The organism is Rhodoplanes sp., assembly GCF_013377085.1.
In the GTDB taxonomy this organism is placed as follows: Bacteria; Pseudomonadota; Alphaproteobacteria; order Rhizobiales; family Xanthobacteraceae; genus Rhodoplanes.
In genome coordinates, this window is sequence record NZ_JACAAX010000013.1 from 1 (window position 1) to 56456 (window position 56456).

Annotated in this window: 50 protein-coding genes, 1 tRNA gene and 1 riboswitch (1 of these 52 running past the window's edge); of the genes, 18 read left to right on the forward strand and 33 right to left on the reverse strand. The window is 69.9% G+C overall.

The annotated features are described in order from the left end of the window. Positions 1–72 precede the first annotated feature (72 nt). Positions 73–1053 (reverse strand): adenosylcobinamide-phosphate synthase CbiB, encoded by a 981-nt coding sequence (gene cbiB / locus HXX10_RS11355; protein ID WP_296522322.1) that lies wholly within the window; start codon positions 1051–1053, stop codon positions 73–75. A 266-nt stretch (positions 1054–1319) separates the two neighbouring features. Next, positions 1320–1548: riboswitch (cobalamin riboswitch) on the forward strand. A gap of 30 nt (positions 1549–1578) precedes the next feature. On the opposite strand from cbiB, the gene HXX10_RS11360 reads away from it, so the two are divergent. From HXX10_RS11360 to HXX10_RS11370, 3 genes are all read left to right on the forward strand, one after another. Next, complete coding sequence (locus tag HXX10_RS11360) at positions 1579–2634, forward strand: iron ABC transporter permease (protein ID WP_296522323.1); 1056 nt, start codon at positions 1579–1581, stop codon at positions 2632–2634. Continuing rightward, on the forward strand, positions 2631–3410 hold the full coding sequence (locus HXX10_RS11365; protein WP_296522324.1) for an ABC transporter ATP-binding protein: 780 nt from the start codon (positions 2631–2633) through the stop codon (positions 3408–3410). Before HXX10_RS11360 ends, HXX10_RS11365 begins: the two co-directional genes overlap by 4 nt. 236 nt (positions 3411–3646) lie before the next feature. Continuing rightward, positions 3647–4477 (forward strand): ABC transporter substrate-binding protein, encoded by an 831-nt coding sequence (locus HXX10_RS11370; protein ID WP_296522325.1) that lies wholly within the window; start codon positions 3647–3649, stop codon positions 4475–4477. 156 nt (positions 4478–4633) lie between these two features. Here the strand turns inward: HXX10_RS11370 and HXX10_RS11375 are convergent, their stop codons facing one another. The 7 genes from HXX10_RS11375 to HXX10_RS11405 form a co-directional block, all read right to left on the reverse strand. Further along, positions 4634–5011: a Na+/H+ antiporter subunit G gene (locus tag HXX10_RS11375; protein ID WP_296522326.1), complete on the reverse strand. Its 378-nt coding sequence runs from the start codon at positions 5009–5011 to the stop codon at positions 4634–4636. A gap of 6 nt (positions 5012–5017) precedes the next feature. Next, positions 5018–5287, reverse strand: a complete 270-nt coding sequence (locus HXX10_RS11380; protein ID WP_296522327.1) for a K+/H+ antiporter subunit F — start codon at positions 5285–5287, stop codon at positions 5018–5020. Further along, a complete protein-coding gene (locus tag HXX10_RS11385) occupies positions 5284–5772 on the reverse strand; it encodes a Na+/H+ antiporter subunit E (RefSeq protein ID WP_296522328.1) in 489 nt (162 codons plus the stop codon). Before HXX10_RS11385 ends, HXX10_RS11380 begins: the two co-directional genes overlap by 4 nt. Then, positions 5769–7322, reverse strand: coding sequence for a monovalent cation/H+ antiporter subunit D (locus HXX10_RS11390; RefSeq protein ID WP_296522329.1), 1554 nt, complete (start codon positions 7320–7322; stop codon positions 5769–5771). The genes HXX10_RS11385 and HXX10_RS11390 overlap by 4 nt, the downstream gene beginning before the upstream one ends. A gap of 274 nt (positions 7323–7596) precedes the next feature. Beyond that, positions 7597–7965, reverse strand: coding sequence for a Na+/H+ antiporter subunit C (locus tag HXX10_RS11395; protein ID WP_296522330.1), 369 nt, complete (start codon positions 7963–7965; stop codon positions 7597–7599). Beyond that, the gene (locus HXX10_RS11400) at positions 7966–10797 is read right to left on the reverse strand and encodes a monovalent cation/H+ antiporter subunit A (RefSeq protein ID WP_296522331.1); all 2832 of its coding nucleotides are present in this window, start codon (positions 10795–10797) and stop codon (positions 7966–7968) included. A gap of 4 nt (positions 10798–10801) precedes the next feature. Beyond that, a complete protein-coding gene (locus tag HXX10_RS11405) occupies positions 10802–11044 on the reverse strand; it encodes a hypothetical protein (protein WP_296522332.1) in 243 nt (80 codons plus the stop codon). A 234-nt stretch (positions 11045–11278) separates the two neighbouring features. Here HXX10_RS11405 and HXX10_RS11410 point away from each other — a divergent pair, with 234 nt between their 5' ends. The 5 genes from HXX10_RS11410 to HXX10_RS11430 all read left to right on the forward strand — a co-directional run bounded on the left by HXX10_RS11410 (position 11279) and on the right by HXX10_RS11430 (position 15525). Beyond that, complete coding sequence (locus HXX10_RS11410; RefSeq protein WP_296522333.1) at positions 11279–13546, forward strand: YfhO family protein; 2268 nt, start codon at positions 11279–11281, stop codon at positions 13544–13546. 301 nt (positions 13547–13847) lie between these two features. Further along, positions 13848–14531: a ParA family protein gene (locus HXX10_RS11415; protein WP_296522334.1), complete on the forward strand. Its 684-nt coding sequence runs from the start codon at positions 13848–13850 to the stop codon at positions 14529–14531. Positions 14532–14717: 186 nt separating this feature from the next. Then, positions 14718–14794: transfer RNA gene (locus HXX10_RS11420), tRNA-His, on the forward strand. A 204-nt stretch (positions 14795–14998) separates the two neighbouring features. Beyond that, positions 14999–15244, forward strand: coding sequence for a hypothetical protein (locus HXX10_RS11425; protein ID WP_296522335.1), 246 nt, complete (start codon positions 14999–15001; stop codon positions 15242–15244). 20 nt (positions 15245–15264) lie between these two features. Then, positions 15265–15525, forward strand: coding sequence for a hypothetical protein (locus tag HXX10_RS11430; RefSeq protein ID WP_296522337.1), 261 nt, complete (start codon positions 15265–15267; stop codon positions 15523–15525). A gap of 178 nt (positions 15526–15703) precedes the next feature. Here HXX10_RS11430 and HXX10_RS11435 read toward each other — a convergent pair whose 3' ends face one another. Together HXX10_RS11435 and HXX10_RS11440 are read right to left on the reverse strand one after the other, a co-directional pair. Beyond that, positions 15704–17917, reverse strand: a complete 2214-nt coding sequence (locus HXX10_RS11435; RefSeq protein WP_296522338.1) for a molybdopterin cofactor-binding domain-containing protein — start codon at positions 17915–17917, stop codon at positions 15704–15706. Positions 17918–17919: 2 nt separating this feature from the next. Further along, the gene (locus tag HXX10_RS11440; protein ID WP_296522339.1) at positions 17920–18375 is read right to left on the reverse strand and encodes a (2Fe-2S)-binding protein; all 456 of its coding nucleotides are present in this window, start codon (positions 18373–18375) and stop codon (positions 17920–17922) included. A gap of 583 nt (positions 18376–18958) precedes the next feature. Between HXX10_RS11440 and HXX10_RS11445 the strand changes: the two genes are divergently transcribed. After that, positions 18959–20050, forward strand: coding sequence for a glycosyltransferase family 2 protein (locus HXX10_RS11445; RefSeq protein ID WP_296522445.1), 1092 nt, complete (start codon positions 18959–18961; stop codon positions 20048–20050). 51 nt (positions 20051–20101) lie between these two features. Then, positions 20102–21607, forward strand: coding sequence for a glycosyltransferase family 39 protein (locus HXX10_RS11450; protein ID WP_296522340.1), 1506 nt, complete (start codon positions 20102–20104; stop codon positions 21605–21607). A gap of 30 nt (positions 21608–21637) precedes the next feature. On the opposite strand, the gene HXX10_RS11455 is transcribed toward HXX10_RS11450, so the two are convergent. Next, positions 21638–22156, reverse strand: a complete 519-nt coding sequence (locus HXX10_RS11455; protein ID WP_296522341.1) for a hypothetical protein — start codon at positions 22154–22156, stop codon at positions 21638–21640. Between the two features lie 367 nt (positions 22157–22523). Between HXX10_RS11455 and HXX10_RS11460 the strand changes: the two genes are divergently transcribed. Together HXX10_RS11460 and HXX10_RS11465 are read left to right on the forward strand one after the other, a co-directional pair. After that, positions 22524–23276, forward strand: coding sequence for an SDR family NAD(P)-dependent oxidoreductase (locus HXX10_RS11460; protein WP_296522342.1), 753 nt, complete (start codon positions 22524–22526; stop codon positions 23274–23276). A gap of 131 nt (positions 23277–23407) precedes the next feature. After that, the gene (locus HXX10_RS11465; protein WP_296522343.1) at positions 23408–25780 is read left to right on the forward strand and encodes a Tex family protein; all 2373 of its coding nucleotides are present in this window, start codon (positions 23408–23410) and stop codon (positions 25778–25780) included. A gap of 16 nt (positions 25781–25796) precedes the next feature. On the opposite strand, the gene HXX10_RS11470 is transcribed toward HXX10_RS11465, so the two are convergent. The 5 genes from HXX10_RS11470 to HXX10_RS11490 all read right to left on the reverse strand — a co-directional run bounded on the left by HXX10_RS11470 (position 25797) and on the right by HXX10_RS11490 (position 30438). Continuing rightward, positions 25797–25946, reverse strand: coding sequence for a hypothetical protein (locus HXX10_RS11470; protein WP_296522344.1), 150 nt, complete (start codon positions 25944–25946; stop codon positions 25797–25799). Positions 25947–26453: 507 nt separating this feature from the next. Next, the gene (locus tag HXX10_RS11475) at positions 26454–26762 is read right to left on the reverse strand and encodes a hypothetical protein (protein ID WP_296522454.1); all 309 of its coding nucleotides are present in this window, start codon (positions 26760–26762) and stop codon (positions 26454–26456) included. Between the two features lie 428 nt (positions 26763–27190). After that, a complete protein-coding gene (locus HXX10_RS11480) occupies positions 27191–28207 on the reverse strand; it encodes a cobalamin-independent methionine synthase II family protein (RefSeq protein WP_296522345.1) in 1017 nt (338 codons plus the stop codon). 123 nt (positions 28208–28330) lie between these two features. Then, the gene (locus tag HXX10_RS11485) at positions 28331–29335 is read right to left on the reverse strand and encodes an ABC transporter substrate-binding protein (protein WP_296522346.1); all 1005 of its coding nucleotides are present in this window, start codon (positions 29333–29335) and stop codon (positions 28331–28333) included. 134 nt (positions 29336–29469) lie between these two features. Further along, on the reverse strand, positions 29470–30438 hold the full coding sequence (locus HXX10_RS11490; RefSeq protein ID WP_296522347.1) for an NAD(P)-dependent oxidoreductase: 969 nt from the start codon (positions 30436–30438) through the stop codon (positions 29470–29472). A 259-nt stretch (positions 30439–30697) separates the two neighbouring features. On the opposite strand from HXX10_RS11490, the gene HXX10_RS11495 reads away from it, so the two are divergent. Both HXX10_RS11495 and HXX10_RS11500 read left to right on the forward strand, forming a co-directional pair. Next, positions 30698–31810, forward strand: a complete 1113-nt coding sequence (locus tag HXX10_RS11495; protein WP_296522348.1) for an MBL fold metallo-hydrolase — start codon at positions 30698–30700, stop codon at positions 31808–31810. A 171-nt stretch (positions 31811–31981) separates the two neighbouring features. After that, on the forward strand, positions 31982–32482 hold the full coding sequence (locus HXX10_RS11500) for an Lrp/AsnC family transcriptional regulator (protein WP_296522448.1): 501 nt from the start codon (positions 31982–31984) through the stop codon (positions 32480–32482). Positions 32483–32529: 47 nt separating this feature from the next. Here the strand turns inward: HXX10_RS11500 and HXX10_RS11505 are convergent, their stop codons facing one another. From HXX10_RS11505 to HXX10_RS11550, 10 genes are all read right to left on the reverse strand, one after another. After that, positions 32530–33276, reverse strand: coding sequence for an energy transducer TonB (locus tag HXX10_RS11505; protein ID WP_296522349.1), 747 nt, complete (start codon positions 33274–33276; stop codon positions 32530–32532). Further along, a complete protein-coding gene (locus tag HXX10_RS11510) occupies positions 33273–33719 on the reverse strand; it encodes a biopolymer transporter ExbD (protein WP_296522350.1) in 447 nt (148 codons plus the stop codon). The genes HXX10_RS11505 and HXX10_RS11510 overlap by 4 nt, the downstream gene beginning before the upstream one ends. A gap of 3 nt (positions 33720–33722) precedes the next feature. Continuing rightward, positions 33723–34364 (reverse strand): MotA/TolQ/ExbB proton channel family protein, encoded by a 642-nt coding sequence (locus HXX10_RS11515; protein ID WP_296522351.1) that lies wholly within the window; start codon positions 34362–34364, stop codon positions 33723–33725. 276 nt (positions 34365–34640) lie between these two features. Continuing rightward, complete coding sequence (locus HXX10_RS11520; protein ID WP_296522352.1) at positions 34641–36902, reverse strand: TonB-dependent receptor; 2262 nt, start codon at positions 36900–36902, stop codon at positions 34641–34643. 195 nt (positions 36903–37097) lie between these two features. After that, entirely contained in the window at positions 37098–37571 is a 474-nt protein-coding gene (locus HXX10_RS11525) for a hypothetical protein (protein ID WP_296522353.1), read from the reverse strand. Between the two features lie 368 nt (positions 37572–37939). Then, the gene (locus tag HXX10_RS11530; RefSeq protein WP_296522449.1) at positions 37940–38965 is read right to left on the reverse strand and encodes a sulfate/molybdate ABC transporter ATP-binding protein; all 1026 of its coding nucleotides are present in this window, start codon (positions 38963–38965) and stop codon (positions 37940–37942) included. A 19-nt stretch (positions 38966–38984) separates the two neighbouring features. Next, complete coding sequence (gene cysW, locus HXX10_RS11535) at positions 38985–39899, reverse strand: sulfate ABC transporter permease subunit CysW (protein WP_296522354.1); 915 nt, start codon at positions 39897–39899, stop codon at positions 38985–38987. Beyond that, complete coding sequence (cysT, locus tag HXX10_RS11540; protein ID WP_296522355.1) at positions 39892–40755, reverse strand: sulfate ABC transporter permease subunit CysT; 864 nt, start codon at positions 40753–40755, stop codon at positions 39892–39894. Before cysT ends, cysW begins: the two co-directional genes overlap by 8 nt. Next, positions 40752–41816 carry a sulfate ABC transporter substrate-binding protein gene (locus HXX10_RS11545; RefSeq protein WP_296522356.1) on the reverse strand — a complete coding sequence of 355 codons (1065 nt, stop codon included), beginning with the start codon at positions 41814–41816 and terminating at the stop codon, positions 40752–40754. Before HXX10_RS11545 ends, cysT begins: the two co-directional genes overlap by 4 nt. Positions 41817–42188: 372 nt before the next feature. Next, positions 42189–43076 (reverse strand): amidohydrolase, encoded by an 888-nt coding sequence (locus HXX10_RS11550; RefSeq protein ID WP_296522357.1) that lies wholly within the window; start codon positions 43074–43076, stop codon positions 42189–42191. A 342-nt stretch (positions 43077–43418) separates the two neighbouring features. Between HXX10_RS11550 and HXX10_RS11555 the strand changes: the two genes are divergently transcribed. After that, positions 43419–45242 (forward strand): tetratricopeptide repeat protein, encoded by a 1824-nt coding sequence (locus HXX10_RS11555; protein WP_296522358.1) that lies wholly within the window; start codon positions 43419–43421, stop codon positions 45240–45242. A 55-nt stretch (positions 45243–45297) separates the two neighbouring features. On the opposite strand, the gene HXX10_RS11560 is transcribed toward HXX10_RS11555, so the two are convergent. The 6 genes from HXX10_RS11560 to HXX10_RS11585 all read right to left on the reverse strand — a co-directional run bounded on the left by HXX10_RS11560 (position 45298) and on the right by HXX10_RS11585 (position 52513). Further along, positions 45298–46263: a tripartite tricarboxylate transporter substrate binding protein gene (locus HXX10_RS11560; RefSeq protein WP_296522359.1), complete on the reverse strand. Its 966-nt coding sequence runs from the start codon at positions 46261–46263 to the stop codon at positions 45298–45300. Positions 46264–46450: 187 nt separating this feature from the next. Beyond that, positions 46451–47389 carry a fumarylacetoacetate hydrolase family protein gene (locus HXX10_RS11565; RefSeq protein WP_296522360.1) on the reverse strand — a complete coding sequence of 313 codons (939 nt, stop codon included), beginning with the start codon at positions 47387–47389 and terminating at the stop codon, positions 46451–46453. A 179-nt stretch (positions 47390–47568) separates the two neighbouring features. Then, complete coding sequence (locus HXX10_RS11570) at positions 47569–48306, reverse strand: M15 family metallopeptidase (protein ID WP_296522361.1); 738 nt, start codon at positions 48304–48306, stop codon at positions 47569–47571. Between the two features lie 20 nt (positions 48307–48326). Further along, on the reverse strand, positions 48327–49631 hold the full coding sequence (locus HXX10_RS11575) for a caspase family protein (RefSeq protein ID WP_296522450.1): 1305 nt from the start codon (positions 49629–49631) through the stop codon (positions 48327–48329). Positions 49632–49781: 150 nt separating this feature from the next. Beyond that, positions 49782–52007 carry a molybdopterin cofactor-binding domain-containing protein gene (locus HXX10_RS11580; protein ID WP_296522362.1) on the reverse strand — a complete coding sequence of 742 codons (2226 nt, stop codon included), beginning with the start codon at positions 52005–52007 and terminating at the stop codon, positions 49782–49784. After that, complete coding sequence (locus HXX10_RS11585) at positions 52004–52513, reverse strand: (2Fe-2S)-binding protein (protein ID WP_296522364.1); 510 nt, start codon at positions 52511–52513, stop codon at positions 52004–52006. The genes HXX10_RS11580 and HXX10_RS11585 overlap by 4 nt, the downstream gene beginning before the upstream one ends. A 394-nt stretch (positions 52514–52907) precedes the next feature. Here HXX10_RS11585 and HXX10_RS11590 point away from each other — a divergent pair, with 394 nt between their 5' ends. After that, the gene (locus HXX10_RS11590; RefSeq protein ID WP_296522365.1) at positions 52908–53099 is read left to right on the forward strand and encodes a hypothetical protein; all 192 of its coding nucleotides are present in this window, start codon (positions 52908–52910) and stop codon (positions 53097–53099) included. 60 nt (positions 53100–53159) lie between these two features. Here the strand turns inward: HXX10_RS11590 and HXX10_RS11595 are convergent, their stop codons facing one another. Then, positions 53160–53990, reverse strand: a complete 831-nt coding sequence (locus HXX10_RS11595; protein WP_296522366.1) for an FCD domain-containing protein — start codon at positions 53988–53990, stop codon at positions 53160–53162. 331 nt (positions 53991–54321) lie between these two features. Between HXX10_RS11595 and HXX10_RS11600 the strand changes: the two genes are divergently transcribed. Both HXX10_RS11600 and HXX10_RS11605 read left to right on the forward strand, forming a co-directional pair. Continuing rightward, on the forward strand, positions 54322–56085 hold the full coding sequence (locus HXX10_RS11600; protein WP_296522367.1) for a CocE/NonD family hydrolase: 1764 nt from the start codon (positions 54322–54324) through the stop codon (positions 56083–56085). Positions 56086–56187: 102 nt separating this feature from the next. Further along, positions 56188–56456, forward strand: the 5' portion of a protein-coding gene (locus HXX10_RS11605; protein ID WP_296522368.1) for a cupin domain-containing protein. It continues 163 nt past the right edge of the window; the window shows 269 of its 432 coding nt (coding positions 1–269); its start codon is at positions 56188–56190; the stop codon falls past the right edge of the window.

Below are 56456 nucleotides of genomic sequence, written 5' to 3' on the forward strand. Positions count from 1 at the left end.
TGCTTCGCAACAGTCTCGGAATCCTCCGAGTCAATCACCCGGAAACCGTATGAGAGCCCACGTCTCATCTGATCACGTCACGATCATCAGCGCGACCGCCGCCAGCACCACCGCCGTTCCCACGAACGCCACCCGATAGAGTCGCAGCGCACGAACAACATCCTGCGCGGTCGCCTCGCTGCGGCCGCCGCCCATCCAGGCGGCGTCGACGCGGGCGCCGGCATAGACGCGCGGGCCGGCGAGCTTCAGGCCGAGTGCGCCCGCCATGGCGGCCTCCGGCCAGCCGGCATTGGGCGACGTGTGCTTTTGGGCGTCGCGGCGCATCGCGAGCCATGCGCCGCGAACTGACGCACCCGGCACCACGCTCGCTGCCGCGACCAGCATCAGGCCGGTGAGGCGCGAGGCCGGCAGATTGACCAGATCGTCGAGCCGCGCCGCCGCCCAGCCGAAGGCGCGGTGCCGTTCGGTCTTGTGGCCGATCATGCTGTCGGCCGTGTTGATCGCCTTGTAGGCGATCATGCCGGGCAGGCCTCCGACCACGAACCAGAAGGCCGGCGCCGTGACGCCGTCCGAGGCGTTCTCGGCCAGGCTCTCGATGGCGGCCCGGCACACCGCCGCCTCGTCGAGTGTCGCCGGATCGCGCCCGACGATCTTGGCCACCTCGCGGCGCCCGCCCGCCAAGCCGTCCGCCTCCAGGGCGCCAGCGACCGCGCCGACATGCCGGTCGAGATTTCCGGACGCGATCAGCATCGCCACGGCCACGACGACCACGGCGAGGCCGAGCGGCGCCGTCGCATGTGCAAAAGTCTCGATCGTGATGCCGGCCGCGACGGCGACGATCAGCAGCAGCACGACGCAACCGACGCCGGCGGCACGGCGCCGGGCGTCCGGCCAGCCGGGGCGGTTGAGGGTATGGTCGAGTGCCGCAATGAGAGAACCGATCCACGACACCGGATGGCCGATCGCGCGAAACAGCGCGTCCGGATAGGCGAGCATGGCCTCGACGCCGGCAGCGACGACGAGCACGAGCAGGCGGATGGACAAGTCGAGCATGGCGCACGCGTGCCGTCGTTGAACAACGCCGCCGGCCCCGCGAGCCCGGCGGCAGAATCGATGCCGCATACTAGCGGCCGGTCGCCCATCCCGTCATTCCGGGGCGCGGGCCGTCGGCCCGCGAGCCCGGAATCCATAACCCCGGTGCTGATTGTGATCGAGAGACAGGGCGTATGGGTTCCGGGCTCGGCCCTGCGGGCCGCCCCGGAACGACGCTGTCGAATTCGCGCGCCGGCCCATCCTTGTGCGCCGAAAACCTCTGTGGTCTAAAGGGCCCTGTCGCCGGTGCCTCTCGCCCGAGAGGTGAAACGGGAACGCGGTGCGGGCCTCTCTCCCGTCTGGGACAACCTCCCTCCGGGAAAACGCCCAAGGCCGCGGCTGCCCCCGCAACTGTGAGCGGAGCTTTTCGTCCACGCGCCACTGGCTCCTTCGGCCGGGAAGGCGGACGAGACCGATCCGCGAGCCAGGAGACCGGCCGGCGACGGCATGCGCTCGTTCGACGGCGGGTCGACGGAGGAACAGTCCTTGAAAGCAACCGAAGCGGTCCGCACGGCCGGCGTCACCGCGCTCGTGGCACGCGCGGTCGGGCGCGCGCCCGTGCTGCTGCTCGGCGGCCTCGTCGTGCTGCTGTTCCTGCTCTCGCTCGGCATCGGGCCGGTGCGGCTGTCGCCCGACGTCGTCGCCACCGCGCTCTTTGGCGGCGGCAGCGAGGAGCAACGCATCATCGTCCAGGAAATCAGGCTGCCGCGCGCCGTGCTGGCGGTCGCGGTCGGCGGCGTGCTCGGCCTGTCGGGTGCCGCCCTGCAGGGCCTGCTCAGGAATCCCTTGGCGGCGCCCGAGCTGTTCGGTGCCCCGCAGGCGGCGGCGCTGGGGGCCGTGCTGGTGATCGCCACCGGGCTCGCCGACGTGCTGTCGTTCGCGCTGCCGCTGGCCGCCATCGTCGCGGCCTTCGTCTCGGTGTTCGTGCTGCTGGTGATCGCCGGCCGCAATGCCGGGCTGCTGCTGTTGATCCTGGCCGGCCTGGCGCTGTCGAGCCTCGCCGGCGCCGGCACGGCGCTGACCATGAATCTCGCGCCCAACCCGTTTGCGGCGCTGGAAATCTCCTTCTGGCTGCTCGGCTCGCTGGAGGATCGCAGCATCCGCCACGTCGCGATGGCGCTGCCCTTCATCCTGGCCGGCGGGGCGATCCTGCTGTCGCAGCGCCACGCGTTTCGGGCGCTCAGCCTCGGCGAGGAGACGGCCGAGAGCCTCGGCGTCGACGTGTCGCGGCTGCGGCTCGCCGTGATCCTCGGCGTCGCGCTGGGGGTCGGCGGCTCGGTCGCGGTGTCCGGGACGATCGGCTTCATCGGCCTGGTCGGCCCGCATCTCGCCAGGCCGCTGGTCGGCTGGGATCCGGCGCGCCTCCTGGTGCCGAGTGCGCTGGTCGGCGCCGCGCTGCTCACCGCCGCCGACATCGCGGTGCGCCTCCTGCCGTCGACCAACAGCGTGCGGGTCGGCGTTTTGACGGCGCTGATCGGCGTGCCGTTCTTCCTCTATCTGATCGTGCGCGAGCGCCGGGCGCTGTCCGGAGGCGTCGGATGAGCGCCGGCCTTCTCACGGCGGAGCGCCTGTGCGTCGCGATCGGCGGCCGCGACGTGATCACGGACGTCTCGTTCGCACTGCCGCGTGAAAACCTCGTCGCGCTGGTCGGCCCCAACGGCGCCGGCAAGACCACGCTGTTGCGCGCCATGTCGGGGCTGGTGGCGTCGCGCGGCGTGCTGACCGTCGACGGCACCCCGGTGGCATCGCTCACGGCACGTGACCGCGCGAAAAAGTTCGCCTATCTGCCGCAGGGCCATGTGGTGCACTGGCCGCTGCCGGTGCGCGACGTCGTCGCGCTCGGCCGCTATCCGCACGGCGCCGTCGATCCGGCGCGGCTGTCGCGCCCCGACGCCGAGGCGGTGGAGCGCGCCATGCGGGCCGCCGATCTCGACAGTCTCGCCGATCGCCCCGTCACCGAGCTGTCCGGCGGCGAGAAGAGCCGCGTCGCGCTCGCCCGCATGCTCGCCGTCGAGGCGCCCGTGATGCTGGCCGACGAGCCGGTCGCCTCGCTCGACCCGTACTTTCAGATCGAGGTCTTGGGGCTGCTGCAGCGGGCGGCGCGCGGCGGCGCCCTGGTGATCGTGGTGACGCACGATCTCGGCCTCGCGGCGCGCTTCGCCGACCGCGTGCTGGTGCTGCGCGACGGCCGCCTGGCGATGGACGGCCCGCCCGCCGAGGCGCTCGGGCCAGGCCCGCTCGCCGACGTGTTCCGGATCAGCGCCTTCCGGGGCGGCCAGGACGGCCAGCCCGTGATCGTGCCATGGGCGGCGGTGTGATGCGGAACGGGATGGATTGGCTCCAGGCGCCCATGCGCCTTTGCCGGCGCACGTTTCCGCGCCTTTCCCCCCACCCCCGACCCCTCTGGCGCGCAAGGGCGCGCCCCGCCACTCGCTTCGCGAGCGGGGGGAGGGGAGAAGACGGGCGCTGCGGCTCCCCTCCCCCCGCGCACGTAGTGCGTGGCGGGGAGGGGTCGGGGGTGGGGGGCCTGCAGCGCCGGTCTATTGCACGGCGGATGATCCGGAGACTCGGTGTCGCCGCGCTTCTTCTCGTCGCCACGGCCGTCCACGCCGCCGACGCGCCCAAAAGAATCGCCTCGCTCAATCTGTGCACCGACCAGCTCCTGCTGGCGGTCGCCGATCCGGAGCAGATCATCGGCCTGAGCCCCTATGCGCGCGACTCCGGCATGTCGTGGGCGGCGGCGGAGGCGGCGCGCCATCCGGCGCTGTCGGGCGGCGCCGAGGACGTGATGATGCTGCGGCCCGATCTCGTCGTCGCCGGCCGCTTCGAGCGCCGCGCCACCCGAGAGCTGTTGGCGCGCCGCGGCCTTGCCGTCGCCGATTTCGACATCGCTCGCTCGATCGACGAGGCCAAGGCACAGCTCGCCCGCATGGGCGCGCTGGTCGGTCATCCGGAGCGGGCGAGCGCCCACATCGCCGCCATCGACGCCGCGCTCTTGCGCGCCCGGAATGCCGGGTCGAGGAGCGGGCTGCGCGTGCTCGCGGTGTCGCGGCGCGGCTGGGTGCCCGGCATCGACAGCCTGATGAGCGCACTGCTCGCTGCGGCGGGACTGTCCAATGCGGCCGGCGAGCTCGGCATCGCCACCGGCGGCTTCGCGTCGCTGGAGGCGATCGTCGCGGCGCGGCCGGATCTCGTGCTGGTCGCCAGTGCCGCCGAGAGCGCCGAGGACCAGGGCCAGGCCTTCCTGCTGCATCCGGCGCTGACGCGGCTCTATCCGCCGCAGCGGCGCATCGTCATCCCCGAGGCGCTCACCATCTGCGGCGGCCCGATGGTGGCCGCGGCGCTCGACCGGCTCGCCGCAGCGCTCGAGGGCATCGGGCCCTGAGGCGACGATCAATTATTCCAGTCTTCGGTGTCGTCGATCGTTTTGGTCATTGCCGGGCTCGACCCGGCAATCCATCGATCTTCGAAAGAAGGTCTTTTCAAATGATGGATTCGCGGGTCGAGCCCGCGAATGACGAGTCGGAGTTTGTGAAAACCGCTATCGCGGCTCGCACGCGTCCTCGGGCGGCGGCGTCACGGTCGCCCAGCCGGAGTTGTCCGGCACCGGCAGCCGCGCCTGCAGGTCGGGATGGCGCAGGATATGGGCCTTCGCCAGCATGTGGGCCGACACCGGCGCGGTGATGAACAGGAACAGCGTGATCAGCACCTCGTGCAGCGACGGCGTCCCGGTCGCGACCGTGAAATGGACCGTCGAGGCGATCAGCAGCGCGCCGATGCCGAGCGTCGTCGCCTTTGTCGGCGCGTGCAGCCGGCGCATCAGGTCGGGCAGGGTGGCCAGCCCGAGCGAACCGACCAGCAGAAAGAACGACCCCACCAGGATCAGGCCGGCGACGACGATGTCGGAGAGATGAGCCATGTGTCCTCACTCGATGACGTTGCCGCGCAGCAGGTACTTGCAGAACGCCACCGTCGACAAAAAGCCGACCATGGCGAACAGCAGCGCCGCCTCGAAATAGACCGCGGTGGCCCACCAGATGCCCGTCACCACCACGAGCGCGATGGCGTTCACCACCAATGTGTCGAGCGCGAGAATCCGGTCGACCACGTCGGGGCCGACGGCGAGCCGCCAGAGATTGAGAAGCGCCGCGACGCTGATCGCGGCAAAGGCGACCATGCAGGCTGTCTCGATCATTCGAAGATGTCCTTCAGGCGTCGCTCGTAGCGGGATTTTATGGTGCGGACCACAGCGTCCGGATCGGCGGCGTCGAGGCAGTGCACCAGCACGGCGCGGCCGTCGGCGGAAAGGTCGGCGCTGACCGTGCCGGGCGTCAGCGTGATGGTGCCGGTCAGCACCGCGATGGCCTCGGGGGTGCGCAGCTCCAGCGGCACGCTGACGAACACCGAGCGCAGCTTTGGCCCCGAGCGGAACAGGATCAGGCCGGCGACCTGCACGTTCGACACCAGAATGTCCCAGGCGACGATCGCGAAATATTCCAGGACCCGAAGCGGGCGCTTGATGGTGACCCGCCCCGGCCAGTAGCGGCGGGTGTAGAGCGGGATGAGAACGCCGAGCCCGGCGCCGAGCAGCAGGTTGCCGGCCGACAGGGAGTTGGCGAGCCCGATCCAGACGAACGCGACGACGACGCTGAGGAGCGGGTGGGGCAAGAGGTGCCTCATGGCGTTCCCCCCGACGGCATCGCGGCCGACTGCACCGGGGCGACGGCGCGCCGATAGGCCGCCGTGTCGAGAAGCTGGCGCGCGGTCGCGTCGAGCTCGGCCGTGACCGGGCCGGCGAAGGCCGCCAGCAACGCAGTGGCGCCCAGCACCGCGATGCAGACGACGGTGGGCAGCATCGCGGCGCGACCCGGTCGCGCTGGTACGGCCGGACCGGGCGCGGTCTTCCAGAACAGCGTGCTGCCGGCCCGGGCGAAGCCGAGGATCACGGCCAGGCTGGTCGCCAGCACGACGGTCCAGATCACGGCGGCGCCCGGTGCCGAGCCGGTCGCGTCGAGCAGCAGAAGCTTGCCGACGAAGCCGGACAGCGGCGGCAGGCCGGCGACGGCGATGCCGGCGACGAAGAACAGGCCGGCGAACAGCGCGCCCTGCGGCAGGGCCGGGGTCGGCACGATGCGATCGGCGGCGCCGTCGCGCACGCCTGCGACGAGGTCGACGAGCAGAAACAGCGCCGCGCCGGCGAGCGTGCTGTGCAGCAGATAATAGAGGCCCGCCGCGATGCCGCCGAAGTCGAACAGGCCGAACGCCGTGAGCAGCGAGCCCATCGACCAGACCACCGAGAAGCAGGCGAGGGCTGTGAGGCTGCGGCTCGCCAGCACGCCGGCGGCGCCGAGCGCCAGGGTCAGAAGCGCGGCCGGCACCACCCAGGGCGAAGCGACATTCGCCACCGCGCCGGCGTCGACACCGAACACCAGCGTGTAGACGCGCAGGATCGCGTAGGCGCCGACCTTGGTCATCAGCATGAACATCGCCGCCACCGGGCCGGGGGCGGCCGCATAGGCGCCGGGCAGCCACCAGTGCAGCGGCACCAATGCGGCCTTCAGGGCGAACACGAGCAGCAGGAGGAGCGCGCCGGTGCGCAGCAGCGCCTCGTCGGCGGGCGCCACGGTCGCCACCTTGGCGGCGAGGTCCGCCATGTTGAGCGTGCCCGTCACGGCATAGATGACGCCGACCGCGAACAGGAACAGCGTCGAGCCGATCAGGTTGATGGCGACATAGGTGAGGCCGGCCTTCAGCCGCCGGGCGCCGCCGCCGTGCAGCATCAGGGCGTAGGACGCGATCAGCATCACCTCGAAGAAGACGAACAGGTTGAACACGTCGCCGGTCAGGAAGGCGCCGCTCAGGCCCATGAGCTGGAACTGCAGCAGCGGATGGAAGTGGCGGCCGCGCCGGTCCCACCCGGTGATCGCGTAGAGCGTGACCGCGAGACCGACCAGTGCGGTGAGCAGCACCATGGTGGCCGACAGCCGATCGAGCACCAGCGTGATGCCGAACGGCGCCGGCCAATTGCCGAGCGCATAAGGCTGCACATCGCCGTCACGTGCCGACGCATACAGCGCAATCGCGACGGCGAGCAGCAGCGCGGCCGCGCCGACCGAGACGATGCGCTGCAGGTCGAGCCGGTACCGGAACGCCAGCACCAGCACGGCCGCCGTCAGCGCCGGCAGCACGATCGGCATCACGATCAGGCCGGTGAAGGGCAGGGGAGTCATGTGACGGCCTGCGCCGTTGGTCGAGGCTGCCCCCCACCCCCGACCCCTTTGGCGCGCAAGAGCGCGCCCCGCCACGAGCTTCGCTCGCGGGGGGAGGGGAGAAGAAGGCGCGGCGGCTCCCCTCCCTCTCCCCTGTCATGCCTGAGAGCGTCATGCGCGGGCGCGACCCGCGCATCCATCATGGTTCGAAAAAAGGCTTTGTCCGCAGGATGATGGATCGCCGGGTCAAGCCCGGCGATGACGACGGTTGTGAAGGCAGGTTGGTTTTTCGGCATCATGGCGCCTCTCCCGCACGATCCGTCGGCGCTGGCTCCGGGTCGGGCCGGCCGCCGTCGACCCGGTCGGAGCCGGTCTCCAGAAAACCGCGCAGCGCCAGCACCACGGCGAGCGCCGTCATGCCGAACGAGATGACGATGGCAGTGAGCACCAGCGCCTGCGGCAGCGGGTCCGCATACGAGGTCGCGCCGGCGTCGACCAGCGGCGGCCGGTCGAGGGTGAGGCGGCCCATGGCGAACAGGAACAGGTTCACGGCATAGGAGAGGAACACGGTGCCGACGATCATGGTGAAGCTGTGCGGGCGCAGCACCAGATAGAGGCCCACGGCGGTGAGGAGGCCGATGCCGGCGGCGACCAAAAGCTCCATTCAGGCCTCCCCGCGGCGGCTCGGCGCCGGCATCCCCGACACGGCAGTGCGATCGGCCCGCCGCTCGACCCGGGCGATGCGGGCGAGGGCCAGCACCACGGTGCCGACCACGGCGAGAAACACGCCGGTGTCGAACAGCATGGCGGTGGCGAGCTCGATGTCGCCGACGAGCGGCAGATGGACATGCGCGAACGCGCTGGTGAGGAACGGCCGGCCGAGCAGCACGGCGCCGAGCCCGGTCGCTCCGGCGATCAGCACGCCGGCGCCGAGCAGCACATGGGCGTCGACGCGGCGGCGGTCGGCCGTCCAGTCGGTGCCGCTCGCCATGGTCTGCATGATCAGGGCGATTGCCACCACCAGGCCGGCGATGAAGCCGCCGCCCGGCTGATTGTGGCCGCGCAAAAAGATGTAGGCGCCGACCGTCAGCGCCAGCGGCAGCAGCGCGCGGGTGACGACCACCAGCACGGTCGGGTGGACGTCGGCCGACTTCGGCTCCCGGCGCAGCGTGTCGAGCCGGCGCGCCGCGGCGCCCTTGAGCGCGGTGTCGAGCAGCGCCACCACGGCGAGCGCCGCGATCACCAGCACGATGATCTCCCCGAACGTGTCGAAGCCGCGGAAGTCGACCAGGATCACGTTGACCACATTGGCGCCGCCGCCCTCCGGCAGCGCGCGGGCGACGTGGAAGCCCGAGATGGTCGCCGCATCGCGCGTCATCACGGCGAAGGCGAGGCCGGCGGCGCCGAGCCCGCCGGCTGCGGCGATGACGCCGTCGCGCAGCTTTCGCGACAAGCCTGGCTCGGCCGGCGACGTCCTGGGCAGCAGGTTGAGGGCGAGCAGCAGCAGGATGGTGGCCACCACCTCGACGGCGATCTGGGTGAGGGCGAGGTCCGGGGCCGAGAACTGCAGGAAGGCGAGCGAGACGATCAGGCCGGCCACGCTGGTCAGCACCAGGGTCAGCAGCCGTTGCCGGTGCACGACCAGCGCGGCCAGGCTGGTGCTCGCGAGCAGCACGAAGGCGACGATCGCCGGCAGCGTCACGGCCAGTTCTTCGCGCGCACCCGCCGCGTGGGTGCCCGCGAAGAAGCCGGCGGCGCCGACCACGACGATGGTTGCCGTGATGACGGCGAGATAGCGCGGCAGCGAGTCCGTGTGCAGCCCTTCGATCACGCGCCGACAGGCGGCGACCAAAATCGCGACGCCGCCGTCGAACACGGCCTTGGCCTCGATCCGGGGCGCCCGCGCCACCAGCCGCGCCAGCGACGTCCGGACCGCATACAGCACGGCGCCGCCCGCGAACGCCGCGAGGCTCATCAGCAGCGCCGGGGTGATGCCGTGCCACAGCGCCAGCGTCACGTCCGGCAGCGGCGCCGGCCCGACGGTCGCGGACGCCGCGAGTTCCACGATCGGCCCGGCGAAAAACTGCGGCATGAGCCCGATGGCGATCACGGGCACCACCAGCACGGCGACCGGGCCCCACATGCCGGCCGGCGGATCGTGCGGGGCGTGCGGATAGTCGCTGCGGCGGGGCCCCAGAAACACGCCGATCGCGTAGCGGGCCGAATAGGCGACCGACAGCAGCGCCCCGACGGTGGCGAGCGTTCCAAGAATCCAGGCATTGCCGGCGTAGCTGGCGTGGGCGGCGGCCTCGAGCATCATCTCCTTGGAGAGAAAGCCGTTGAGCAGCGGCACGCCGGCCATCGATGCGGCGGCGACCAGCGACAGCGTCGCCGCGATCGGCATCAGCCAGAGGAGGCCGCCGAGGCGGCGGATGTCGCGGCTGCCGGCCTCGTGGTCGACGATGCCGGCGCTCATGAACAGCGCCGCCTTGAAGGTCGCGTGATTGAGGATGTGGAAGATGCAGGCGAGCGCCGCGGCCGGCGTGCCGAAGCCGAGCAGCATGGTCATCAGGCCGAGATGGCTGACGGTGGAGTAGGCGAGAATCGCCTTGAGGTCGGTCTTGAGCAGCGCGATCCAGGCGCCGACCAGCATGGTGACGAGACCGACCGGCGTGACGATCAGGGTCCAGATCTCGGTGCCGGCCAGCACGGGCCACAGCCGTGCGAGCAGGAACACGCCGGCCTTCACCATGGTGGCGGAGTGCAGATAGGCCGAGACCGGGGTCGGCGCCGCCATGGCGTGCGGCAGCCAGAAATGGAACGGCACCTGCGCCGACTTGGTGAAGGCGCCGCCGAGCACCAGCAGCAGGATCGGCAGGTAGAGCGGCGAGGCCCGCACCACGTCGCCGCGCCGGAGAATATCGGTGAGATCGAACGAGCCGGCGGCATGGCCGAGCAGCAGCATGCCGGCCATCAGCAACAGCCCGCCGCCGCCGGTGACGACCAGCGCCATGCGGGCACCCTGGCGCCCCTCGGGCGCCTGGTGCCACCAGCCGATCAGCAGGAACGAGGAGAGGCTGGTCAGCTCCCAGAACACGACGAGCAGCAGGACATTGTCGCTGACGACGATGCCCGTCATGGCGCCCTGGAACAGCAGCAGATAGGCGAAGAATTTTCCGATCGGCTCGGCGCGGTCGAGATAGAAGCGGGCATAGACGATGATCAGCAGGCCGATGCCGAGGATCAGCGCGGCGAAGAACAGACCGAGTCCGTCGAGAAAGAAGCTGAACGAGAGACCGAGCTGCGGCACCCAGTCGGCCGTGGTCCGCACGGCTTCGCCGTCGAAGACGGCGGGCGCGTCGGCGGCGAGCAGCACCAGCGCCGCCACCGTGACGGCGGCCGTGACGGCCGTGCAGGCGTTGCGTCCGGCCCGGATGGCGAGCGGCGGCAGCAGCGCGCCGAGAAGCGGCAGCAGGGCGATGAGCGCGATCCGCATCAGCTCACCGCGCGCGGTCGCGCATCGCGGATCGCGGCGGCTGGCTGCCGGGCCGCGAGAAATCCGTGTCGCTCATGCCCGACGCATCGCAAATCCGACCAAAAGCCATGGCGTGGGTATAGGAACCAAGCAGCGGTGAATCGCTGCGACATCTTGTCCGCGCAGTGTAGCAGGTCTTTTCGATGACGCGTGCGAATGACTGCGGCTGAATGTTGCCCCACACCATTGCGATGGCGTCTGCTTGCATCTCCCTTCTGGAGGGCTTTGCGGGAACCACTCCGGTCGTCCCGGGGCGGCGCGCAGCGCCGAGCCCGGGACCCATAACCCCTGTCTTTCGAGAGCAATCGGCACCGGGGCTATGGATTCCGGGCTCGCGAACCGTCGGTTCGCGCCCCGGAATGACGGGTTCTGCAGGGGCGCAAAGTTACGAGAGGTGAATCCGCGGATGCGCTGGCTGTCGGACCATGAATCGATCCAGGACGTGTCCGCCCCCCGTGCGCGGCTCGGCGTCGTCGTCGCGGCGGTGGTCGCCGTGTGGGGCGTCGCGGTCGCCCGCACGATCGTGGCCGGCACCGTGGTGCCGTGGGATCCCAAGAACCAGGTTTTTGCGTTCTTCCGCTTTCTCGCCGGCGCCCTGCAGGCCGGTGCGACGCCGTTCTGGAATCCGTTCTACTACGGCGGCTTTCCCAGCATCGCGGATCCGCAGTCGCTGGTGTTCGCGCCGCTGTTCGTCGTCTTCGCGCTGATCGATCCTGCCCCGTCGCTGCGCACCTTCGATGTGCTGGTGTCGGTGCATCTGCTGGTCGGCGCCCTCGCGCTCGCGGCGCTCGGTTTTCGGGCGCGGTGGCCGGCGGCGCCTTGCGTGCTGGCCGCGGTGCTGTTCATGCTGGGCGGTGCCGCGGCCGGGCGGCTGCAGCACACCGGGATGATCGTCAGCTACGCCCTGGTGCCGAGCGTGCTGCTGCTGATCGAGGTCGCGCTCGACCGCGTGTCGTATGTCTTTGCGGTCGCGGCCGGCATCGCCGCGGCCCTGCTGGTGCTCGGCCGCAACCAGGCGGCGCTGCTTCTGTGCGTCGTCGTCGCGGCCGTGGCGATCGGCTGCCTCGCCGGCGCGCCGCGGCCGCTCGTGTATCTTCGCCGCCGGCTCGGCGTGCTCGCCGTGATGGTCGTCGTCGCGGTGGCGCTCGCCGCCGTGCCGATGCTGCTGACCCTGCAGTTCGCCGCGCTGTCGAACCGGCCGGCCGTGACGCTCGCCGATGCGCTCGCCGGCTCGCTGCATCCGGCCAATCTGGCGACTTTGTTCGCGGCCGACGTGCTCGGCACCCATGGCGCCTATTTCGGCCCGGGCGGACCGGCTACGCCCGATCTCGCCAACACGGACGACTCGTTCAACTATCTGTTCGTCGGCGCCACGCCGATGCTGCTGATCGCCTGGCTCGGCCTCGCCGGCGGCGGCCTGTGGCGCCGCGGCTGCCGGGTGTGGACCGCCGTCGCCGTGGCGGCGCTTCTTTATATGCTGGGCCGCTACACGCCGGCCTTTCCGCTCGCCTTCGCGCATCTGCCGGGCGTCGATCTGTTCCGCCGGCCGGTCGACGGCGCCTTCGTGCTGACGGCGGCGCTGGCGCCGCTCGCCGGCGCGCTTCTGGCCGCCTATGTGCGCGAGGGTATTTCGCGGGTGCATCTTGTTCCGGGCGGGATCGCACTGGCGGCGGTCGCCGCGGCGGCGGGTGCGGCCGTGCTGTTTGCCCACGCCACCGGACATGCGGCGCATGCACTCGGTGCGCTGGCCCAGGCCGGCGGCATCGCCGCGATTGCCGCGCTTGCTTTGGTGCTCGGCGCGCGAACAAACAAACGCGCGCTCGCCGCCGGACTCGTCACGACTCTCGCCGTCGCCGAACTGGTTGGTTGGAACGCCGCCTTCCGTCTGAACGCCGAGCCGCGTGAAAACTATGCCGTGCTGGAGGCGCCTCTGCCTGCCGACGCCGCCGTGCTGGCCGTGCTCGACCGGGCGATCGCCGAGGCGCATGCCGCCGGCGAAAAGCCGCGCGTGGAAATCATCGGGCTCGGCGGCGCCTGGCAGAACCTCGCCATGGTGCGCGGCTTCGAGGCGACCAACGGCTACGGCCCGCTGCGCATCGGCGCCTATGATCGGCTGGTTGCCCCGGCCGAGGAGAACTGGCGCTTCGGCTTCCGCACCTTCCCGACGTCGTTCGACGGGTTCGACTCGCCGCTCGCCAAAGAGCTCGGGCTGACCCTGCTGGTGCTCGGGGCGCCGATCGAGACCATGCCCGGGCTGCCCCGCCGACCGGCGGCCGAGGTGCTGATGGCCGGTCCGCACGCCTGGATCTACCGGCTGCCCGGGGCCCGCCCGCGGGCGGAATTGCGGGGGTCCGCGAACGACGACGAAACGACAGGGCGCGGCGAGGGCGCGAGGGCCGGCGCGAGGGAGGGCGCGAGGGAGGGCGCGAGGATTACGGCCTGGCGGCCCGACCGGGTCGAGATCGCCACCGACGCCGATCGCGAGACCGAGCTGGTGCTGCACGACCTCGCCTATCCGGGCTGGGTCGCCGAGGTCGACGGTGTCGAAACACCGATCCGGACGGTCGATGTCCTGTTCCGCGGCATCAAGGTACCATCAGGCAGCCATCGGGTGGTGTTCCGTTTCGCCCCTCTCGCGCCCAAGAATCTGGTCGATGCGGCCCGCGGCCTGCGCGGCGGACGGGGCACGCCGGGCGACCGGCGTGACTGACGAATCACCTGTGGTCGACCGAATTCGGCGTGAAAATGCAAAACGGTACCTCTGTTTTGCCGGGACGGACCGATTCGGCCGGCACGTGCGTCGGCTAGCCAAAACGACTTAAGATTGCGCTTCGCGATTGCGGCAAGAATTTGAAACCTGAGGCGAATCTGTGGCGGTCCTGGGCGACGTCCCGCTGCCGCAAACGAAAAACCGGTTTCGTCCGGCCCGAAAAATCGCCGCTCCTCAGCCATTTACCGCCTGTTAACCATGTTGGCGACAGGCTCGGTTCCAGGCAGCCGAGGAGAGAGCCATGAACGTCATTACCTTTGCGTCTCGCAAGGGCGGCGCGGGCAAGAGCACCCTCACCGCGCATCTCGCGGCCACGGCCCATTTGGCCGGCCAACGCTGCCTGCTGATCGATGCCGATCCGCAAGGATCTCTCACCCTTTGGCAATCGCTGCGGCCCGACGGCAAGCCGGTGGTCAAGAGCGCCGCCCGCGGGGTCGACGGCCTGCTCGCCGTCGCCATGCTCGAAGGCTACGACTGGGTGTTCATCGACACGCCGCCGACCATGTGGGTGGTGGTGAGCGAGGCGATCCGCGCCTCGACCCTGGTGGTGATCCCGGCCCGGCCCGGCCTGTTCGACCTGCATGCCGTGCGCGAGACCGTGAAGACCGCGCAGGAGCGCAACAAGCCCTATGCCGTGGTGATCAATGCCGCCCCGGCGCGGCGCGACGACAAGGAGTCGCCGGTCGTCTCCTATGCCCGCTCGCATCTCGACAAGCTCGGCATCCCGGTGTGGTCGGGCCAGATCACCCAGCGGGCCGGCTTCGCTTTGTCGCTCGCCGCCGGCGCCAGCGCCCCGGAGGTCGACCCGGCCTCGCAGGCCGCCGCCGAGATCGTCGGCCTGTGGTCGGCGATCTCCCGCTCGGTCGACGCCGTCAATGCCGCCCGGGCCCGCGCCGCCATGGCGGTGGCGAGCCGCGCCGCCTGACCGCCGCGCCGCTTGGCGCCCGCGCCGGTTGGCGCCCGCATGGCAGACCCGCCGGCGATCCGAGGATCGGCGGCGGCCCTCGCCGCCGGCTTGCAAAACCGATCGTCTCCGCCTAGGTTCCGCGCGCTCGTCGGGTCCGCCCGGGCGGGTCCGCGCGCTTTCGGCGTCTTGCCTTCGGTGCGATGTGCAGCTGTAGCTCAGTTGGTTAGAGCGCCTGACTGTGGATCAGGAGGTCGGTGGTTCGAGTCCACCCAGCTGTACCAACCAAGATCCTGACAATTCAGAACGTTTTTGAGCGAGGGGTCGTCCCTCGCGGGACCGCGCCGTCGCGGGGCGGCGGCGTGCCTCGACCGGGACCTCGATCCGGCCGGCTGGACTCCGCTCGACCTTGATGTGCGTCAACTCGCGGGCCGCGGCCCGGCCCAGGATGTCGTGGCGCGTCCGTTTCGACAGACGGGAGACAGGTGATGCGCAGCATTCTCGCAATGGCGGCATTCGCCGCACTCCTGCTCGGCCTCGCCCCCACCGAGGCATTTGCCGAACAACAGTGCCCGCCGGGCAAGACGCTGTTCTGCCCTCAGCCGCGGCCCCATCGACCACCGTTCTGCTACTGCGTCGCGGCGAAAGGATATGGCGGGGCCTCGTACGGCAAGGCCGAGGTCAAGAAGTCGAACGTGCCGCAGGTGCGGCCGAACAAGCAGCCGCGGAATTGAAGCAAGCCAGGAGGCCTCCGGTGTTCAAGCTGCTGGCAACCTCGTTCGTTGCGATTCTTCTGCTCGGTCCGGGCTCGACGACGGCCTCGGCCGCGCCGCAGTGCCCACCCGGCACCACCTACAAATGCCTGCAGGGATCGGGTCCACCGAAGAACATCCCGCCGCCCTGCGGCTGCGTCGCCTCCGGCGGCTCGGGATACGGCGGGGCCTCATACGGCAAGGCCGAGATCAAGAGGAAGAACGTGCCGCAGGTGCGGCCGAACAAGACGCCGCTGAACTGAAGGTCGGTCGCGACGAGCGGACGAGCAGCGACAGGTGACGTGGTCCGGCGCAGCGCGCCGGACCCGGCAATCCGGCCCCATCGTCGCAGCTCGCCGCTGGAGTCCGGGTTCGCACCACCCGGACGGCGGGACGCGCCGATCTGAGTAGTGCGCCCCGGAACGGCAGGGGCCGCCGTCGTCACGCCTTCAGCACGCTCAGCACCCGGTCGGGCGTCATCGGCATGTGGCGCAGCCGCTTGCCGGTCAGCGCCGCCACCGCATTGGAGATCGCCGGGGCGATCACCGGGGTCGCCATCTGGCCGACGCCGGTCGGGTGGTTTTGCGTGACGATCAGCTCGACATGAATGGGGGGCACGTCGCGCATGCGCGGGATCAGGTAGTCGTAGAAGTTCGACTGCTGGACCTCGCCGTCCACCATGGTGATGCGCTCGCTCAGCGCCAGGCCGATGCCGTAGACGACGCAACCCTCGGTCTGGGCGACGATGTTGTCGGGCTGCACCGCGACGCCGCAGTCCATCGCGATCCACACGTCGTGCAGCTTGATCTGCCCGTTCGCGCGGTCGACCGACACCTCGACCACGCCGGCGATCTGGGTGCCGGAATAGTCGATATAGGCGACGCCGAGGCCGCGGCCATCGCGCTTGCGTCCCCAGTCGGCCATCTGCCCCGCCTTCTCCACTACGGCGCGGGCGCGCGGCGCGTCCTTGAGGAGGTCGAGCCGGAAGGCGAGCGGATCGGCGCCGCGCGACAGCGCCAGCTCGTCCAGGAAGACCTCGACGGCCCATTTGTTCGGCCCGAACCCGATGCCGCGCAGCGCCTGGGTGCGCATGCCGCTGTCCATGGTGATCTGGTCGACCTGCCGGTTGGGAATGCCGTAGGTCTTCAGCTCGGCGCCGAGCATGCCGATGAAGTCCTTCTGCCCGGCCTTCTGATAGCGCACCGGGTCCTGGAACTCGGTGACGATGTCGGCGGCCTTGCGGTGATGCCAGGCGATCAGCTTGCCCGACGCGTCGAAGCCGGCCCGCATGTGATGTGCGGTGAGCGGATGGAAGCGGCCGTTGCGGACGTCGTCCTCGCGCGACCACACCATCTTGACCGGCTTCTTCACGGCGTTGGAGAGCAGCACGGCGTCGACCACGAACTCCATGTCGCGGGGACCGCGGCGGCCGAAGCCGCCGCCGAGCAGATGCTCGTGGAACGCCACCTTGTCGGGGCTGATGCCGAGCGTGTTGGCCGTCGCCGTCACGGCCATGGTCTGCGACTGGGTGCCGACCCACAGGCCGCAGCTCTGGCCGTCCGGCGCCACCGCGGCGATCGCGTTGAGCGGCTCCATCTGGGCGTGATAGGCGAAGTCGCAAGCGTACTCCGCCTCGTGGACGGACGCGGCGGTGGCGAGCGCCGCGGCGCCGGTGCCTGCCGTCTCCCACGGCTTCGACGGCCGGGCGGGATCGCGCGCCGCGGCGGCGAACTCCTTCAGCCCCTTCTCGCTGTCGAAGCCCCAGCCCTTGGCCTTGCGGGCCCATGTCACCTTCAAGGCGTCCTTCGCGGCCAGCGCCGCGGCCGTGCTGTCGGCCAGCACGCCGACCCCGTAGGGAAGCGGCACCGTCTGGATGAAGCCGCGCACGGCTTTCGCCGCCGTGTCGTCGATCGTCGCAGGCGTGTCGCCGGGCACCGGCGTGCGCAGCACCGCGCCGTAGATCATGCCGGGCAGCTTGAGGTTGATGGCGTAGTCGGCCGTGCCGTTGATCTTGGTCGGCAACTCGACCCGCATCACGTCGTGGCCGATCAGGCGGAACCTCGACGGATCTTTCAGGTCGCTCTCGCGCACCTCCGGCGCCTTGGCCGGCACCTCGGCGAAGGCGGCGATCTCGCCGTAGCCGAGCCGGCGGTTGCTCGCCTTGTGGACCACGACGCTCGGCTCGGTGGTGAGCTCGGTGATCGGCACGTTCCAGTGCCGCGCGGCATTGTCGAGCAGCACCATGCGGACCTGCGCGCCGAACTGGCGCAGCGCCTTGTAGTAGCCCGTGACGGCGCTGCTGCCGGCCGTGTACATGGCCCCACCGAAGCCTGGGTTTCCGTAGACGGCATCGATCGGCGCCGCCCGCACGATCTGCACCTTGCTCCAGTCGGCATCCATCTCCTCGGCGAAGATCAGCGGCAGCGAGGTGCGTGACCCCTGTCCCATCTCGATGGCCGGGCCGCGGATCATGATGGTGCCGTCGGTCGCGAGCGTCACCCACGGGCTGAGGTCGACGCGCTTGGCCTCGGCCGCGCTGGCGGGCAGGCCGAGCGCGACCGCGAAGGTGAGGCCGCCGGCGCCTTGCATGAACAGCCGGCGGTCGAGCGACGGGCCGCGCGTGGCGGGCGAAACGGTGCGGGCGTGGATCGTCATGATCAGGCCTCCCGGGCGGCGCGTTCGATCGCCTTGACGATCCGCGGATAGGTGCCGCAACGGCACAGATTGGTGCTCATGTGCTCGACGATCTGGTCGCGCGTCGGGTTCGGCGTCTTGGCCAAGAGATCGGCCGCGCTCATGATCTGGCCGGACTGGCAGTAGCCGCATTGCGGCACGCTCTCGGCGAGCCATGCCTTCTGGACCGGGTGGCTCGAATCCGGCGACAGGCCCTCGATGGTCGTCACCGACTTGTCGGCGATGTCCCGCAGCGTCGTCTGGCACGAGAAGGCGCGCTCGCCGTTCACATGCACCATGCAGGCGCCGCACAGGCCGGAGCCGCAGCCGTAGCGCGTGCCGGTCAGCTCGAGCTGGTCGCGCAGGTACCAGAGCAGGCGCGACTCGGGATCGGCATCGGCCGTGACCTGTCGTCCGTTCACGCGAAAGGCGATCGACATGCGGGCGTCTCCCTTGGGCGCTTCGGTTCTGAGTCTCGCGAAGCTGCCGTTTCGATGCGACGTCGATGGGCGGGAGCAGCACAGTGCCTACGCCTCTGATCGGCGGCAAGCCGAAATACCCGCAAATGTCCGTGAGGTAATAATGACCTATGCAACAAACGATGGCCTGTCTCGCCGAGCAATATCGGCCAATTGTGCAGGGCGAGATCGTTTATACTGCACCGCAATATTCAAAAGCACTCGGCACGACGTGGATCGACCGTCGACGGCCCGTGCACTTGCGGTCGGGCGATCGGCCGAATGCTGCCATGGCGTCTTTGCAGGACAGGCCCGACGACACGCCGGGCAGGGCTGTTGTAAGCTGGGCGTCAGCACGTTCAGCTAGGGCTGTGGCCGCTCTGAACGGGTTCCCGCCGGCCACTCCGTGACGTCATCGCGTCCCGATGGTCCGCGGGCGAACCAAGTCGAGAGTCGCAGTTGCCTTCCGGGCGCTGCCACGACAGCGTGGTGAAGGACGCTCATGGATTCCGAGTCAATGGTCGCGTCGCCCCGACCTCCCGTTGCGGCGCTCGACGCCGAGGTGATGCGCCCGGCGCCGGAGCTGACGCTGGTGGTGCCGACTTTCAACGAGAGCGCCAATGTCCCGGTGCTGGTCGAGCGGGTACGGCGCGTGCTCGCCGGGGTCGCCTGGGAGATGATCGTCGTCGACGACAACTCGCCGGACGACACGGCGGCCGTGGTTCGTGCCATCGGCGCGACCGACGATCGCGTGCGCTGCATCCGGCGCGTCGGCCGACGCGGCCTGTCGGGCGCGTTGCTCGAAGGCATGATGGCGAGCCAGGCCCGCTGGGTCGCCTCGATCGACGCAGACCTCCAGCACGACGAGAGCCTGCTCGGCGCTATGCTCGACCGGCTCCGCCAGGGCGATGTCGACCTGGTCGTCGCCAGCCGCTACGTGCCGGGCGGCGACGCTGGCGTGTTCACGGCGAGCCGCGCGCTGGCGAGTCGCTGGTCGTCGCTGCTCGCCCAAAAGTTGCTCGGCGTGACGCTGACGGATCCAATGAGCGGCTTTTTCATGCTCCGCCGCGACGTGGTCGAGCGGCTGGCACCCGATCTGTCGTCGCAGGGCTTCAAGCTGCTGCTCGACATCGTCGCGACGGCCGGCGGCCGGCTGCGCACGGCCGAGCTGCCCTATGTGTTCCGCGACCGCCTGCACGGCCAGAGCAAGCTCGATATGCGCGTCGCGCTCGACTACGCCGCGCTGGTGATCGCCAAGCTGACCAACGATGCGGTGTCGTTGCGCTTCCTGTTGTTCTGCTTCGTCGGCTCGACCGGCGTCGCCGTCCACATGGCGGCGCTGGCGCTGGTGCTGGCGGCCGGCACGGCGAGCTTCACGCTCGCCCAGACGGTCGCGACGCTCGTCGCCATCACCTGGAACTTCGTCCTGAACAACAGCCTGACCTACCGGGATCAGCGTCTCACCGGCTGGCGCGCTGCCGCTGGCCTGCTGCGCTTCCAGGCGATCTGCGCGGTCGGTGCGATCTCCAATGTCGGAGCGGCGACCTGGATCTACGACTACGGGCCGAAATGGTGGATCGCCGGCCTCGGCGGCGCCGCCATGGGGGCGGTGTGGAACTACGTCGTCAGCGCCGCCTTCGTCTGGCGCGCCCATTGATCCGGTCCGGTCGGCCATCCCTCCTGAAGAACCTCGCCGCGTGATGCCCGCATGCCCGATGCCCTGACGCTCGACGCCCGCTCCGAGGGGGACCGCTTCGGTCTCTATGCCGCCGGCCTGATCGCCGTCCTGGTGGCGATCCGGCTCGCCGCCGCCGCGGTTGCGCCGCTCGCCTTCGACGAGACCTATTACTGGCTGTGGTCCAAGCACCTGGCCGGCGGCTATCTCGACCATCCGCCGATGGTCGCCGTCGTCATCCGACTCGGCACCATGCTGGCGGGCGACACGGCGCTCGGCATCCGGATCGTCTCGGTGCTGCTCGCCGTCCCGGCGACCTTCGCGGTGTGGCGCTCGGCCGCAATCCTGATCCCTGACCGGAGGGCCGGGCCGACCGCGGCGCTCTACTTCAACAGCACGCTGATCGTGGCGGTCGGCACCATCGTCGTCACGCCCGACGCGCCGCTGATCGTCGCCGCCGCCTTCGTGCTGCTCTTCCTGGTCAAGGTCTTGCAGACCGGGCAGGGCGCCTGGTGGCTCGCCGTCGGCGTCGCGGTCGGGCTCGCGCTCCTGTCGAAATACACGACGCTGTTCTTCGGCGTCAGCATCCTGATCTTTCTGCTGTTCGTCCCGGCGCAGCGGCGCTGGCTGCTGACGCCGTGGCCCTATCTCGGCGGCATCGTCGCCTTCGCCCTGTTCGCCCCCGTGGTGATCTGGAACGCCGGCCACGACTGGGCGTCCTTCGCCAAGCAGTTCGGCCGGGCCGTCGTCGACGACTGGACCCTGCGGTATCTGGGCGAGCACCTGGCGGCGCAGTTCGGCCTGGCGACGCCGTCGATCGCGGTCCTCGGCCTGATGGGCCTCTTTGCCTTCGCCCGCGGCGAGGGCGCCGAGCGGCCGGTGCGGGTGCTCGTCGGCGCGCTGTTCTGGCCGCTGACGCTGTATTTCCTCTGGCACTCGCTGCATGCCCGCGTGGAAGGCAACTGGACCGCGCCGCTGTTCCCGGCCTTCGTCGTCGCCGCCGCGGCGGCGGCCCATACGGTCGCGTGGACGGGTGGCTGGGCGATGCTCGCCCGCTGGTCGGCCCGGCTCGCCGTGCCGGTCGGGCTGGCGCTGACGGCCGTCATCTATCTGCAGGCGCTGTTCGGCCTGGTGCCGCTCGGACGGGTCGACCCGAGCGCCCGCCAGCTCGGCGCCGGCTGGCCGGCGCTGGCGGCCGAGATCGACGCGATCCGGGTGCGCGAGGGCGCCCCCGTCGTGATGACCGAGACCTATGCGGCGACCGGCTGGCTGTCGTTCTATCTGCCGAGCCGTCCGCCGGTCGTGCAGTTCCACGAGGGCATCCGCTGGGTCCAGGAGCCGCCGCCCGATCCGGCGCTGTTCCGTGGCCCGGTGCTCTATGTCTGTCTGGCGGAATGCGATTTCCCGAACGGCGTGCGGGCGCGCTATGCGGTGTTCGAGGAGCTCGCCCGGCTGACGCGGACGCGGCGCGGCGTGCCGATCGAGACCTATGCGGTCTATCGCCTCGAGGGGCCGAAGGGCGCGCCGATCGACCGCTGAGCGTGCGCCGTCACGACGCCGCCGGCGGTGCTATTCCGCCGCCCGGGCCGGCGTCTCCGGCTCCACCTCGGCGGCCTTGTGCCAGTGGCAGTCGCGGGAGCAGCAGCCGGTGAAGCCGGCCTGCAGGCGGGTGTCGATGCGGGACAGCCGGATCGCCAGCGTGGCGAGCTCGATCGGCTTGGCGATCGGGTGGCAGGTGTTGAGGCCGAGCCGAAAGGCGAGGTCGGCCGCGGCGTTCCGCAGCGCCGCACCGCCAGCTCCGACCAGCAGCACCGGGGCCGTGTAGCAGAGGTCGGCCAGCGTGTGCAGGAAGCCGTCGACCGGGATGCCCTCGATCGCCACGTCGGTGACGACGCAGCCGAAGTTTTCCGTCCCGAGCAGCGACTCGGCCTCGGCGAAGGACGGCGCCGTGATCGAGGCCCAGCCGGCCCGGTCGGCGATGGCGCAGATGGTGCGGCGCACGGCCGCATCGTCGTCGAGCACCAGAATGCCCCGGCGCCAGAGCGTATCGGTGAGCTGCGGCCGCAGCGGGCTCGATCGGGTCGGCACCGCGTCCTCCTCGCCATCGCTGGAGACGTCGGCACCGACGGTCCTGTTTCGCGGACCGCGACGCCGTCGCTCGCTCCCCGGCACCACGATGTGTCGGGTCGGGCTCGCCACCGGCGTCCCGATCGACATGTGGAGAAACACCACTGTCTCACGAAGACTGCTGATAGCGAGTTAATGAACACGGCCGAACGGGTGATCAGGTGGTGTCTTCCGCCACGTGATCAGGTCCGCGGGCGGGCCGAGAGAGCGGGCGAAGGTCGCGGCCGCCCGGCAAAATCGCGGGGCAGGTCCGTCGCGGCGCCCGCTGGCCGGGTGCGCGGGGCAGCGTGTAAGAGGCTGTCTCGGACTCAAAAAAAGAGGAACAGTCATGGGTCGTCTGCAGGGGAAGGTCGCCATCGTCACGGGGGCTGGCGGGGGCATCGGCGGGGCGATCAGCCGCCAGTTCGCCGCCGAGGGCGCCGCCGTCGTCATCCTCGACATCGCGGCCGAGCCGCTGGAGACGACCGCGGCGGCGATCCGCAGCGCCGGCGGGCGGGTGTCGACGCTGGTCGCCGACGTGGCCGAGGAATCCACGGCGGAGACCGCGGTGGCCCGGGCCGTCTCCGAGTTCGGCCGGCTCGACGTGCTGGTCTCCAACGCCGTGTTCGACCTGCCGCTGGCGCCGCTGACCACGCTGTCGCTCGCCGACTGGCGGCGCACCTTCGCGGTCAATCTCGACTCGAGCTTCCTGCTCTCCAAGCACGCCATCCCGGTGATGGAGCGGGGCGGGGGCGGCAGCATCGTCCTGGTGGCGTCGCAGCAGGCCCGCGTCGCCCGGCCCGGACGCCCCTGGTACTGCGCCGCCAAGGGCGCGCTGGTCCAGCTCGCCAAGGCGATGGCGGTCGACCACTCGGCCCAGGGCATCCGGGTCAACACCCTGTCGCCGGGCCCGGTCGAGACCGGGCGGTACCTGAAGAATTTCGCCACCGTCGAAGCGGCGCGCGCCAGCCACCACACCCTGCTGGGCCGGCTCGGCACGCCCGACGAGGTCGCCACCGGCGCCGTGTTCCTGGCAAGTGACGAATCCTCGTTCATGACCGGTTCCGACCTCCTGATCGACGGCGGTTACACAGCCGTGTGACGAGTCGTCCGCCGCGGTCCCGCCCCTTCGTCCGGGGGGGTTGCGGAATCGTGCCGGCGTCCGGCATACCCCAGCCCCCGGCGTCGCGGCCCGTTCGGCCGCCCGCCGGGACCAGGCCGGGGAGGACGACGTTGACCGCAACCATCAATCGCCGCATCGCCGACGAGCTCGGGGTTCGGGAGCAGCAGGTCGAGGCGGCCGTCGGGCTCTTGGACGGCGGCGCCACGGTTCCGTTCGTGGCGCGCTACCGCAAGGAGGCGACCGGCGCGCTCGACGACGCCCAACTGCGCACGCTCGAAGAGCGGCTGCGCTACCTGCGCGAGCTGGAGGAGCGCCGCACCGCCATCCTCGAGTCGATCAAAAGCCAGGGCAAGCTCGACGCGACCCTCGAGGCCGCCATCAACGCGGCCGACAGCAAGGCGCGGCTCGAGGACATCTACCTGCCGTTCAAGCCGAAGCGCCGCACCAAGGCGGAGATCGCCCGCGAGGCCGGCCTCGGCCCGCTGGCCGAGCGTCTGCTCGCCGACCCGACCAACGACCCGCAGGTGATCGCCCGCGACTTCGTCGATGCCGACAAGAACGTCGCCGACGTCGCCGCCGCGCTCGATGGCGCCCGCGCCATCCTGGTCGAGCGCTTCGCCGAGGATGCCGACCTGATCGGATCCTTGCGCGAGGCGCTGTGGTCGGGCGGAAAGCTGGTCTCCAAGGTCCGCGACGGCAAGGCCGAGGCGGGCGCCAAGTTCTCTGACTATTTCGACTTCTCCGAGCCGCTCGCCAAGCTGCCGTCGCACCGCATCCTGGCGATGTTCCGGGGCGAGCGCGAGGAGATGCTGGACGTCAAGATCGAGGGCGAGGACGCCGGGGCCGGCGGCGCGAGCACGGCGCCGAGCCCCTACGAGCTGACGATCATGCACCGGGTCGGCATCGCCGACCGCGGCCGGCCGGCCGACCGCTGGCTCGTCGACACGGCGCGCTGGGCCTGGCGCACCAAGATCTTCGTGCACCTCACCATCGACCTGCGGCTGCGCCTGTGGACGGCGGCCGAGGAGGAGGCGGTGCTGGTGTTCGCCGCCAATCTGCGCGACCTGCTGCTCGCCGCGCCCGCCGGCACCCGCGCCACCATGGGGCTCGATCCGGGCTTCCGCACCGGCGTCAAGGTCGCCGTGGTGGATGCGACCGGCAAGGTGGTGGCCACCGACGCCATCTTTCCGCACGAGCCGCAGCGCCGCTGGGACGCCTCGATCGCCACGCTCGCGGCGCTCGTGCGCGCCCACAAGGTCGAGCTGATCGCCATCGGCAACGGCACCGCCTCGCGCGAGACCGACAAGCTCGCGGCCGAGCTGATCCGCAAGCATCCCGAGCTGAAGGTGGCCAAGATCGTGGTGTCGGAGGCCGGCGCCTCGGTCTACTCGGCCTCGGCCTATGCGTCCGAGGAGCTGCCCGGGCTCGACGTGACGCTGCGCGGCGCCGTCTCGATCGCCCGCCGCCTGCAGGACCCGCTCGCCGAGCTGGTGAAGATCGACCCGAAGTCGATCGGGGTCGGGCAGTATCAGCACGACCTCAGCGAGGGGAAGCTGTCGCGCTCGCTCGACGCCGTGGTGGAGGACTGCGTCAACGCGGTCGGGGTCGACGTCAACACGGCCTCGGCGCCGCTGCTCGCCCGCGTCTCCGGCATCGGGGCCGGGCTCGCCCAGAACATCGTGCTGCACCGCGACTCCAATGGGCCGTTCGCGACGCGAAAAGCCCTGAAGGAGGTGCCGCGGCTCGGCCCCAAGGCGTTCGAGCAGTGCGCCGGCTTCCTGCGCATTCCGAACGGCGACGATCCGCTCGACGCCTCGGGCGTGCATCCCGAAGCCTATCCGGTGGTGCGGCGCATTCTTCTGGCGACCAAGAGCGACATCAAGGCGGTCATCGGCAACGCCACGGTGCTGCGCGGCCTTGCACCCAAGGCGTTCGTCGACGAGACCTTCGGGCTGCCGACCGTCACGGACATTTTTCGCGAACTGGAGAAGCCCGGACGCGATCCGCGGCCCGCGTTCAAGACCGCGGTGTTCAAGGAGGGCGTCGAGACGCTCGACGATCTTTTGCCCGGCATGATCCTGGAGGGCGTCGTCACCAATGTGGCGGCGTTCGGTGCCTTCGTCGACATCGGCGTGCACCAGGACGGGCTCGTCCACGTCTCGGCCATGTCGAAGGCCTTCGTCAAGGACCCGCGCGAGGTGGCGAAGCCGGGCGACGTCGTGCGCGTCAAGGTGCTCGAGGTCGACAAGCCGCGCAAGCGCATCGCGCTGACCATGCGGCTCGACGACCAGCCCGGGCAGGATACGCAGCGCTCCGGTGCGGGGCGTTCCGGGGCCAGCGCCCGCGACGTGCGCAACGCGACACGGCCGCAGGGCCGTGACGCCGGCTCGTCCGGCGGCGGCGCGCTCGCCGACGCGCTGCGGCGCGCCGGCCTGGGCAACACGCCGCCCGACAAGGGCCGACCCGGCGGCGGCCGCTCCTGACCGCCGATCCGGTCGATCACGTCGTCATGGCCGGGCTCGTCCCGGTCTGCGTGATCACGACGGTCGGGTCGACCTCGCCTTCGGCGATGCGCTTCGAAACATCGTCGGTCCGGCGGCCGACGAGAGCCCGGCCTGTGCGGATCGTCAGGTCCGCCTTCATCATCATGGCGAACGGTCACGTGTCGCGAACGCCGCGTTCGCAGACCGAGGCGTAACCGCCCCGGCACTGGTCGCATTTGCCGCAACAGATCGTGAACAACGCGACTGCGCGATCGGCGCCGTCAGCATCTTGCTTTCGGCGCCGGCCTCGACGATCTCGTCCGCGCGGAATCGGCGTCGCTCGCCGACAACTGAGACGCGCCGTGACGGCGTGGGACACTTCCCACGCAGGACTGTCGACGGATCAGCACTGTCGACGGTCAGACATACGGACGATCAGCACTATGGACGGATGTTGGAGAAGATCAGCGAGGCGGGGGGCGGACGAAGGCCCGGAGTCCCCACTCGCGGGCCGGAGGCATCAAGTCCGCACGGTCTTTCCGTGCGTCTCGGCTCGCCCGTGCTTTCGGAAACGGAGATCGGGGCCAGTCCAGGCCCGGATCTCAGCTCAAATCTCGAATACATCGCCCGTGCAAAGCTCCGGCGAACCGCCGAAGCCCTGCTGGTCGGGCTCTCAGCGGCGCGAGTCGAGGGAGACGCCGAGCGAGTAGGCCTTCTGGCGGGTCGCGCCTTCGGTGCGCTTCAGCGCCTTTGCGATCTTCGCGGTCGGCAGCTTCTGCTTGGCGAGCCCCTTCAGCTCCTTCACGTCGTCCTTGGTCCAGCCGCGCCGCTTCGAAGCGCCGGCCTTCTTGGCGGTCGCCGCCGTCTTGCTGGCGGGCGCCTTCTTGACTGCGGCCGCCTTCTTGACTGCGGTCGCCTTCTTGGCGGCGGGGGCCTTCTTCTTGGGTGCGCTCGGACGCTTGGCGGTGGTCGCTCGTGCCATCGATGACTCCTTGATTATGGCTGGTTCCAAATTGCGCTGTTGCGGTCTTGCGATGTTGCGGTCGTCAATTTTGCGGTCTTCGGTGATGCGGTCCAGCGGTCCGCATCACGACACGATGAAACGCATGACGACCATCGCGCGGCTGCAAAGGAATGCTTCGGTTATCTCATCACGACGCGGATGTAAACCTTTCAGGTGTAATTCGTGGCGCGCGCCTCGTGAAAGAGGTCGGGCCGAAGCACGGCGTGACCTCTCTGGATGATCACCGGACCTGATCGTGATCGGGCTCGGCGCCGCTCGTCAGCCTTCGGGATTGCTCGGGTTCGCCTCGATAACGATTTGTTAAGGCGCCGACATTGTTTCGTGATCACGTCCCGGCGCCGGGGCGCATCGGGCGGTCCAACCGCCCGATGCGAGACGCTACCTGATCAGCAGCGGCCCTCGAACAGGTCGCGGCCGCGCACCAGGGCCCGCATCTTGCCGTCCGCCATGTTGCGCTTCAGCATCCAGAACCCGCAGTCCGGATGAATGTAGCGCACGCGCCCCGGCCCGAGCAGCGCGGCGGCCCGCTCCAGGCTGCGCGCGATCGTCTCGGCGGATTCGATCTCGGTTCGCTTGATGTCGACGACGCCGAGGCCCATGCCGATGTCGCTCCGCAGCTCCTTGAACGCGGCGAGCTCCTCGACCGGGCGGTGCGCGTTCTCCATGACGATATGGTCGACATGCAGGCTGTTCAGGTAGTTCAGCAGCCGGTCCCAGCCGCCGCGCTGGATCGACTGCCCGCCATAGTTGCCGAAGCACAGATGCACGGCGGCCTTGCCCTTGATGCAGTCGAGCACGCGGTTGGCGGCGGCCGCGGCCCACTCCCATTCCTCCGGATGCCCGGGCAGATTGGCCTCGTCGAGTTGCACCACGTCGGCGTCGATATGCTGCACCTGCTCGGCCAGCACGTCGGCGATCGCCATGGCGATGGCGGCCCGGTCGTTTCCGTAGTGGCGGTCGAGCAGCGTCTTCGACAGCATGTGCGGGCCCGTGACCGTGAACTTGAACGGCTTGTCGGTGAGCCGGCGCGCCCGCGTGCAGGCGTCGGGCAGGTCGAGCGTGCCGCTGCCGATCGGCCCGTCGATCACGCCGGGCGGGCGCGTGCGGAAGCTCATGCCGGCCTCGCCCCGGTAGGCGAGCAGCTCCTGGAAGGTCGCATCGCGCCGGATGCCGCTCATCGGCGTGGTGAAATACTCGATCATGCCGTTGGTCTCGGGATGATCGAGGTCGAAGCGGTAGAGCTCGCCGTCGCAGACCAGATCGAGCCCGGCCTCCTCCTGGGTGGCGAGCACCACCCGCGTGGCGTCGAGCAGAGCTTGCTCGGACGGCGCCTGGATCAGCCAGTCGGGCACCGGATAGGAGCCGACCGTGGTGGTGAGAATGCGGGGCGGGGCGGCGGTCATCGGTTGCAGTCCTCGGGACAGTGAGAGGGATCGCGGCGAGTGAGGGGGGGCGGGGAGGGAGCGGCACGACCGCGCCGCCGCCGCGCCCGCGCAGGACGCGGACGCGGCGGGCGGCCTGCGGGCTCAGTTCGGCAGGAAGTCGAGGATGACGAAGTCGCGCGCCCGGGCCGGCGCAGTCTTGTCGAGCCCGCCATACTCGGAGAGCATCGTGAGCGAGTCGGCGATGCTCTCCGGGCTCACGCGGAACGGGCGGAGCGATTGGGTCTCCGCCGTGTGGTAGAGCGGGATGGTCAGCTTGAGCCCCCTGATCAGGGAGTCGCGGTCGCCCGCCTTGATGTTGGCCTTCAGCATCGCGTCGACGGCGGCCTCCGGGTTCTTCTCGGCCTCCTCGACGGCGCGTGTCGCGGCCCGCATGAAGCGCCGCACGAGGTCGCTCTTGGCCGTGACGGTCTCCTTGGAGGCGATGATGCTGGAGCTGACCAGGTTCACGCCGTAGTCCGAGAACGGGATCACGTGCACGGGCTTCTTGGTGGCGTTCTCGATCCGCATGTTCTGGTCCATCAGGTAGCCCAGCATGAGGTCGACCTGGCCGTTGATCACGGCGTTGAGCTTGGTCTGCATGTCGCCGCCGATCACCTTGACGTCGCTTTCGCTCAGCCCGGTCTTCTTGAGCAGCAGCGGCCATACCTGGGACAGCGAATCCCCGGGGGTGAGCGCGACCGTGCGGCCCCGCATGTCTTGCGGCGTGCGGATGTTGCGCTCGGAAAGCCCCATCACGGCCATCGGGCTCTTCTGCAGCAGCACGCCGATCACCACCACGGGGGCGCCGACCGCGGCGGCCTTCACGGCGGAGGAGAGATCGGCATAGCCGAACGTCACCGTGCCGGCCGCGACCGCCTGCACGGTCGGCGTCGAGCCGCGGCCCTCCTGGATGTCGAGGTCGATGCCTTCCTGGGCGAAATAGCCGCGCTCGCGCCCGAGGAAGAACGGCGCATGCTCGCTGTACAGATACCAGTTGAGCAGCAGGCTCACCTTCTCCGGTGGGGCTGCCGGTTGCTGCGCCTGTGCCGAGGTCAAGCCGGCCAGCGCGACCATGCCGGCCGCGAGCCAACACGCGATCCTGCTCACGATGTCCTCCCGATGTTTTATGGAGATTGCAACGGATGGGCTGAAACGGCGCCAGAATGCACGGTTCCGAATCGTTCGCCAAGTCGTGACGGCCGCCGGAGCGGCCGTCGCCGTGGCGAGGTCCGACCAGCCGGTCACGCGCCGAGGGCGGAGACGTCGACCGGCGTCGCGAAGGGACGCCCCTTCACGGCGCGCCGTGCATTGTCGGCGCAGACTGCTGCCAGGCGGCCAGTCAGCGCCCGGCTGCCGATGCCGGCGAGATGCGGCGTGACGATCAGGTTGTCGATCGTCCACAGCGGGCTGTCGGCCGGCAGCGGCTCGCGCTCGAACACATCGAGCCCGGCGCCGCCGAGACGCCCGTCGAGCAGCGCGGCGGCGAGGGCCGCCTGGTCGACCGTGTCGCCGCGCCCGACATTGACGAGGAGCGCGCCGGGGGGCAGCAGCGCGAGCCGGGCCGCATCGAGAAATCCACGCGTCTCCGGTGTCGACGGCAGCACGGCGATGACGGCGTCGGCGCGCGGCAGCACCTGTGCGATCTCGTCGACCGTCGCGAACTCGTCGGCGTCGGGGTGATTGCGCCTGGTGCGGGCGACCGCGATCACATGCGCGTCGAAGGCCTTCAGGCGTCGGGCGATCTGCTGGCCGATGGCGCCGAAGCCGAGCAGAGCCACGGTCGAGGCCTCGAGCGAGCACATGCGCGGCCGCAGCTCGGCATTGGCCCAGCGACGCTCGCGCTGCGCTGCGAACGCACCGGGAATCTGGCGCACCAGCGCGGCGAGCAGCGTCACGGCATGCTCGGCGACGGTCGGGGCCCAGGCGGCGGCCGAATTGGTGACGACGACGTTCGCGGGCGGCGCGAAGCGCAGCAGCGGGTCGACGCCCGAGGAGACGAAATGGATCCAGCCGAGCTTGGGCGCTGCCGCCACCGCATCGGCGGTCGCCTGGTCGTAGAGGCTCGCCATCACGGCGAGGGCGTCGGCGGAGGCGAGCGCGGCGCGCAGCGCGTCCTTGTCGCCGGCCACCACGGGGGCGACGCCGGGCACGGCCCGCAGCGCGTCGACAAAGGCCTCGGCGCCGTAAGGCACGTGAAGGGCGATCCTCATCAGGCTTTCCTCATCGATGATGCGTTCAGGTTCCGCCTCGTCCGCAGAGGCGTCAGGGATGATCTGCCGCAGCCGCCGCATGAGGCCTCGGCCGCTTGCTGCGGAGCAGCAACACCTATCAGCAGGCAGCAGAAGAGAAGATCCGGCTCGTTCTGATTCAGCCTGCCTCTGCTAGCATATCGCCGCGCGTTCGGTACGCGCGACGAAGGAGAATAGCATGCTGTTCGGACGATGCGATTGTGCACCGGGATCGGCGACATTGTCGCGACGCGGTGTGTTGTGCGCGGGCGGCGCGGGCTTCGTGTCGGCCCTGGTCGCCACGCTGGTCGGTCAGGCGCGGACGGCTCGCGCGCAGGCGCTCGCCGGGCCCGTGCCCGAGGTCGATCGGCTGGCGGTCCGCATCGTCACCGACAACATCGTCGTCCAGTTCGTGCCGGGGCAGTCGCTCCCGGGATTGCGGGTGGAGCGGGCGGCCGGCAACCAGTCTCCCGACCGGCCGCCGCGGACTGCGCTCGCCGGCGAGTGGGGGCTCGCAATGCACGCGGAATCACAGCGCGGCAGCGAGGTTCGCCACGTGCTGGTCGACTTCGGCTACACGCCGGAGACGCTGCTCAACAACCTCGACATCCTGAAGATCGACCCGGCGCGCTTCGACGCGCTGGTGCTGAGCCATGGGCACTACGACCATTTCGGCGGCCTCACCGGGTTCCTGGCGGCCAACAAGGGCCGTCTCAAGCGGCGCCTGCCGTTCTTCGTCGGCGGCGAGGATGCGTTCTGCGTCCGGACGAGCTCGATCGGCGGCCAGTTCGGGGCGCTCGACCGGCAGGCGATCACGGATGCGGATCTCGCCTTGATGCTGACCGATGGCCCCGCCGTGGTGGCCGACCATGCCTTCACGACCGGCCGGATCGTGCAACGCACCTTCGAGAAGCCATTGCAGCCCACCCGCGAGAAGGTCGGCGTGACGAACGGCTTCGGCTGTTTCCCCGAGCGGGTGTCGCCCGCCAAGGCGACCGGCGACTACGTGCCCGACGACTTCGACCATGAGATCGCCACCAACTACGTGGTCCGGGACAAGGGGCTGGTGGTGCTGACCTCGTGCAGCCACCGCGGCGTCCTCAATGCCGTCCGGCAGGCCCAGGAGGCCTCGGGCGTCAGCCGGGTGCATGCGGTGATCGGCGGCTTCCATCTGGTTCCGCCGCTGAGCGACGTCTATTTCCGCGACGTCGTGACGGCCTTCAAGGAGCTCGATCCCGACTTCCTGCTGCCGGGGCACTGCTCGGGCGACGCCTTCTACGACATCCTCCGCCGCGAGCTGCCGAGCAAGGTCGTCCGTTCGGCGGTCGGCACACGTTTCGTCTTCGGCGCCTGACCGCGACATGTCTGCCCGGCGGGCCACGCCGGGCCCGCCGGAACCATCGCTCTTGCCTTTTGAAGAGAAATATTTTTTACTCAGGCACGTTAAATGACGTGCTGAAGAAAATCTATTCTGCAAGAGCGAATGTTCATGAAACAAGATGTCACAAAACCGCAGGTCCGCAAGGTGGACGCGGTGGATCGTCGGATCCTCACGGTGCTGCAGCGCGACGCCAGCATCACCCTGGCCGCTCTGGCCAAGCAGGTGCACCTGTCGCAGACGCCGTGCTGGAAGCGCATCCAGCGGCTGGAGGCCGACGGGGTGATCACCGGGCGGGTCGCGCTGGTGTCGCCCGAGAAGATCGGGCTCGGCCTCACGGTGTTCGTCTCGATCGAGACCAGCGACCATTCGAAGGAATGGCTCGACACGTTCGCGGCGTCGATCTCGTCGCTGCCGGAGGTCATGGACGTGTACCGGATGGCCGGCGACGTCGATTACATGCTGCGCGTCGTGGTGGCCGACATGGGCGCCTACGACACCTTCTACAAGAAGCTGATCGAGACGGTGCCGCTCAAGAACGTCACCTCGCGCTTCGCCATGGAGCGGATCAAGTCGAGCACCGCCTATCCGGTGCCCGGCCCGCCGGCCGAGGCCCGCCCGCCGGCGCGCACGCCCGCGTTTGCGTGAGGCGATCACGGCTGTCCGGTCCGGCCGCCGTTCCGGTCTCCGGGCTCCTACTCGGCAAAGCGGAACCTGATCACCACGGCGCCGGAGAAGAGCTCGCCCGGCGGCCGGGGCAGCGCGGCAGCCGTCACCATGTGGATTGCGGCGGCGTCCAGCGCATCGTCTCCCGATGACTGCGTGATCGCGTGACTCACCACCCGCCCGGTCCGGTCGACCCGGAACGACACGGTGACCATTCCCCGGGCGCCGCGCCGGCGCGCCCCGGCCGGATAGTGCTTGCCGCGATTGATCGCCGCCGAGACCAGCGCGGCGTAGCGGGCCTCGGCGGCATGGGAGGAGTCGAGCCTGGCGTCCTCGGCGCCGATGCGCTGCGCCGATGCGGTCGCTGGCGGTGCGGTCGGGGCCGCGGTCCCGGCCGCTGCGACGGCCGGCGTCTCCGGCGTGATCTGCTCGACGAGCGTCGTCTGCTCCGGCTGCGGCGCTTCCGGCTCGCGCGTGGGCTGCAGCGGGAGCTGATCGGGCGGTGTGGGCTCGGCCGCCGAACGCGGGACGTTCGGCTGCTGCTGCGGTGCCGGCGGCGCCTCGCTCGGCTGGGCGGCAATCTGGTCCGGCACCGGCAGCGCCTTCGCGTCGAGCGCGATCTCGCCGCGGGCGACGACGCCGATCTCGAGGCGATCGGGGGCCGCGTCCCCGGGGGCCGGAAGGCGCACCAGGCCGCCGAACGCCACCGCATGCACGGCCGACACGACGACCAGCGCGGCCACGCGGAGCGCAGGCGGCCGCAGCCGCGCCGTCATGGGACGGCTCCCGGCGCCTTGGGGGGCGCGCGGTCGACGATCATCACCACCTTCGGCACACCGGCCTCGGCGAGCAGATCGACCACCGCGATGACGCGGCCATAGGTCGTGTCGCGGTCACCCTGGATGTAGACGGTGCGGTCCGTCGCGTCGCCGAGGCGGGTGCGGGTGACGGCGGCGAGCTGGTCCGACGCCACCTCGTCGCTGTCGACCAGGGTTCGGCCGTCCTTGGTGACCGTGACGACTACGGGCGGCTTGCGCACCACCGGCTGCGCCGCGCCGGCCCGCGGCAGATCGACCGGCAGCCCGGCGACCAGCATGGGCGCCGTCACCATGAAGATGATCAGCAGCACCAGCATGACGTCGACCAGCGGCGTCACGTTGATGTCGGCGTGCGGCCGGTGGGCGCCGAGCTCCGCATCCTCGGTCGACGGAAGCGGCATGAATCACCGGCGCGGCGCGGCGAGCGGCGCCGCCGAGGTGGCCGCCGCTGCGCGCTCTTCGATCAGAGTTGCGAGGGTGCGGCCGCGGCGGGCGAACGCCGTGCCGAGCCAGTTGTAGGCGGCGGAGGCGGGAATCGCCGCGGCGAGGCCGTAGGCGGTCGCGGCCAGCGCCTCGGCGATGCCGGGTGCGACGATCGCGAGGCTCGTCTCCTTGGCCTCGGCGATGCCGGCGAAGCTCGCCATGATGCCCCATACGGTGCCGAACAGGCCGACGAACGGGGCGACCGACGAGACGACGGCGAGATTGGGCAGGCCGCGCTCGGCGTCGGCGAGCAGGGTGCGGGCCGCCCGCGTCATCGTCTCGGCGAGACGCCGCCTCGCCTCCCCGGGCGGCTCGCCGGCAAGCAGCGTCGCGGCGCCGGCCGCAGTCGGCGCGAAGACCGGCGACAGCAGCGTGGGGCCGCCGTCGTCGCCGGCGGTGCGCTCGGCGCGCAGCGCGCCGTCGAGGCGGCGAAGCACGACGATCGACTCGACGACGACGACCCAGCACCACACCGAGGCGGCGAGCAGCACGATCATCACGCCCTTGACGACCGGGCCGGCCTGCACGAACAGGCCCCAGGGCGACAGCGTCACGATATCCATTCTTGCGCGCCTCTGATACGGGACCCGGTTGATCCCTTCGGTGGTCATTCCAGGACGGCGCACCGATCCCGGGTCTACCCGGGATCGGCACCGTATGGTGCCGAAGTCGGCAGCAGCCGACTTCGGAGCGCCGGACCCGGAATCCAGCCACGTCCTCGGCATCCGTTGCTGGATTGCGGGTTCGCACCTCCGGTGCGCCCCGGAATGACGACGAACGGATTTCGTATGCGATGGAGGCCGGCCGCGGGCGGGCGCCCGGGCCGGCCTCCGGGCTGATCAGAACGTGACGGTCAGGCGACTGTTGAAGGAGCGCCCAGGTCCCAACACGCTGTACCCCCAAGCGCCGTCGTAGTTGACCAGGTTGGCGCCGCCGAGCGGGAGCCAGTAGTATTTGTTGAACAGATTGTCGATGCCGGCATCGATCCGGACGTTCTTCCATTGATAGCCGGTGCGGATGTTCACCAGCGCGTAACCCGGTGTGGTGAGCTCGTTGCGCACCTCGCTGACCTCGTTCTTGGTGCCGACGAGCTGCACCTCCACCGAGTTGGTCCAGCCGCCGAGCGTGTGGTCCAGACCGATCCGCCCGTTGATCGGCATCACGTGATAGAGATTGATGCCGTCGGTGCGTTGGCCGCGCACATAGCCGAGCGTCCCACGCAGCACCCCGCGGCCATAGGCCAGGTCGTCCCACACCGCGACCTTGCCGGCGAGATTGACGCCGGCGAGCCATGCGTCGTGATTGGCGAACTGCAAATAGACGAAGTTGTTGGTCGTCGTCTGGTTCATGGCGGAGCAGGTCATCGAGCCGGCTTTCACTGGGCAGCGGTCGACGTCGATGTAATCCTGCACATAGGTGTAGTAGGGCGTGACCTTCACCTCCCAGACCTTGTTGGCCAGATCGTGCCAGCCCAACGTGAAGCTCGCCGTGTGGGCTTTCTCGGGGACCAGATCGACATTGCCGACATAGCCGTTGCCGTCGCCGAACCAGCCGATCATCGACATGGCCATCATGTTGGTCGACCAGGTGTAGCGCTCGTAGAGATTGGGCGAACGCGTCTTGCGGGCGACGCCGACCTCGTAGACGCTCCAATCGTCCGGCGTGTAGCGAAGGAGCGCCGACCCGTCGATGTTGACGTCGGTGCGACCACGATCGAGCTTGTTGAACGCGGTCGCATCGGCCCCGTACATCATCATGTTGTAGCCCTGAACCGGACCGGTGTTCATCGCGACGATGTCGTTGCGCAGTCCGATCACCGTCGTCCAGTCGCGAGACCACCGGCGTTCCCACTCGACGAAGGTCCCGACCCGGGCGCGCCGGCCGTCGTTGATGTTCCAGAACACGTTGGGGGACATCATCATCGAGCCGGGGACCGGATCCCACCAGTCGTCGAGATGATTGTAGTTCAGCTCGTTGCCGACCCGGAGCAGATCCTGCTGCGACACCGGGATGATCGCCTTGACCGAATAGCCGGTGTCCAGCGACCTCGTGTCCATCGGCATGTTGCCGGTCTTGTCGGGCTCGATGAACCCCATGGTGTGGCGGGTCTGGTGGACGAAGGCGGTCGCCTCCAGATTGCCCCAGTCGAACCGGCCCTCGTACTTGCCGTTGGCGAACAGGCCGCGGTTGTAGACCATGTCCATCCACTGGTTCACATAGCCCTGGTAGGGGATGAACTGGCCGCCGATCTGGACCGTGTACTGGCTGTCGAGGGTGCGCTTGGCGATCGTCAGGGCGTGGTTCTGCATCTCGTAGAGCGTCGACTTCACCTTGGTGCCGTCGGCCGCCTTGTAGTCGCTCGCCTTGACCCAGCCGCCCGCATAGGTCACGGCCGTGTCGGCATTGGCGATGGAGGCGTTGGCGTCGGCGCCGTAGCTGTTGTTGATGCTGCGGTAGAAGCCAGACACGGTGGCCGACGTCACCAAGGCAGAGGTGGGCGCGAACTGGGGTGCTGCGGTCTCGACCACGACCTTGCCGGCCGTGTAGTCGCCGCCGACGCTCACCGGCGACACCCCGACATAGGCCTTCAGGTTGGAGATCTGCGCCGGGTTCACGAAGGAGAGCGGCGGATTCATCTCGTTCGGGCAGGCCGGGCCGAGCAGCATGCCGTTGACGGCCACCTGCACCCGGTCGGCGCCCTGGCCGTTGATGGCGGGCAGGCTCGACACCCCGCCGGCCCCCCAGGTTGCGCCGCCCGGGATCAGATCGATGAGCGATGCCGTGTCGCTGGTGCCGAGGGCGCGCGAGAACGCCCCGGCAGCCGAGATGGTGGCGGTGTTGACCGGGACCGACGGGCCGCTCGCCGTCGCGGCGCCGCCGGCCGGGCCGGCAGGTGAGGGAGCAACTGCCGCGGGCACCGGCGTCGCCGGCGCGGCGCGGCGCGACGTGGCGGCGCGGGACCGCTGTGGGCGCGGCTTCGGCTTCTCGGTCTCGACCGTGACGGGTGGCACCACGGTCGCCGTCTGGGCTCGCGCGGGCTGCGGCATCGCCGCGACGGTGGCGAGAGCGAGTGTGGGAGACAAGAGCGCAGTCGTCAGCATGAGCCGCCCGCGGCGGCGGGGGCATGGAACGGAACGCATGGAAGGAGTCCTCGATGGCGTTCGAGACGCGATCACGACGGGGATGTCGTCGGCGCTGAACCGAAGGGATCGGCTCGTGCTCGCGACGACGTCGACGTGCCGGCCTGCCAGTGCTGGCGACGGCGGTCGCCACGACTCCGGGCAGGGATCGGCCGGTCAGGCCGTCGCGGGCGGGGCGCGCGCCGCCGGACGTTCGTGCTCCCGTCGGAATTCGGGTGCAGCCGTCCATTGCGGGACGAGGACGTGGGGATGTGTCAGCCCCGGCAGCCGCAACACGCTCTGCTGCGGCGCGAGCAGGCTGTGCCCCGGAATGCAGAAGATGCACTGCGGGCAGGTCTTGGCAGACGGATCGTCCGGCCCGGACGGGTCCGGTGCGCCGTCCTGGCCCGGATGGCACAGCGATGCGAGGATGATGCGGTCGAGCGGGTCGGCAGGCGTTCCGACCAGGTGGGTCGGGACAATCGCCTGGAACATCAGCGCGCAGGTCGCGAGCCACAGGATTGCGAGGCGCGATGCCGGCATCGTGCGCCGGAGCGTGGCGCGCAGGCGCGTGACGGACGATGCCACGACGGTGCGCAGGGCCGTGAGGTCACGGCTTCCGTACTGCGGCGCTCGTCTGGCCCGTCGCATCGAAACCTTGTTGCAAATCACGACTGGCCAGCATGGACCGACGCATACCGGCGCAGACGATTAATAATAGGTTAATGCCACCTTATCGGGCATCGGTCCGGCGTTGAAGACGTCGGGCAATCAGTAAACCGGGATTGTTCGCGAATTGGTCGAAGCGTTGCAGGACGGCAACAAGACGGCGCGATCGTGCGCCCATCCGCGCTCGCGCCCGCAAGGCAAATACATCTCTAAAAAGGAATGCGTCATGTGCTGCCTTTCGACGGCGGTCTCATGTTTCAGGTCGCGCTCTCTCGGTCGCCCTTTTCCCGGATCGGGCTGCGATCATCGTTCCGTCCAGGACCTGGGCGCCGGGACCGCGGCCGCAGCGACTATGCCGGAAACAGCCGCAGGGTGCGGAACTGCACGTGCAGGAGCTCGCCGCGCGTGACCGAGAGGTCGGGCGGCAGCTCGATTTCGATGGTCGGCAGCCCCTCGGCGATCAGGAGCTCGGCGCGGCGCGCCGGTCCGGCACGGCGCAGGCCGGTGACGCGGGTCGGCAGCCCGTGGCGGGCGTCCGACGGCACGAGGTCGCGCGGCCGCACGAACAGGGCGGCTGCGCCGGACGTGGTCCCCGTGCGGGTCGGCAGCGTATGCGGACCGATCTTCACGGCGCCGGCGACGACCTCGACAGGGAGCCGCACGGCCTCGCCGATGAATCCGGCCACGAAGGCGGTGGCCGGTCGGTCGTAGACGTCGTCCGGCGTGCCGATCTGCTCGATGCGGCCGCGGTCGAGGATGGCGACCCGGTCGGACAGCTCCAGCGCCTCGTCCTGGTCGTGGGTGACGAACAGCGTGGTGTGGCCGGTGCGATCGTGCAGGTCGCGCAGCCAGCGCCGCAGATCGCGCCGGACCTGGGCGTCGAGGGCGCCGAACGGCTCGTCGAGCAGCAGCACCTTGGGATCGACCGCGAGCGCGCGGGCGAGCGCGACGCGCTGGCGCTGGCCGCCGGAGAGCTGCGAGGGGAAGCGCCGCTCCAACCCGCCGAGCTGGACGAGATCGAGAAGCTCCGACACGCGCCGGCGGATGTCGGCGCGGCTCGGCCGCAGATGGCGGGGCCGCACCTTCAGCCCGTAGGCGATGTTGCCGGCGACGTCGAGATGCTTGAACAGCGCGTAGCTCTGGAACACGAAGCCGACCCGGCGCGCCTGCACGGGCACATAGGTCGCGTCCTCGCCGCCGAAATAGACGTGGCCGGCGGTCGGTCGCTCGAGCCCGGCGACGATGCGCAGCAACGTCGTCTTGCCCGAGCCCGACGGTCCGAGCAGCGCCACCAGCTCCCCGGCCTCGACCGACAGGTCGACGCCGGTCAGTGCGGGCGTGCCGCCGAACCTCTTCTCCAGCCCCTCGGCCCGAATGGCGACCGTGTTCACCCGCTCAGTATAGACGGGTCCGGCTGAGGGCGTCACCGTAGCGCCATTCCAGGATGGATTTGGCCAGGAGGGTGACGAGGGCGAGTCCGGCCAGGATCGAGGCGACCGCAAAGGCAGCGACGAAGTTGTACTCATTGTAGAGAATCTCCACGTGGAGCGGCATCGTGTTGGTCAGGCCGCGCACGTGGCCGGACACCACCGAGACGGCTCCGAACTCGCCCATGGCGCGCGCATTGCACAGAAGAACGCCGTAGAGCAGCGCCCATTTCACGTTCGGCAGCGTCACGGTGATGAAGGCTTTGAGGCCCGAGGCGCCGAGCGTGAGGGCGGCCTCCTCCTCGGCGGTGCCTTGCTCCTGCATCAGCGGGATCAGCTCGCGGGCGACGAACGGGAAGGTCACGAAGACGGTGGCGAGCACGATGCCCGGCACCGCGAAGATGATCTGCAGGTCGTGCGCCGCCAGCCATTTGCCGAACAGACCCTGGGCGCCGAACAGCAGCACGAAGACCAGCCCCGAGACCACCGGCGACACCGAGAAGGGCAGGTCGATCAGGGTGATCATCAGGCTCTTGCCGGGGAACTCGAACTTGGCGATCGCCCAGGCGGCGCAGATGCCGAACACCAGGTTGAGCGGCACCGCGATCGCCGCGACCGTCAGGGTGAGCCAGATCGCCGCCTGAGTGTCGGGATCCGCGAAGGACGCCAGATAATGATCGAGGCCGCGGCGGAAGGCCTCGACGAACACGGCGACCAGCGGCAGCAGGATGAACAGCAGGAGAAAGCCGACCGCGAGGGCCACCAGGACGACGCGGGTGGCTGGCGCCTCGTCGATGATCGATCGCGCCGCCGCCCGGCGCCGCAGCCGCGACGCCGCCCCGGAGGGATCCTCCGACAGCGCTTCGGGTGTCGTCTCAGACATGCCCGAACCTCCGCCGGCTCCAGCCCTGCAACAGGTTGATGGCGAGCAGCGACAGGAAGGAGATCAGCAGCATGATCGAGGCGATCGCGGTGGCGCCCGCGTAGTTGAACTCCTCGAGCTGGATGACGATCAGCAGCGGCGCGATCTCGGACCGGAACGGCAGGTTGCCGGCGATGAAGATCACCGAGCCGTACTCGCCGACGGCGCGGCCGAAGGCGAGCGCGAAGCCGGTCAGCACGGCGGGCAGCAGGGTCGGCAGCACGACCCGGACGATCGTCTGCCGCCGGGTCGCGCCGAGCGTGGCGGAGGCTTCCTCGATCTCGCGGTCGAGATCCGCCAGCACCGGCTGCACGGTGCGCACCACGAAGGGCAGGCCGACGAACACCAGGGCGATGAAGATGCCGAGCGGCGTGAAGGCGATTTTTATCCCGAACGGCGCGAACAGGCTGCCGATCCAGCCGTTCGGGGCATAGATGGCGGCGAGCGAGATGCCGGCGACTGCGGTCGGCAGCGCGAAGGGCAGGTCGACCATGGCGTCGAGAAGGCGGCGGCCCGGGAAGGCGTAGCGGGTCAGCACCCAGGCGACCAGAAGTCCGAACACCGCGTTGACGGCGGCGGCCGCGAGCGACAGCCCGAAGCTCGTCTCCAGCGCCGCCAGCACGCGCGGCGTGGTGGCGACGCGCCAGATCCCGCCGATCCCGAGGCCGCTCGCCCGCAGGACGAGGGCGGCGAGCGGAATCAGCACGATCAGCGAGAGATAGACGACCGAGAAGCCGAACGTGATGCCGAATCCAGGCAGCGCGCTCGGCTTTTTGAAGCGCCAGGTCGGAGCGGCCGCGGTCGCGACGAGGCTCATCGCGACGGCGTGCCGGGCTTGTAGATCTGGTCGAAGACGCCGCCGTCGGCGAAGTGCTCGGCCTGCGCCTTGGTCCAGCCGCCGAACACCGCGTCGATGGTGACGAGCTTCACCTTGCCGAAGCGGGCGATGTCCTCGGGCGCGGCGTGCTCGGGCTTCGAGGGCCGGTAGAAATTCGCCGCGATGATGCGCTGGCCGGCGGGAGAGTAGAGGAAGTCCAGATAGGCCTGGGCGACCACGCGGGTGCCGCGCTTGTCGACCACCTGGTCGACCAGCGCGACCGGCGGCTCGGCCAGGATCGACAGCGACGGATAGACGATGTCGAACTTGTCGGCGCCGAACTCCTGCTGGGCCAGGAAGCCCTCGTTCTCCCAGGCGATCAGCACGTCGCCGAGGCCGCGCTGGACGAACGTGGTGGTCGACCCGCGCGCCCCGGTGTCGAGCACCGGCACGTTGCGATAGATCGCCCCGACCAGCTCCTTGGCCTTGGCGACGTCGCCCTTGCTGCGGTCGAGCTCGAAGGCCCAGGCGGCCAGGTAGTTCCAGCGCGCGCCGCCCGAGGTCTTCGGGTTCGGCGTGATCACCGCGATGCCCGGTTTGGCGAGGTCGTCCCAGTCCTTGATGCCCTTCGGGTTGCCCTTGCGGACCAGCAGCACGATGGTCGAGGTGTAGGGCGAGGCGTTGTTGGGGAGGCGCGTCTGCCAATTGTCGGGCAGCTTCTTGGATTCGCGCGCGATGGCGTCGATGTCGCCGGCGAGCGCCAGCGTCACCACGTCGGCGTCGAGTCCGTCGATCACGGCGCGCGCCTGTCGGCCGGAGCCGCCGTGCGAGGCGCGGATCGTAACCCTCTGGCCGGTCTTGGACTGCCATTCCTTGGCAAAAGCGTCGTTGACGGCGCGGTAGAGCTCCCGGGTCGGGTCGTAGGAGACATTGATCAGCGTCACGTCCTGGGCACGGGCGCTGGTCGGCCCGCCGAATAGCGCGGCTGTCGCTGCCGCCGCAACGGTCAGCGCGAGCATGGAGGCGCGCATCCGATGCGGGATGCTCGATGAAATCGTCATCGCGTCACACCTTTCGAACCAGTCAGATCACATGCCGCGATCGGGTGCGGCACCGCATGAAACGATGAAACCCGCAAAAGCGGCGCGGGTGCAACGCCGCGCGGCCCGAAAAGAGCGGGCATTCCGCCCGCGACCCCCGGCGAGAAGCGTTTTCTCCCGACGACCAGCAGGGGAGTGGATCGTTCGTCGGCGCCGCCATCCGAATCGCATGCTGCAGAACCGCGCCGGCCCGGTCAACGGACCGGCTGCCGCGCCCAGCCCCGCTCGCGCGTGTGCGGTGCGGTGGTGCGCCGGCGCGTCAGCGTGGCGGTGCCTCGGTGCGCAGATGCTTCGAAACGCGATTCTCTTGCGTGGAGGAGCTGCTCGTTCCCCTCACAGCCGGTAGAGCCGCATCGCATTGTCGTGCAGGACGGCCCGGCGTTCCGCTTCCGGTCGGTCGGCCAGCGCCGCCCGGACGGCCGCCACGATCGCACCGTAGTCGGTCCACAGCTTCTCGATCGGGAAGTTCGAGCCCCATACGCAGCGCGCGGGGCCGAACAGCTCCAGCGTCTCCGTCACCACCTCGGCGATGTGGGCGGGATCGTTACGGCGGATGAAGGTGCCGAGTGCCGACAGCTTGACGTGAACATTCGGCTCGTCGGCGAGCCGCCGCATTCCGTCGCGCCAGCGTCGGCGGCCGTCGGCCGAGCGGTCCTCCGGCATGCCGGCGTGCTCCAGCACGAAACTGATGCGCGGCAGCGCGCGGGCGAGCGCCGCGCCGTCCGCCATCTGGCCGGCGAACACCTGCAGCTCGAACAGCAGGCCGAACTCTTCCAGCCGGGCTAGATTGCGCCGCAACGCCGGCTCGTTCATCAGGTCCGGCCGATCGGCGAAGCGGTAGAGCTCCTTCTCGTGCCAGTGGAGCTGGTGGCGCAGGCCGCGCAGCCGCGGGCAGCGCGCCTGTGCGGTCATCACGTCGGCGGCGTTATCGGCCATCAGGTCGACGAAGCCGACGATGCCGTGCGGCCAGCCGGTGCGGTCGGCGACCGCCTGCACCCATTCGACCTCCTCGACGGCCCGCTCTCTCGCCCAGTTGGTCTGGACATAGACCGAGCGGACGATGCCGCAGCCCGCGATGTCCTGCAGGTACTCCTCGATCGGATAGTCGCGCTTGATGGCGTCGTAGCTCCCGAAGATGCGCGGCACGCTCTCGCCCTGCAGCCAGGGCTGGTCGGCGCATCGCCAGATGTGGTGATGGGCGTCGACGATCGGCTCGGTCACGGAACTGATCCTTGCGGGGGAGGGGGAAGATCGCGGGACGGAGAGGGGGTACGATGGGAGGTGCTGTTCGCAAGAGGTGCTGTTCATAACAAGCGGCCCGGCCCGCCTGGAGCGGCAGTCCGGCGTGTCAGCTATGCGCGGGCCGCCGCGAAGCGTATCATTGATGGCGTATCGATTGCACGTCCGGTCCGCGGCGGCAGCGCCGCGACCGCGTTGATGTTTTCACGTCCACGGCCTACCGGTTTTTCGTCGGCGATAGGGTCGACAGGCTGGCCGCAGTGGTTGCACGGCGGTATGATGGCGTTGTTTCATTCCGGTTTCTGAAACGGTCGCGAGGCGGCCATGACATTGTTGAAGCGCATCTCTCGTTCTTTCCTCCTCGTCGCCTGTGCTGTCGTCCTGATCGTTGCGCCGAGTCTGCTGGTCGCCGCGCCACAGGGCCGTGATGCGCTGGCCCGCGAGCGGGCGGCCTGTGCCGGCAAGGATCCGGACGCGTCGATCATGGCCTGCACGGGCCTGCTGGAGGGCTCAGCCAAGCTGTCGGCGAAGGAACGGGCGGACATCCTCAACAGTCGCGGCGTCGCCTACGGCGACAAGGGGCGATACGACCAGGCGATTCGCGACCTCGACATGGCCGTCCAGCTCGACCCGGGGAACCCGACGATCTTCGTCAATCGCGGCCTGGCCCACCGCCGCAATGGCGATTTCGACCAGGCGGAACGCAGCTATGTCGAGGCGATCCGGCTCGATCCCAGGCAGCCGGCGGTCCACAACAATCTCGGCTTCGTCTACTCCCAGCGCAGCGAGTTCGACCGGGCGATCCGCGAATACGACGAGGCGATCAGGCTCGATCCCCGCTTCGCGAATGCGTATGCCAACCGCGGCTTCGCGTTGATGGCGAAAGGCGACCTCGATCGCGCCGCGGCCGACTTCGATCAGGCGATCCGGGCCGATCCGAAATACCCCAATCCGCACCGGCTCCGCGGCTTGTTGCTGGTGCAGCGGGGCGAACTCGGGCCGGCGATGCGATCCTACGACGATGCGATCCGGCTCAATCCCAAATACGCCGTCGCCTATCGCAATCGCGGCGAGTTGTTCGCCCGCATCGGCGATCCGGATCGGGCGCTCGCCGATCTCACCGAGGCGATCCGGCTCGATCCGTCCGAAGGCGCTGCCTACACGGCGCGCGGTCTGGTGCTCGAGCAGAGGAACGAGCGCGCGCGCGCGCTCGCCGATTTCCGCAATGCCACGGCTGTTCGCGTGACAGGCGAGACGCGTGCCGGGATGGCGGATTTGCGGACCGCGCAGGAGGTGGCGCGTGAGCATATCGCGGCGCTGACCGGCGGAACGGCCGCGGTGTCCGCGGTGCCGTCACCGGCCATAGCCGCGCCGGCCGCCACGTCTTCGCCTCCGGTTGCCGCAACGGCGAGCGCCATGACGCAGACGGCCGTCGTGAAGCCGTCGGCCTTCGCGCATCGCGTCGCCCTCGTGGTCGGCAACAGCGCATATCGCTTCGCGCCGCCGCTCGGCAATCCGGAGCACGACGCCGGCGACATGGCGACCGCGCTGCGGCGCATCGGCTTCGACGTGGTGGAGGGCCAGAATCTCGACCGCCGCGGCATGGACGACGCGGTCCGCGAGTTCGGCCGCAAGCTCGATCGCGCCGACCTCGCGGTGTTCTTCTATGCCGGCCATGGCCTGCAGGTCGCCGGCAAGAACTATCTGGTGCCGGTCGACGCCAAGCTGGAGCGGCCCGGCGACCTCGCCCTCGATGCGGTCGACGTCTCGCTGGTGCTGGCCCAGATGGAAGCCGACAAGCGGGTCAATCTGGTGTTTCTCGACGCCTGCCGGGACAACCCGCTGTCGCGCAGCCTGGCGCGCTCGCTCGGCACCCGCTCGGCGAGCGTCGGCTCGGGCCTCGCCTCGATCCAGAGCGCGCTCGGAACCTTGATCGCCTACGCCACCCAGCCCGACAATGTGGCGCTCGACGGGGAGGGGCGGAACAGCCCGTTCACGACGGCACTGCTGCGGCATCTGGCGACGCCGGGAACCGACATCGGCACCGTCATGCGGCGTGTGCGCGCCGACGTGGTGACGGCGACGCGCGAGAAGCAGGTCCCGTGGGATCACTCCTCGCTGATCGGCGAGGTCGTGCTGGTGCCGTGAGGGCGCCGGCCTGGGACGGCCGGCGCGTCAGGCCGAACGCTACTGCACCGCGACGCTACTGCACCTTGATGTCGGCGGCCTTGAGGATCGGGCCCCACTTGTCGGCCTCGGCCCGCATATAGGCGTCGAACTCCTTCGCGGTGCTGCCGACCGGAATGGCGCCGATCGAATCGAGGCGTTCCTTGACGGCCGGATCCTTCAGCGCCGCGGCGATGTCCTGCTGCAGCTTCTCGACGATCGGGGCCGGCAGGCCGGCCGGGCCGAGGAAGCCCCACCACACCGCGGCGTCGTAGCCGGGCACGCCCTGCTCGGCGACGGTCGGCACGTCGGGCAGCACCGCGGTGCGGGTCGTCGTGGTGACGGCGAGTGCCCGGATGGTGCCGCCCTGGATCTGGCCGACCAGCTCGGCGAGCGGGTTGATGCTCATCGGGATGTCGCCGGCGATCACGGCCGTCACGGCCGGGGCGCCGCCCTTGTAGGGGATCGACTGGATCTTCACCTTGGCCATGTAGTTCAGCATCTCGCCGGCGAGATGCGCCGAGGTGCCGTTGCCCGACATGCCGTAGGACACCGCGTCCGGCTTCTCGCGGGCGAGCGTCAGCATGTCCTGCAGGGTCTTGGCCGGGTTGTCCTTGCGGACGACGATCCCGAGCGGCGAGTACGCCACCTCGGTGATGGCGGTGAAGTCCTTGAAGGTGTCGTAGGGGAGCTTCGGATAGAAGAACTGGTTGAGTGGGTGGCCGCTCGCCACCAGGATCAGCGTGTAGCCGTCGGGCGCCGAGGTGGCGAGCGCCTGCGACGCGATGATGCCGCCGGCGCCGGGCCGGTTCTCGACCACCGGCTGCTGGCCCCAGGTCTTCGCCAGCGACTGGCCGATCGTGCGGGCCAGCAGGTCGACGGCGCCACCGGCCGCATAGGGCACGAGAATGTGGACGGGCTTCGCCGGGAAGGTCTCGGCCGAAGCTGCCGTTGCCGCCAGGGTGAGGACGGCGGCCAGCGCGACGCGGGCGACACGATGCATCCTGTTCTCCTGTTCAGAACACCACGGCAGCGCCGCGGCCGTGAGGCGGGAAGCGAAGAGGCGAACCAAACGCCGAAAACGCAGCAAACTCAAGCGGGGCTTTTGCGGATCATGACGGCCGATCCGGCATCGGGACCGTATCGGCACAGCGGCGAGCCGGCGTCCACTTCGTCGCGCCGGCGCTTGGTCACGGCCTGATCAGGCGGTTCCGCAACACGCCGATCTTCTCGATCTCGAGCTCGATCACGTCGCCGGACGACAGCGTGCGGCCGAGCTCGTGGGCCGAGCCGGTGCCGACCGTTCCGGACCCGATGATCTCGCCCGCATAGAGAGTCTCGGAGCGCGACACGTAGGCGATGATGTCCCAGAACGTGTAATGCATGTCGCGCGAATGGCCGCCGCCCCAGCGCTCGCCGTTGACCCGCACCTCCATGGCGAGGTCATGCGGATCGCCGAGCTCGTCAGGCGTGACGATCCACGGGCCGAACACGTTGCCGGTGTCGAAGTCCTTGCCCTTGGCCGGGCCGAGCCCGGCGCGCATCTCGTCGAACTGGACGTCGCGGGCGCTGAAGTCGTTGTAGATGGTGAAGCCGAACACGTGCGCGGGTGCATTCTCGGCGCTGACGTCCTTGCCGGTCCGGCCGATCACGCAGGCGAGCTCGAGCTCGTAGTCCATCCACTCGGAAAAGGCCGGCCAGATCACGTCGGCCTCGTGCCCGACCACGTTGAAGCGGTTGCACTTGTAGTAGACGGGGTGCTCGTACCAGACCTCGGGGACCTTCTGGGGACGACCGGTGCGCAGCGCGACCTGGTTGCGGCTGTTGCGCACGTGCTCCTCGAACGCCATGCCGTCGCGAAGCTGGCGCGGGATCGGGATCGGCGCCAGCAGCTTGACGCCGTCGAGATCGTCGACCGCCTCGCTCGGCCATTCGCGCACGAGGTCGTCGACCCGTGCCAGGCCGGGCCCGGCGGCGTCGATCAGGGACAGCATGTCGACGAAGGTCGGATCGGGACGTTTGTGGATCGCCTCGGCCGCGGCGGCGAGGTCCAGGACGGCCCGCTGCTCGACGTCGACGACACCGAGGCGGGGGCGCTTCCGGTAGCCGATGAAGGTGGCGAGTTTCATGAACGGGTCCGCGGAGAGGCCGATCGTCGGGGGTGACGACAGCGGCGGCAGCGCACGCTAGCACGCCCGCAGGACACACCGAAAGCCGACGCAGCCCCGGCCGGCGCGCCGCATGGTGTTGTCGTTAAAGGGCATGATGAACCGTGTGAACGGCGGGCGCCGGCCCGCCTCTTCGCCGGCTACTCCACCGGAACGTCGAAGGGCTCAGTGGGGGCTCCGGGGCCGCGGAATTCGAAATGCCACCATTCGCGGTCGTAGTTGCTGAAGCCTTCGGCCGCGAGGGCGCGGACCAGCCGGTCGCGGTTGGCGCGCGCGTCCACCGAAATCCCCCGATCCGCGGTCGCGCTCGTGGCGGAGAAGCAGTCGAAGGCGGTGCCGAGGTCGAGGCTCGACTCCCGTGCCCGGCCGTCGAACGGTCCGTCGCATGCGCCGGCCCGCTGTGGCGTCGGCAGGTCCGGCTCGCCGGCGCGAACGAGGCCGACATCGACCGCGATTCCAAGGGAGTGCTTTGATCGCGACGCGATGTAGCCGAGCGCGAACAGACGTGACTTCTCGAGTGCGGGGTAGAACACCGGCTTCATCTCGTCGCGTCCCGGCGCCTTCGACCAGGCCGCGAAGGCGCGCACTGCCCGTGCCGGACGGTAGCAATCGTAGACCTTCAGGCGGAGGCCGTCGGCCGCGAGCCGGGCCTGTGCGCGCGCCAGCGCCTCGGCGGCCGGCCGCCACAGGATGCACTCCGGGGCGCGATAGCCGGGAACGCGCGCGCCCGTGAAGTTGAACGGTCCGGCATAACGCATGTCCTGGAGAATCTCCGGCGCGACATCGCGCAGCCGGACCAGCGCCGCCGGCAGCGCGGCGTCGTACGGCCGGGCGGTCGCGGTCTGCGCGACGAGCACGATACCGAGAGCGGCGATCATGGCACGCCACATGTGGCTCATCACTCACCTGCTCTGGCGTATGCGCCGGTGTCGACATTGACCATGCAGCAGGCCGACGCCCACCCGGTCCGCCCCCTCCATTCCACCTCGCACCAGGGCGTGCGGCCGCCGTCGTCGGGCAGGCGGCAGCGCCCGACCGCGACGTCGGCGGCGCCGGCCGGGATCGACCCGATCAAGGCGAATCTGACGCCCGGGCCGGCCCGCATGTTGAGAACGCCTTGTGAGACGTCCGCGAGCACCCGGAAGGTCGGGCGCGGGCGTTCGGTGACCTCGGCGATATAGCGGCCCGACACCCAGCCGGCCGATCCGCGCCACTGGACCTCGCACCAGGGCGTCGTGCTGCCGTCCTCGGCGCGGCGGCAGCGCCCGACCGCGAGATCGGCGGTGCCGGCCGGGATCGCGACCACCACCGGATTGCCGGCCCCGGGACCCGTACGCATGTTGAGGATGCCCTCCGAGACGCTTTCGAGAACACGGAACATCCGTCGGGGCACGGGGATCTGGACGGGCTGCGGTTGCGGCGGCGGTACGATGTCTGCGGGTCTCGGCGTCGGCGGGAGGTCGGGTCGCGCGGCGGTCCCGGTCCCGGTGCCGGCGCCGGCGCCGGCGAAGTAGAAGCTCCCGCGCAGGGGCGAGGACGCCAGCCAAGGCTGCTGGGTGTTGCCGGTCGCCTGCATCACGGCCAGCCCCACCTCGTTGAAGGTCTGGAAAACGTCGAGCCCGGGCCGGCTGATCGTCTGGGCGAGCGACCGGGTGTAGGGACTGTTGCCGTCACGGCCGTCGAGGGCGACGTTGCCGGGCTGCGTCGCGTAGGAGATGAGCGTGCCTTCCGGCGCGCGCATCTGCGCCAGCCCGGTGCCGGTCGAGCGCAGCCCGCGTCCGCCGAACGGGTTGTTGCGGCAGGCATCGAGGATGACGAAATTCAAGCGCGTCCCGGCACTCTCCATCTGGCGCAGCACCAGACCGGCGTCGAGCATCTGGAAATCGACGTCGGCCTCCTTGGTCGGATTGGCGCCGACCGGGACCAGATAGTTCGCACCGCGGACCTGCATGCCGTGGCCCGCGTAGTAGAAGAGCGCGACGTCGGCCCCCTGCGCCAGCTCGCCGAAGGCCTGCACCAGCGCGTCGAGCCGAGCCTTGTCGACATCGAGCTGGGGGCCGTCGTCCACCAGCGAGAAGCCGAGGCTGCGGAGCGTGGTCGCCATCAGCCGGGCGTCGTTCGCCGGGTTGTCGAGGGCCGGGATGTGGCGGTAGGCCGAGTTGCCGACCACGAGCGCGACCCGGGTTTCCGACCGGGCCGGCATACAATGGCCGGCCACGACGAGAAGCACGATCGAACCAAGGATCAGCGGCAGCCGTCCACGACGACCCATGGCGTCGCTCCTCGTTGCCCCGGGCGACGAGATTAACCCCCTCCGCCGCGGTGGCAACCGCGGTCGTGATCGAGCCTGTCGTTACGCGAGCAGCGCCGCCATGATCCGCTCGCGGCTGAGCGGCAGGTTGCGGATGCGGGTGCCGAGCGCGCGCGCCACCGCATTGCCGATCGCCGCCGCGGTCGGTCCCATCGAGGCCTCGCCGACCCCGAGCGGCGGGTCGCGCGGGTCGCCGATCAGCCGCAGCGAAATCTCCGGGATCTTCGTGAAGCGCAGGATCGGGTAGTCCTCCCAGGTCGCGGTGGCGACCCGCCCGTCGGCGAAGCGCAGCTCCTCGCAGAGCGTCCAGCTCGCCGCCTGGACGATGCCGCCCTCGAGCTGGTTCAGGGCGCCGTCCGGCGTGATGGTCAGGCCGCAGTCGGCGGCGCCCCACACCCGCAGGAGCCGCACCTCCTCGTCGACCTCGACCTCGGCCGCAACCGCCATGTAGGCGGCGCGGTTCTTGTAGCGGGCGAAGCCGATGCCGAGCCCGCGGCCTTCGCCGGGCGGGGCCGTGCCGGGCCAGCCGCACATCTCGGCCGCCGCCTCGATCACGGCGCGCCCGCGTGGGTCGGACAAGAGCGACAGCCGGTAGGCGACTGCATCCTCGCCAGCCGTGTCGGCGAGCTCGTCCATGAAGGACTCGATCGCGAAGATGTTGGCGAAGGCGCCGAGCCCGCGCAGCGACGAGGTCCGCAGCGGCACGGGATCGACGGTGCGGTGGATCATGCGGTGGAACGGCAGGTCGTAGAGCGCCTGGGCGTTGCGGCTCGCCCCGCCGCCGACCGCATCGGGGCGATCGTTGCGCTCGGCCGGCTGCGGCGGCGGGTTCGGCAGGGCCTCGCGGCTGCGGAAGCCGTGATGGCCGTGAACGCCGGGACGATTGCTGTGCACCGGGCTCGACAGATCGATGGTCCAGTCGACCGGCCGCCGGTCGGCGCCGAGCACGGCGCGCATCTTGACCAGCATGGCGGGGCCGAGCGGCGCCGCCAGGAACTCGTCCTCGCGGGTGAACAGCACCCGCACGGTGCGGCCGGGCGTCCGGGTGGCCAGGAAGGCCGCGTCGAAGGCCGCGTCGTCGGCGGTGTTGTGGCCGTAGCAGCCGGCTGCCTGCCGGTGCAGCACCGTCACGCCGGCGGCGTCGAGCCCGAGGCAGCGGGCGAGCTGGTCGCGCAGCGCGTAGGGGTTCTGGGTGTGCGACCACACCGTGAGCTGGCCATCGGCTGGAGCGGGATGACGTTTCCTAGAATCGTCATCCCGCTCCAGCCCATTGTTTTGAGCATGATCTTTTCCGAAAACCGGTCCCCACTTTTCGGGATCATGCTCCAAGCAGGCGAGGGCGCAGGACGGGCCGATCGAGCCATAGGTCTGGAACGGGCGCCAATAGGTCGCCTCGACGACGGTGCCGCCGCTGGTCTGCGGCGGCGTGCCGGTGTCGACGACGCGGGTCCGCGCCGGCTGCGCCTCGAGCCAAGCCGGATCGTTGGCGTCCGGCGGGATCGGCGTGCCGCCGTCCCAGGCGGCCTTCTCGCGCATCGCCTGGGCGGCCCGAAAGGCGACGAACTCCTGCTCGGCCGTGACGGCGACGAAGTCACCCTCGCGCAAAATGTCGATGGCGCCGCCGGCGGCGCGGCGCACCGCCGCCTCGTCGAGCGCGACCAAGCGGGCGTCACGCCACGGCCGGTGCAGCACGCGGGCGTGCAGCACGCCGGGCGGCAGCATGTCGTGGATGAAGCCGCGGCCTTCGATCTTGGCCGGCAGGTCGATGCGGGGCAGGCTTTGGCCGACCACGCGGTACTGCGTCGCCGGCCGGGTCGGCGCGTTGCCGGTGGCAGGTCGGGCGAGGTCGACCTCGCGGGCGAGCGACCAGTAGTCGTGGTCGGTCTCGCGGCCGTCGCGCTGGAAACGTCCGTCCGCGATGCTCAGCGCCTCGGCCGGCACGCCGAGCCGCTCGGCCCCGCGGGCGAGGAACAGCGCCCGCACCTCGGCACAGGCGAGCCGGATCGCCGCCCCCGACATGGCGACCGACGTGCTGCCGGCCGTCACGCCCTCGTTCGGCCCCGCCGAAGTCTCGCCCGAGACGGTGCGGATGCGCCCCGGTGCGACCTCGAGCTCCTCGGCCGCGATCTGCACCAGCGCCGTCAGGATGCCCTGGCCGATCTCCACCTTGCCGGTCGAGACCCGCACCCGGCCCCCCTGTTCGAAGCCGACCCAGTCCGACAGCAGCGGGTTGTCGACCAGGCTCTGCGGCAGGGCGTTCGGGATCATGCCGGGGTCCCCGCGCCCGCCATGGCGGCGCCGGCACGCTGCACGGCGCGCACCACCCTGTTGTGGACGCCGCAGCGGCACAGATGGCGGTCGAGCGCCGCGAGGATCTCCTGCCGGCTCGGCCGCGGGTTTCTCGACAGCAGGGCCGCCCCGGAAATCATGAGTCCCGACAGGCAATAGCCGCATTGGCCGGCCTGCTCGTCGAGCAGGGCCTGCTGCAGCGGGTGCAGGCCGCCGCCTGGCCCCGCGAGACCGCCCAGCCCCTCGATGGTGACGACCTCCCGCCCCGCCAGCGTCGCGACCTCGCGGGCGCAGGAGAACTCGGGCTCGCCGTCGATCAGCACCATGCAGGCGCCGCATTGCTCGAGCCCGCAGCCGAACCGGCTGCCGACCAGGCCGAGTTCCTCGCGCAACACGGACAGCAAGGGACGGGTCGGGTCGGTGACGAGGCGCACGCGCGCGCCGTTCACGGTCAGGACGACTTCGGTGTCGGCCGATGAGGGCATGGGGTTCGATCGCGAGGGGAGGGGGACGGATAAACGTCGATTATAAGGACCCGGCGCGCGGCGGCAAATACGATGATGGACACGAGGCCCGCAAGGCTTTCGGTCCGCACGATCTTCTGCTACCGAGGAAGACACGCTTCCGTTCGGACGGAAGCTGATCGTTTCGCGTAGTCGATCGAAGATCCTGCGGACTTCGACGAAGAGCACGGCGGAGTTCCGTTCGATGCGAGCACGTTTGGCCGGGGCACTGGCGCTGGTGTTGACGTTGGGGGGGTGCGGGTTCTTCGACATGCCCACCCAAAAGGGTGACAGGGGCGACCCCGGACCGCCCGGTCCGGCGGGGCCGGCCGGCCCTCCGGGCCCTCCGGGACAGCCCGGCCGCGGCGGCGGCGGCTTGCGATTCGCCGAGTTCACCTGCCAGCAGAATGCGTGCTCGGCCGCCTGCGAGGCCAACGAGCGCTTGGTCAATGCCTTTGCGGTCAACCCGGCCGGAACCTTCACGATCGAGGACGACCGCAGCGTCGTCTACACGCCGCCGCGCCGCGGCCCGTCCGGCAAGCTGGTTTTGGTCTGCGTCGCGCCGTGAGACGGCGCCCGACGCCGCACCACGGGTTCCCACATTCCGACCATCAGGTGCGCGTGACGATCAGGCGCGCGACCGCGGCCTGACGGCGGCCGTCCGTGCCGGGGCGGTCGGGCGCGACACACGTTTCCCGGCCGCAGGCACCGCGACCGCCGCTCCGCCCAGCATGGCCTCGCCGATGTCCTGACGAAGCTGCGCGATCATCCGATCGGCGTCGGTGCGCGTCTGCGAATCGTGCGACAGCAGGATCCGGGTCGTCTCCACCAGGTGGTCCTGGGTCAGCGCGATGGCGGCGGCGACGTCGCGGCCCAGCACGGCATCCATGATGGCCTTGTGCTCGGCGTCGATGTCCCGGCTGCTCGGCTTGTAGATGACGGCGAGGCGGAAGTAGCGGTCGGTCATCTCGTAGAGTGCCGCGCGGAACTCGAGCAGATAGCGCGAGCCGGCGGCCGCCACCAGGGCGGCGTGGAACTGGCCGTGCCGCTTCACCCAGCCGTCGTCGAGATAATTGGCGCGGTTGGTCGCCTCGCCGGTGCCGACGCCGAGGCGATGCGCGGCGGCGACGATCTCGGCCTCCCAGTCGCGGTCGCCGCGCGCGATGGCGGCGCGCAGCGCCTGCGCCTCGATCCACACCCGCGTCTTGACCAGATCGATCAGGTCGTCGGTCGACATCGGCGCGACCCGGAAGCCGCGCTGTCCCTCGGCGACGACCAGACCCGTCGCGCTCAGCCGCGACAGCGCCTCGCGCAAGGGGGCGAGGCCGGTCCCATAGGCCTCTCGCAGCGCGTCGAGCAGCAGCTTCTCGCCCGGCTTGAACCGGCATTTGAGAATGTCGGCGCGCAGCTTCCGGAATACGGCCTCGGCCAGGGTCTTCGCGGCGACGTCGATCTGCATGCCGGTGTCCATCGCTCAGCGAAAATCGATATTCCTACGAAAGTCAATTTATTGATTGACTTTCGATCTTCTCGGTTTCACCGTTTGGTGCCGTCCGACATGCGCCGCGGCCCCGCGGGCGCGGGACGGTGCCGCGCAGTCTACCTGAAAATCGCCGCCGTGACTCCCCGGCCGCGCAGCGGTCGGCCCTGCGCTCCACCGGAATGTCGTGACGTCGTTCGGCGCGACAGCATCAGACCCGGCGTGTCCCGCGCCGCCCCGACTTGGCGCGGGAACCACGCTCCCCGGGGTCGAGAGCCGCGGGGGCGTCCAACGACATGGAGATGTGGTGATGAATGGCAAGGCGGAGATCCGGACCGCGGAGCGCAGCGAGGTTCGCGACGGCATGCGCATCGACTGGGACGTGCCGATCGCGATGGACGACGGCCTGGTGCTGCGGGCCGACGTGTTTCGCCCGCTCGGCGAGGGGCGCTGGCCCGTGATCCTGACCTACGGGCCCTATGCCAAGGGCCTGTCGTTCCAGCAGGGCTATCCGGGCGCCTGGGACATCATGGTGGCGGAGCATCCAGACGTCGCCCACGGCTCCACCAACAAGTACCAGAACTGGGAGGTCCTCGACCCGGAGAAGTGGGTGCCGGAGGGCTACGCGGTGGTGCGCGTCGATTCGCGCGGCTGTGGCCGCTCGCCCGGCTTCGTCGATCACTTCTCGGCCCGCGAGACCCGCGACTACTACGCCTGCATCGAATGGGCCGGCGTGCAGCCGTGGTCGGACGGCAAGGTCGGCCTCGACGGCATCTCCTATTTCGGCATGAACCAGTGGCAGGTGGCCTCGCTGAAGCCGCCGCATCTCGCCGCCATGTGCGTCTGGGAAGGCGCGGCCGACTGGTACCGCGACTCGACGCACCACGGCGGCATTCTCTCCACCTTCTGGGCCAACTGGTACGACGTCCAGGTCAAGAGCGTGCAGTACGGGCTGGGCGAGCGGGGCCCGCGCAGCGTCGTCACGGGCGAGCTCGTCTGCGGCGACGAGACGTTGTCCGACAGAGAGCTCGCCGCCAACCGCTGCGACTTCGGCGACGAGATCCTGAGCCATCCGCTCGACGACGCCTATCACGCCGAGCGCTCGCCGCAGTGGGACAAGATCGAGGTGCCGCTGCTGTCCGCCGCCAACTGGGGCGGCCAGGGCCTGCATCCGCGCGGCAATTTCGAAGGCTTTCTGCGCGCCGCGTCGAAGAACAAGTGGCTGGAGGCGCACGGCATCGAGCACTGGACGCACTTTTATACGGACTACGGCGTCGACATCCAGAAGCGCTTTTTCGCGCACTTCCTGAAAGGCGAGAACAACGGTTGGGCCGCGCGTCCGAAGGTGCAGCTCCAGGTTCGTCACGCCGACAAGTTCGTCGAGCGCTTCGAAAACGAGTGGCCGATCGCCCGCACGCAATGGACCAAGGTCTACCTGCAGCCGAACCACACGCTGGCCGGCGCGCCGCCTGCCGAGAGCGACACGCTGACCTTCGACGCCATGGGCGACGGGCTGACCTTCGTGTCGGAACCCTTCGCGGCCGAGACCGAGATCACGGGTCCGCTGGCGTCGAAGCTGTTCGTGTCGTCGAGCACCAGCGACGCCGACCTGTTCCTGGTGTTCCGGGTGTTCACCGGCGATCTGCGCGAGGTGGTGTTCACCGGCGCGATCGATCCGCACACGCCGATCGGCCAGGGCTGGCTGCGGGCCTCGCACCGCAAGCTCGACCCGGTGCTGACGCAGCCGTACCGGCCCTATCACACCCATGACGAGCTGCAGCCGCTCGAGCCCGGCGTGCCGGTCGAGCTCGACGTCGAGATCATTCCGACCTCGATCGTGGTGCCGGCCGGCCATCGCATCGCGCTGTCGGTGCGCGGCAAGGACTACGAGTTCGCCGAGCATACCGGCCTCAAGCTGCCGCACTTCAAGAACGAGCTCCTGGGCTGCGGCCCGTTCCTGCACAACGATCCGCGCGACCGCCCGGCCAAGATCTTCGGCGGCCGCACCACGCTGCATTTCGGACCGGGCCAAGCGCCCTACCTGCTGGTGCCCGTGATTCCGTCTGCCACCTGATCATCGCGGCGTCGTTCGACGCTCCCGGCGCGCCGGGAGCGTCGCGGCACAAGACGGCGCCGGTCGTCGTTCCGCAGACCAGATACCAGGGAGATCCCATCCATGTCCGAACCCGCCTCCACCGGCTCCACGTCGGCGCCGAGCGCCGCCGCCTCGCGCACGCCGGGCGCCAAGCGCGCCGGCCCGGGCGAGCATCTGTTCGAGCTCGCCACCGTGAACCACATGCTCGGCGGGCCGGACTACTCGAGCGCGAACGGCTCCTGCGTCGAGGGCGACCGCATGATCGTCGCCCTGATGCGGATGCCGGTCGGCACCGGGGCGGAGCCGCACTCGCACCCCAACGAGCAGTGGATCTATCTGCTCGAAGGCGC

Excerpts from the sequence above, each read along its gene's own strand:
- cbiB (WP_296522322.1), bottom strand. The coding sequence starts at position 1,053 with ATGCTCGACTTGTCCATCCGCCTGCTCGTGCTCGTCGTCGCTGCCGGC.
- HXX10_RS11365 (WP_296522324.1), top strand. The coding sequence starts at position 2,631 with ATGAGCGCCGGCCTTCTCACGGCGGAGCGCCTGTGCGTCGCGATCGGC.
- HXX10_RS11370 (WP_296522325.1), top strand. The coding sequence starts at position 3,647 with ATGATCCGGAGACTCGGTGTCGCCGCGCTTCTTCTCGTCGCCACGGCC.
- HXX10_RS11375 (WP_296522326.1), bottom strand. The coding sequence starts at position 5,011 with ATGGCTCATCTCTCCGACATCGTCGTCGCCGGCCTGATCCTGGTGGGG.
- HXX10_RS11380 (WP_296522327.1), bottom strand. The coding sequence starts at position 5,287 with ATGATCGAGACAGCCTGCATGGTCGCCTTTGCCGCGATCAGCGTCGCG.
- HXX10_RS11385 (WP_296522328.1), bottom strand. The coding sequence starts at position 5,772 with ATGAGGCACCTCTTGCCCCACCCGCTCCTCAGCGTCGTCGTCGCGTTC.
- HXX10_RS11390 (WP_296522329.1), bottom strand. The coding sequence starts at position 7,322 with ATGACTCCCCTGCCCTTCACCGGCCTGATCGTGATGCCGATCGTGCTG.
- HXX10_RS11395 (WP_296522330.1), bottom strand. The coding sequence starts at position 7,965 with ATGGAGCTTTTGGTCGCCGCCGGCATCGGCCTCCTCACCGCCGTGGGC.
- HXX10_RS11400 (WP_296522331.1), bottom strand. The coding sequence starts at position 10,797 with ATGCGGATCGCGCTCATCGCCCTGCTGCCGCTTCTCGGCGCGCTGCTG.
- HXX10_RS11405 (WP_296522332.1), bottom strand. The coding sequence starts at position 11,044 with ATGCAAGCAGACGCCATCGCAATGGTGTGGGGCAACATTCAGCCGCAG.
- HXX10_RS11415 (WP_296522334.1), top strand. The coding sequence starts at position 13,848 with ATGAACGTCATTACCTTTGCGTCTCGCAAGGGCGGCGCGGGCAAGAGC.
- HXX10_RS11425 (WP_296522335.1), top strand. The coding sequence starts at position 14,999 with ATGCGCAGCATTCTCGCAATGGCGGCATTCGCCGCACTCCTGCTCGGC.
- HXX10_RS11435 (WP_296522338.1), bottom strand. The coding sequence starts at position 17,917 with ATGACGATCCACGCCCGCACCGTTTCGCCCGCCACGCGCGGCCCGTCG.
- HXX10_RS11440 (WP_296522339.1), bottom strand. The coding sequence starts at position 18,375 with ATGTCGATCGCCTTTCGCGTGAACGGACGACAGGTCACGGCCGATGCC.
- HXX10_RS11445 (WP_296522445.1), top strand. The coding sequence starts at position 18,959 with ATGCGCCCGGCGCCGGAGCTGACGCTGGTGGTGCCGACTTTCAACGAG.
- HXX10_RS11450 (WP_296522340.1), top strand. The coding sequence starts at position 20,102 with ATGCCCGATGCCCTGACGCTCGACGCCCGCTCCGAGGGGGACCGCTTC.
- HXX10_RS11460 (WP_296522342.1), top strand. The coding sequence starts at position 22,524 with ATGGGTCGTCTGCAGGGGAAGGTCGCCATCGTCACGGGGGCTGGCGGG.
- HXX10_RS11470 (WP_296522344.1), bottom strand. The coding sequence starts at position 25,946 with ATGATGATGAAGGCGGACCTGACGATCCGCACAGGCCGGGCTCTCGTC.
- HXX10_RS11475 (WP_296522454.1), bottom strand. The coding sequence starts at position 26,762 with ATGGCACGAGCGACCACCGCCAAGCGTCCGAGCGCACCCAAGAAGAAG.
- HXX10_RS11480 (WP_296522345.1), bottom strand. The coding sequence starts at position 28,207 with ATGACCGCCGCCCCGCCCCGCATTCTCACCACCACGGTCGGCTCCTAT.
- HXX10_RS11490 (WP_296522347.1), bottom strand. The coding sequence starts at position 30,438 with ATGAGGATCGCCCTTCACGTGCCTTACGGCGCCGAGGCCTTTGTCGAC.
- HXX10_RS11505 (WP_296522349.1), bottom strand. The coding sequence starts at position 33,276 with ATGACGGCGCGGCTGCGGCCGCCTGCGCTCCGCGTGGCCGCGCTGGTC.
- HXX10_RS11510 (WP_296522350.1), bottom strand. The coding sequence starts at position 33,719 with ATGCCGCTTCCGTCGACCGAGGATGCGGAGCTCGGCGCCCACCGGCCG.
- HXX10_RS11515 (WP_296522351.1), bottom strand. The coding sequence starts at position 34,364 with ATGGATATCGTGACGCTGTCGCCCTGGGGCCTGTTCGTGCAGGCCGGC.
- HXX10_RS11520 (WP_296522352.1), bottom strand. The coding sequence starts at position 36,902 with ATGCTGACGACTGCGCTCTTGTCTCCCACACTCGCTCTCGCCACCGTC.
- HXX10_RS11525 (WP_296522353.1), bottom strand. The coding sequence starts at position 37,571 with ATGCGACGGGCCAGACGAGCGCCGCAGTACGGAAGCCGTGACCTCACG.
- cysW (WP_296522354.1), bottom strand. The coding sequence starts at position 39,899 with ATGTCTGAGACGACACCCGAAGCGCTGTCGGAGGATCCCTCCGGGGCG.
- cysT (WP_296522355.1), bottom strand. The coding sequence starts at position 40,755 with ATGAGCCTCGTCGCGACCGCGGCCGCTCCGACCTGGCGCTTCAAAAAG.
- HXX10_RS11545 (WP_296522356.1), bottom strand. The coding sequence starts at position 41,816 with ATGACGATTTCATCGAGCATCCCGCATCGGATGCGCGCCTCCATGCTC.
- HXX10_RS11555 (WP_296522358.1), top strand. The coding sequence starts at position 43,419 with ATGACATTGTTGAAGCGCATCTCTCGTTCTTTCCTCCTCGTCGCCTGT.
- HXX10_RS11560 (WP_296522359.1), bottom strand. The coding sequence starts at position 46,263 with ATGCATCGTGTCGCCCGCGTCGCGCTGGCCGCCGTCCTCACCCTGGCG.
- HXX10_RS11565 (WP_296522360.1), bottom strand. The coding sequence starts at position 47,389 with ATGAAACTCGCCACCTTCATCGGCTACCGGAAGCGCCCCCGCCTCGGT.
- HXX10_RS11570 (WP_296522361.1), bottom strand. The coding sequence starts at position 48,306 with ATGATCGCCGCTCTCGGTATCGTGCTCGTCGCGCAGACCGCGACCGCC.
- HXX10_RS11575 (WP_296522450.1), bottom strand. The coding sequence starts at position 49,631 with ATGCCGGCCCGGTCGGAAACCCGGGTCGCGCTCGTGGTCGGCAACTCG.
- HXX10_RS11580 (WP_296522362.1), bottom strand. The coding sequence starts at position 52,007 with ATGATCCCGAACGCCCTGCCGCAGAGCCTGGTCGACAACCCGCTGCTG.
- HXX10_RS11585 (WP_296522364.1), bottom strand. The coding sequence starts at position 52,513 with ATGCCCTCATCGGCCGACACCGAAGTCGTCCTGACCGTGAACGGCGCG.
- HXX10_RS11595 (WP_296522366.1), bottom strand. The coding sequence starts at position 53,990 with ATGCAGATCGACGTCGCCGCGAAGACCCTGGCCGAGGCCGTATTCCGG.
- HXX10_RS11600 (WP_296522367.1), top strand. The coding sequence starts at position 54,322 with ATGAATGGCAAGGCGGAGATCCGGACCGCGGAGCGCAGCGAGGTTCGC.